General features: G+C 71.5%; 51 protein-coding genes, 4 tRNA genes and 1 pseudogene (2 of these 56 running past the window's edge). 26 read left to right on the top strand and 30 right to left on the bottom strand.

The genetic code is table 11. The annotated features are described in order from the left end of the window. A protein-coding gene (locus ACZ5VD_RS13515; protein WP_468682292.1) for an SDR family oxidoreductase crosses the window boundary here: on the bottom strand, nucleotides 1–538 show its beginning. The gene continues 1,223 nt to the left of window position 1, outside the view; the window shows 538 of its 1,761 coding nt (coding positions 1–538); the start codon lies at nucleotides 536–538; its stop codon lies off the left edge, out of view. Next, nucleotides 535–1,374: a M24 family metallopeptidase gene (locus ACZ5VD_RS13510; protein ID WP_468550117.1), complete on the bottom strand. Its 840-nt coding sequence runs from the start codon at nucleotides 1,372–1,374 to the stop codon at nucleotides 535–537. Before ACZ5VD_RS13510 ends, ACZ5VD_RS13515 begins: the two co-directional genes overlap by 4 nt. A gap of 258 nt (nucleotides 1,375–1,632) precedes the next feature. Here ACZ5VD_RS13510 and ACZ5VD_RS13505 point away from each other — a divergent pair, with 258 nt between their 5' ends. The 6 genes from ACZ5VD_RS13505 (at nucleotide 1,633) to ACZ5VD_RS13480 (ending at nucleotide 5,840) form a co-directional block, all read left to right on the top strand. Further along, nucleotides 1,633–2,604 carry an ABC transporter ATP-binding protein gene (locus tag ACZ5VD_RS13505; RefSeq protein ID WP_468550324.1) on the top strand — a complete coding sequence of 324 codons (972 nt, stop codon included), beginning with the start codon at nucleotides 1,633–1,635 and terminating at the stop codon, nucleotides 2,602–2,604. After that, entirely contained in the window at nucleotides 2,594–3,511 is a 918-nt protein-coding gene (locus tag ACZ5VD_RS13500; RefSeq protein WP_468550118.1) for an ABC transporter permease, read from the top strand. Before ACZ5VD_RS13505 ends, ACZ5VD_RS13500 begins: the two co-directional genes overlap by 11 nt. Continuing rightward, nucleotides 3,508–4,419, top strand: a complete 912-nt coding sequence (locus ACZ5VD_RS13495) for an ABC transporter ATP-binding protein (protein ID WP_468550119.1) — start codon at nucleotides 3,508–3,510, stop codon at nucleotides 4,417–4,419. The genes ACZ5VD_RS13500 and ACZ5VD_RS13495 overlap by 4 nt, the downstream gene beginning before the upstream one ends. Before the next feature lie 9 nt (nucleotides 4,420–4,428). Then, a complete protein-coding gene (locus tag ACZ5VD_RS13490) occupies nucleotides 4,429–5,148 on the top strand; it encodes an ABC transporter permease subunit (protein WP_468550120.1) in 720 nt (239 codons plus the stop codon). A 79-nt stretch (nucleotides 5,149–5,227) separates the two neighbouring features. Further along, the gene (locus tag ACZ5VD_RS13485) at nucleotides 5,228–5,467 is read left to right on the top strand and encodes an SGM_3592 family protein (protein ID WP_468550121.1); all 240 of its coding nucleotides are present in this window, start codon (nucleotides 5,228–5,230) and stop codon (nucleotides 5,465–5,467) included. A gap of 271 nt (nucleotides 5,468–5,738) precedes the next feature. Further along, nucleotides 5,739–5,840: transfer RNA gene (locus tag ACZ5VD_RS13480), tRNA-OTHER, on the top strand. A gap of 40 nt (nucleotides 5,841–5,880) precedes the next feature. Here the strand turns inward: ACZ5VD_RS13480 and ACZ5VD_RS13475 are convergent. The 9 genes from ACZ5VD_RS13475 to ACZ5VD_RS13435 all read right to left on the bottom strand — a co-directional run bounded on the left by ACZ5VD_RS13475 (nucleotide 5,881) and on the right by ACZ5VD_RS13435 (nucleotide 15,813). Beyond that, nucleotides 5,881–6,696 carry an HAD family hydrolase gene (locus ACZ5VD_RS13475; protein ID WP_468550122.1) on the bottom strand — a complete coding sequence of 272 codons (816 nt, stop codon included), beginning with the start codon at nucleotides 6,694–6,696 and terminating at the stop codon, nucleotides 5,881–5,883. After that, nucleotides 6,693–7,970, bottom strand: coding sequence for a serine--tRNA ligase (gene serS, locus ACZ5VD_RS13470; RefSeq protein ID WP_468682291.1), 1,278 nt, complete (start codon nucleotides 7,968–7,970; stop codon nucleotides 6,693–6,695). The genes ACZ5VD_RS13475 and serS overlap by 4 nt, the downstream gene beginning before the upstream one ends. 540 nt (nucleotides 7,971–8,510) lie before the next feature. Then, nucleotides 8,511–9,443, bottom strand: a complete 933-nt coding sequence (gene pheA, locus ACZ5VD_RS13465) for a prephenate dehydratase (protein WP_468550124.1) — start codon at nucleotides 9,441–9,443, stop codon at nucleotides 8,511–8,513. Between the two features lie 79 nt (nucleotides 9,444–9,522). Further along, nucleotides 9,523–10,827 carry an iron uptake transporter deferrochelatase/peroxidase subunit gene (efeB, locus tag ACZ5VD_RS13460; RefSeq protein ID WP_468682290.1) on the bottom strand — a complete coding sequence of 435 codons (1,305 nt, stop codon included), beginning with the start codon at nucleotides 10,825–10,827 and terminating at the stop codon, nucleotides 9,523–9,525. A gap of 8 nt (nucleotides 10,828–10,835) precedes the next feature. Then, a complete protein-coding gene (locus ACZ5VD_RS13455) occupies nucleotides 10,836–12,761 on the bottom strand; it encodes a copper resistance CopC/CopD family protein (protein ID WP_468550126.1) in 1,926 nt (641 codons plus the stop codon). 13 nt (nucleotides 12,762–12,774) lie between these two features. Continuing rightward, on the bottom strand, nucleotides 12,775–13,224 hold the full coding sequence (locus tag ACZ5VD_RS13450) for a copper chaperone PCu(A)C (RefSeq protein WP_468682289.1): 450 nt from the start codon (nucleotides 13,222–13,224) through the stop codon (nucleotides 12,775–12,777). Next, nucleotides 13,221–13,877 (bottom strand): SCO family protein, encoded by a 657-nt coding sequence (locus ACZ5VD_RS13445; RefSeq protein ID WP_468550128.1) that lies wholly within the window; start codon nucleotides 13,875–13,877, stop codon nucleotides 13,221–13,223. Before ACZ5VD_RS13445 ends, ACZ5VD_RS13450 begins: the two co-directional genes overlap by 4 nt. Before the next feature lie 97 nt (nucleotides 13,878–13,974). Then, nucleotides 13,975–14,709: a YcnI family copper-binding membrane protein gene (locus ACZ5VD_RS13440; protein ID WP_468682288.1), complete on the bottom strand. Its 735-nt coding sequence runs from the start codon at nucleotides 14,707–14,709 to the stop codon at nucleotides 13,975–13,977. A gap of 219 nt (nucleotides 14,710–14,928) precedes the next feature. Then, nucleotides 14,929–15,813 (bottom strand): hypothetical protein, encoded by an 885-nt coding sequence (locus ACZ5VD_RS13435; protein WP_468682287.1) that lies wholly within the window; start codon nucleotides 15,811–15,813, stop codon nucleotides 14,929–14,931. A 231-nt stretch (nucleotides 15,814–16,044) separates the two neighbouring features. Here ACZ5VD_RS13435 and ACZ5VD_RS13430 point away from each other — a divergent pair, with 231 nt between their 5' ends. The 3 genes from ACZ5VD_RS13430 (at nucleotide 16,045) to ACZ5VD_RS13420 (ending at nucleotide 18,453) form a co-directional block, all read left to right on the top strand. Beyond that, nucleotides 16,045–16,506 (top strand): ATP-binding protein, encoded by a 462-nt coding sequence (locus ACZ5VD_RS13430; RefSeq protein WP_468550131.1) that lies wholly within the window; start codon nucleotides 16,045–16,047, stop codon nucleotides 16,504–16,506. A gap of 171 nt (nucleotides 16,507–16,677) precedes the next feature. Further along, on the top strand, nucleotides 16,678–17,610 hold the full coding sequence (locus ACZ5VD_RS13425) for an intradiol ring-cleavage dioxygenase (protein WP_468682286.1): 933 nt from the start codon (nucleotides 16,678–16,680) through the stop codon (nucleotides 17,608–17,610). Nucleotides 17,611–17,613: 3 nt separating this feature from the next. Continuing rightward, the gene (locus tag ACZ5VD_RS13420; RefSeq protein ID WP_468682285.1) at nucleotides 17,614–18,453 is read left to right on the top strand and encodes a triphosphoribosyl-dephospho-CoA synthase; all 840 of its coding nucleotides are present in this window, start codon (nucleotides 17,614–17,616) and stop codon (nucleotides 18,451–18,453) included. Here ACZ5VD_RS13420 and ACZ5VD_RS13415 read toward each other — a convergent pair. The 4 genes from ACZ5VD_RS13415 to ACZ5VD_RS13400 all read right to left on the bottom strand — a co-directional run bounded on the left by ACZ5VD_RS13415 (nucleotide 18,428) and on the right by ACZ5VD_RS13400 (nucleotide 24,374). Then, nucleotides 18,428–19,720 carry an MFS transporter gene (locus ACZ5VD_RS13415; protein ID WP_468682284.1) on the bottom strand — a complete coding sequence of 431 codons (1,293 nt, stop codon included), beginning with the start codon at nucleotides 19,718–19,720 and terminating at the stop codon, nucleotides 18,428–18,430. The genes ACZ5VD_RS13420 and ACZ5VD_RS13415 overlap by 26 nt on opposite strands. An 89-nt stretch (nucleotides 19,721–19,809) precedes the next feature. Continuing rightward, nucleotides 19,810–21,171 carry a MocR-like pyridoxine biosynthesis transcription factor PdxR gene (gene pdxR / locus ACZ5VD_RS13410; protein WP_468682283.1) on the bottom strand — a complete coding sequence of 454 codons (1,362 nt, stop codon included), beginning with the start codon at nucleotides 21,169–21,171 and terminating at the stop codon, nucleotides 19,810–19,812. A gap of 86 nt (nucleotides 21,172–21,257) precedes the next feature. Beyond that, the gene (locus ACZ5VD_RS13405) at nucleotides 21,258–22,757 is read right to left on the bottom strand and encodes an aminopeptidase P family protein (RefSeq protein ID WP_468682282.1); all 1,500 of its coding nucleotides are present in this window, start codon (nucleotides 22,755–22,757) and stop codon (nucleotides 21,258–21,260) included. An 84-nt stretch (nucleotides 22,758–22,841) separates the two neighbouring features. Then, complete coding sequence (locus ACZ5VD_RS13400) at nucleotides 22,842–24,374, bottom strand: PP2C family protein-serine/threonine phosphatase (RefSeq protein WP_468550325.1); 1,533 nt, start codon at nucleotides 24,372–24,374, stop codon at nucleotides 22,842–22,844. Nucleotides 24,375–24,869: 495 nt separating this feature from the next. Here ACZ5VD_RS13400 and ACZ5VD_RS13395 point away from each other — a divergent pair, with 495 nt between their 5' ends. Continuing rightward, a complete protein-coding gene (locus ACZ5VD_RS13395; RefSeq protein WP_468550137.1) occupies nucleotides 24,870–25,535 on the top strand; it encodes a bifunctional DNA primase/polymerase in 666 nt (221 codons plus the stop codon). Nucleotides 25,536–25,590: 55 nt separating this feature from the next. Continuing rightward, nucleotides 25,591–26,214: a hypothetical protein gene (locus tag ACZ5VD_RS13390; protein ID WP_468682281.1), complete on the top strand. Its 624-nt coding sequence runs from the start codon at nucleotides 25,591–25,593 to the stop codon at nucleotides 26,212–26,214. 257 nt (nucleotides 26,215–26,471) lie between these two features. Here ACZ5VD_RS13390 and ACZ5VD_RS13385 read toward each other — a convergent pair whose 3' ends face one another. The 3 genes from ACZ5VD_RS13385 to ACZ5VD_RS13375 all read right to left on the bottom strand — a co-directional run bounded on the left by ACZ5VD_RS13385 (nucleotide 26,472) and on the right by ACZ5VD_RS13375 (nucleotide 29,281). Then, nucleotides 26,472–27,461: a DUF5926 family protein gene (locus tag ACZ5VD_RS13385; protein ID WP_468682280.1), complete on the bottom strand. Its 990-nt coding sequence runs from the start codon at nucleotides 27,459–27,461 to the stop codon at nucleotides 26,472–26,474. Between the two features lie 140 nt (nucleotides 27,462–27,601). Next, nucleotides 27,602–28,279 carry an ATP-binding protein gene (locus ACZ5VD_RS13380; protein WP_468550140.1) on the bottom strand — a complete coding sequence of 226 codons (678 nt, stop codon included), beginning with the start codon at nucleotides 28,277–28,279 and terminating at the stop codon, nucleotides 27,602–27,604. Between the two features lie 174 nt (nucleotides 28,280–28,453). Next, on the bottom strand, nucleotides 28,454–29,281 hold the full coding sequence (locus tag ACZ5VD_RS13375) for a glycerophosphodiester phosphodiesterase (RefSeq protein WP_468682279.1): 828 nt from the start codon (nucleotides 29,279–29,281) through the stop codon (nucleotides 28,454–28,456). A 264-nt stretch (nucleotides 29,282–29,545) separates the two neighbouring features. Between ACZ5VD_RS13375 and ACZ5VD_RS13370 the strand changes: the two genes are divergently transcribed. Next, the gene (locus tag ACZ5VD_RS13370; RefSeq protein ID WP_468550142.1) at nucleotides 29,546–31,060 is read left to right on the top strand and encodes a S1C family serine protease; all 1,515 of its coding nucleotides are present in this window, start codon (nucleotides 29,546–29,548) and stop codon (nucleotides 31,058–31,060) included. Between the two features lie 57 nt (nucleotides 31,061–31,117). Further along, a tRNA-Ser gene (locus ACZ5VD_RS13365) sits at nucleotides 31,118–31,204 on the top strand. 82 nt (nucleotides 31,205–31,286) lie between these two features. Here ACZ5VD_RS13365 and ACZ5VD_RS13360 read toward each other — a convergent pair. From ACZ5VD_RS13360 to ACZ5VD_RS13350, 3 genes are all read right to left on the bottom strand, one after another. Further along, nucleotides 31,287–31,808: a DinB family protein gene (locus ACZ5VD_RS13360; protein WP_468550143.1), complete on the bottom strand. Its 522-nt coding sequence runs from the start codon at nucleotides 31,806–31,808 to the stop codon at nucleotides 31,287–31,289. Between the two features lie 74 nt (nucleotides 31,809–31,882). Continuing rightward, nucleotides 31,883–32,317, bottom strand: coding sequence for a hypothetical protein (locus ACZ5VD_RS13355; RefSeq protein ID WP_468682278.1), 435 nt, complete (start codon nucleotides 32,315–32,317; stop codon nucleotides 31,883–31,885). 120 nt (nucleotides 32,318–32,437) lie between these two features. Then, nucleotides 32,438–33,304: a bifunctional DNA primase/polymerase gene (locus tag ACZ5VD_RS13350; protein WP_468550145.1), complete on the bottom strand. Its 867-nt coding sequence runs from the start codon at nucleotides 33,302–33,304 to the stop codon at nucleotides 32,438–32,440. 365 nt (nucleotides 33,305–33,669) lie between these two features. On the opposite strand from ACZ5VD_RS13350, the gene ACZ5VD_RS13345 reads away from it, so the two are divergent. From ACZ5VD_RS13345 to ACZ5VD_RS13320, 6 genes are all read left to right on the top strand, one after another. Then, nucleotides 33,670–33,996, top strand: a complete 327-nt coding sequence (locus tag ACZ5VD_RS13345; protein WP_468550146.1) for a hypothetical protein — start codon at nucleotides 33,670–33,672, stop codon at nucleotides 33,994–33,996. A 298-nt stretch (nucleotides 33,997–34,294) separates the two neighbouring features. Next, nucleotides 34,295–35,269 carry a bifunctional MaoC family dehydratase N-terminal/OB-fold nucleic acid binding domain-containing protein gene (locus ACZ5VD_RS13340; RefSeq protein WP_468682277.1) on the top strand — a complete coding sequence of 325 codons (975 nt, stop codon included), beginning with the start codon at nucleotides 34,295–34,297 and terminating at the stop codon, nucleotides 35,267–35,269. Further along, a complete protein-coding gene (locus ACZ5VD_RS13335) occupies nucleotides 35,266–35,679 on the top strand; it encodes a MaoC/PaaZ C-terminal domain-containing protein (RefSeq protein WP_468682276.1) in 414 nt (137 codons plus the stop codon). Before ACZ5VD_RS13340 ends, ACZ5VD_RS13335 begins: the two co-directional genes overlap by 4 nt. Further along, on the top strand, nucleotides 35,676–36,842 hold the full coding sequence (locus ACZ5VD_RS13330; protein ID WP_468682275.1) for a lipid-transfer protein: 1,167 nt from the start codon (nucleotides 35,676–35,678) through the stop codon (nucleotides 36,840–36,842). The genes ACZ5VD_RS13335 and ACZ5VD_RS13330 overlap by 4 nt, the downstream gene beginning before the upstream one ends. 335 nt (nucleotides 36,843–37,177) lie before the next feature. Next, nucleotides 37,178–37,735: a SigE family RNA polymerase sigma factor gene (locus ACZ5VD_RS13325; protein ID WP_468682274.1), complete on the top strand. Its 558-nt coding sequence runs from the start codon at nucleotides 37,178–37,180 to the stop codon at nucleotides 37,733–37,735. Between the two features lie 144 nt (nucleotides 37,736–37,879). Beyond that, nucleotides 37,880–39,559 (top strand): long-chain fatty acid--CoA ligase, encoded by a 1,680-nt coding sequence (locus tag ACZ5VD_RS13320; protein WP_468550152.1) that lies wholly within the window; start codon nucleotides 37,880–37,882, stop codon nucleotides 39,557–39,559. Nucleotides 39,560–40,140: 581 nt separating this feature from the next. On the opposite strand, the pseudogene ACZ5VD_RS13315 reads toward ACZ5VD_RS13320, so the two are convergent. The 3 genes and pseudogenes from ACZ5VD_RS13315 to ACZ5VD_RS13305 all read right to left on the bottom strand — a co-directional run. After that, a pseudogene (locus ACZ5VD_RS13315) lies at nucleotides 40,141–40,733 on the bottom strand (MFS transporter); the annotation flags it as partial. Nucleotides 40,734–40,806: 73 nt separating this feature from the next. Beyond that, the gene (locus tag ACZ5VD_RS13310; RefSeq protein WP_468682273.1) at nucleotides 40,807–45,342 is read right to left on the bottom strand and encodes a PAS domain-containing protein; all 4,536 of its coding nucleotides are present in this window, start codon (nucleotides 45,340–45,342) and stop codon (nucleotides 40,807–40,809) included. 261 nt (nucleotides 45,343–45,603) lie between these two features. Then, on the bottom strand, nucleotides 45,604–46,122 hold the full coding sequence (locus tag ACZ5VD_RS13305) for an SSI family serine proteinase inhibitor (protein ID WP_468682272.1): 519 nt from the start codon (nucleotides 46,120–46,122) through the stop codon (nucleotides 45,604–45,606). A gap of 167 nt (nucleotides 46,123–46,289) precedes the next feature. Between ACZ5VD_RS13305 and ACZ5VD_RS13300 the strand changes: the two genes are divergently transcribed. Further along, a tRNA-Ser gene (locus ACZ5VD_RS13300) sits at nucleotides 46,290–46,380 on the top strand. Between the two features lie 186 nt (nucleotides 46,381–46,566). Then, nucleotides 46,567–46,639 (top strand) — tRNA-Arg (locus ACZ5VD_RS13295). Between the two features lie 65 nt (nucleotides 46,640–46,704). Here the strand turns inward: ACZ5VD_RS13295 and ACZ5VD_RS13290 are convergent. Both ACZ5VD_RS13290 and ACZ5VD_RS13285 read right to left on the bottom strand, forming a co-directional pair. Then, nucleotides 46,705–46,905 (bottom strand): hypothetical protein, encoded by a 201-nt coding sequence (locus tag ACZ5VD_RS13290; protein ID WP_468682271.1) that lies wholly within the window; start codon nucleotides 46,903–46,905, stop codon nucleotides 46,705–46,707. 179 nt (nucleotides 46,906–47,084) lie between these two features. Continuing rightward, nucleotides 47,085–47,954, bottom strand: a complete 870-nt coding sequence (locus tag ACZ5VD_RS13285; RefSeq protein ID WP_468682270.1) for a 4a-hydroxytetrahydrobiopterin dehydratase — start codon at nucleotides 47,952–47,954, stop codon at nucleotides 47,085–47,087. A 202-nt stretch (nucleotides 47,955–48,156) separates the two neighbouring features. Here ACZ5VD_RS13285 and ACZ5VD_RS13280 point away from each other — a divergent pair, with 202 nt between their 5' ends. Next, nucleotides 48,157–48,513 (top strand): SCO4225 family membrane protein, encoded by a 357-nt coding sequence (locus tag ACZ5VD_RS13280; RefSeq protein WP_468550157.1) that lies wholly within the window; start codon nucleotides 48,157–48,159, stop codon nucleotides 48,511–48,513. A gap of 102 nt (nucleotides 48,514–48,615) precedes the next feature. Here ACZ5VD_RS13280 and ACZ5VD_RS13275 read toward each other — a convergent pair whose 3' ends face one another. From ACZ5VD_RS13275 to ACZ5VD_RS13260, 4 genes are all read right to left on the bottom strand, one after another. Further along, nucleotides 48,616–49,443, bottom strand: coding sequence for an MOSC domain-containing protein (locus tag ACZ5VD_RS13275; protein WP_468682269.1), 828 nt, complete (start codon nucleotides 49,441–49,443; stop codon nucleotides 48,616–48,618). Nucleotides 49,444–49,546: 103 nt separating this feature from the next. Beyond that, the gene (locus ACZ5VD_RS13270; RefSeq protein WP_468550159.1) at nucleotides 49,547–50,134 is read right to left on the bottom strand and encodes a GtrA family protein; all 588 of its coding nucleotides are present in this window, start codon (nucleotides 50,132–50,134) and stop codon (nucleotides 49,547–49,549) included. Nucleotides 50,135–50,358: 224 nt separating this feature from the next. After that, complete coding sequence (locus ACZ5VD_RS13265) at nucleotides 50,359–50,757, bottom strand: hypothetical protein (RefSeq protein ID WP_468682268.1); 399 nt, start codon at nucleotides 50,755–50,757, stop codon at nucleotides 50,359–50,361. Between the two features lie 49 nt (nucleotides 50,758–50,806). Then, a complete protein-coding gene (locus ACZ5VD_RS13260) occupies nucleotides 50,807–51,358 on the bottom strand; it encodes a MarR family winged helix-turn-helix transcriptional regulator (RefSeq protein WP_468682267.1) in 552 nt (183 codons plus the stop codon). An 89-nt stretch (nucleotides 51,359–51,447) separates the two neighbouring features. Here ACZ5VD_RS13260 and ACZ5VD_RS13255 point away from each other — a divergent pair, with 89 nt between their 5' ends. The 4 genes from ACZ5VD_RS13255 to ACZ5VD_RS13240 form a co-directional block, all read left to right on the top strand. Beyond that, nucleotides 51,448–51,900 carry an HGxxPAAW family protein gene (locus tag ACZ5VD_RS13255; protein ID WP_468550162.1) on the top strand — a complete coding sequence of 151 codons (453 nt, stop codon included), beginning with the start codon at nucleotides 51,448–51,450 and terminating at the stop codon, nucleotides 51,898–51,900. Between the two features lie 51 nt (nucleotides 51,901–51,951). Next, nucleotides 51,952–52,842 (top strand): DUF2797 domain-containing protein, encoded by an 891-nt coding sequence (locus ACZ5VD_RS13250; RefSeq protein WP_468682266.1) that lies wholly within the window; start codon nucleotides 51,952–51,954, stop codon nucleotides 52,840–52,842. Between the two features lie 576 nt (nucleotides 52,843–53,418). Beyond that, nucleotides 53,419–54,159, top strand: a complete 741-nt coding sequence (locus ACZ5VD_RS13245; RefSeq protein ID WP_384156420.1) for a response regulator transcription factor — start codon at nucleotides 53,419–53,421, stop codon at nucleotides 54,157–54,159. Next, nucleotides 54,156–55,034 carry the 5' portion of a sensor histidine kinase gene (locus ACZ5VD_RS13240; protein WP_468550164.1) on the top strand. The gene runs 762 nt beyond the window's last position, so 879 of the gene's 1,641 nt are visible here — the first part of the coding sequence; its start codon is at nucleotides 54,156–54,158; its stop codon lies off the right edge, out of view. The genes ACZ5VD_RS13245 and ACZ5VD_RS13240 overlap by 4 nt, the downstream gene beginning before the upstream one ends.

Raw genomic sequence — 55,034 nt, 5'->3', positions numbered from 1 at the left:
GTTCGGGCAGCGCGGGGGTGTGCAGCAGGTACACGTACCAGGACTTGGCGCCCTGGCCGAGCAGCTGGCCCACCCGGCGCGGGGTGGGGCGCTTGACGCGCTGGTCGATCCAGTGGCCGAGGTGGTCGAGGGACGGCCCGGACATGGACGTGAAGGACGCGATCCGGCCCTCGGTGCGCCGGACCGTGACGAACTCCCAGGCCTGCACCGAGCCCCAGTCGTGCCCCACCAGGTGCACCGGCCGGTCCGGACTGACCGCGTCCGCCACGGCCAGGAAGTCGTCCGTCAGCTTCTCCAGCGTGAACCCGCCGCGCAGCGGCCGCGGCGCCGTGGAGCGTCCGTGGCCACGGACGTCGTACAGCACCACATGGAACTCCTCGGCCAGCCGGGACGCGACCCCCGACCACACCTCCTTGCTGTCCGGATAGCCGTGCACCAGGACGACCGTCGGCCTGGAGGGGTCCCCCAGCTCGGCCACGCACAGCTCGACCCCGCCGGTCCGTACCCGGCGCTCCCGCACACCCTTCGGCAACGTCACTTGTCCTCCGCCCAGCGCCGCACGTGCGGCAGATCGTCGTCCAGCCAGAAGGCACCCTGCTCGGGGTCCGCGGAGTCGGTGACGACAAGGATCTCCTCGAACTTCGCGCCCGTACCCCGGAAGCCGAGGTGCGGTTCGACCGCCCACAGGCCCGGCCGGGGTGGATGGTCGGAGAAGCGGTAGGGCGACCACAGCGGGGACCAGCCCTCGCGGTGGCCGTGCAGCGCGTCGGCGGCCAGGCCCTTCAGCGACTGGGTGCCGAACCCGAGGACACGCGGTGACCAGCGGCGCTCCCGAACCCGGTCCACTTTGTGCGCGATCACGCCGAAGGGGTAGGCGCGATGCCGGTTGGCGTAGCCCTGGCGGACCATGAGGCGGTCCACGTCCTCGTAGATCTCCCGCAGCGGGCGGCGCTCGCGCACCTCGCTCAGGATCAGCTCGCGGTGCGCCTCCAGGTCGTCCATCAGCCGGTCCTGCACCGGGTTGGCGCCCAGGGAGCCCGAATAGCCGATGTCCGCGGTATGGCCCTCGTGGACGGGAGCCATGTCGAGGATGAACGGCATCCCCTGCTCCAGCCGGCGGTCGGTCGGGAAGAACTGCAGCGGTACGCGGAAGTTCACGAACGCGGTGCGGTCGCCGAACCAGGCGAAGGGCAGATGGAACCAGTCGCGCACACCCCGCTCGCGCAGCCACACCCGCTGCATCCGGGCCGCCTCGCGCTCGGTGACGCCCGGTTCCAGCCGCGCCGCGACCGCCTCCGCGCAGGCGTAGGCGAGGCGCTGGACCTTCCTGAACCCTCGGAGCTCCGCGGTGAGTTCACCTGCTGCCGTCGTCATGCCAACGCCCCACCCGTCCCCGTCGACCGCGGTACGTGCCCGTAACTTGACACTGGTGAATGTGACAGTCGTTAGAGGCTGCGTCAATAGGGGGTGCGGCGGCCTGTGGACAACCGGGCCGATGTGGATACGCGGCCTCGCGTTGTTCGACCTCAGGGTTGGACCCCTAGGGCCCCGTAATACTCCAGACTGATACCAAGACGGCTCTGCGGGGTGACGTCCGGCGTGGTCCAAGTCACTACCGTCGAGGACGTGACTGTGATCGCGACCGAAAGCCTGAGCAAGCGGTACCCCCGGGTGACCGCGCTTGACCGGCTCTCCGTGGACGTCGGGCCCGGTGTGACCGGACTCGTCGGAGCCAATGGAGCCGGCAAGTCCACACTGATCAAGATCCTTCTGGGTCTGTCCCCCGCCACCGAGGGCCGTGCCGAAGTGCTCGGCCTCGATGTCGCCGCCCCGTCGTCGGGTGCCGCCATCCGCGAGCGGGTCGGCTACATGCCGGAACACGACTGCCTGCCGCCCGACGTCTCGGCCACCGAGTTCGTCGTCCACATGGCACGCATGTCCGGCCTGCCGCCCGCCGCCGCCCGCGAGCGCACCGCCGACACCCTGCGCCACGTCGGGCTGTACGAGGAGCGGTACCGCCCCATCGGCGGCTACTCCACCGGCATGAAACAACGCGTGAAACTCGCGCAGGCCCTCGTCCACGACCCGCAACTGGTCTTCCTGGACGAGCCGACCAACGGCCTCGACCCGGTCGGCCGCGACGAGATGCTCGGCCTGATCCGCCGCATCTACACCGACTTCGGCATCTCCGTCCTGGTCACCTCCCACCTGCTGGGCGAGCTGGAACGCACCTGCGACCACGTGGTCGTCGTCGACGGCGGCAAGCTCCTGCGCTCCAGCTCCACCACCGACTTCACCCAGATGACGACCACCCTCGCCATCGAGGTCACCGACACCGACGACCACCCGGACGGCACCCGTGCGGTGCGCGACGCGCTCCACGCGCGCGGGGTGGACGTCCTCGACGGCGCCGGCGGCCTGCCGGGCGCCGGCCACGTCCTGCTGCTCACCGCGCGGGGCGAGGAGACCCACGACCTCATCAGGGACGTCGTCGCCGACCTCGGCCTCGGCCTGGTCCGCATGGAACAGCGCCGGCACCACATCTCCGAGGTCTTCAACGACCAGGACGAGCAGCGGAAGGAGGCGGTCGGCCATGGCGGTTGAGCAGCCCACGCGGACACCGGCGACACCTTCGGGTGACCAGACCCGCATCCACAACATCGGCTACCGCGCCTACGACGGCCCGCGTTTGGGCCGTTCCTACGCCACCCGCTCCCTCTACTCGCAGTCCCTGCGCGGCTCCTACGGCCTCGGCCGCTCGGTCAAGTCCAAGGTGCTGCCGATGCTGCTGTTCGTGGTGATGTGCGTGCCCGCGGCCATCATGGTGGCCGTCGCGGTCGCCACCAAGGCCAAGGACCTGCCCCTGGACTACACGCGCTACGCGATCGTCATGCAGGCCGTCATCAGCCTGTACGTCGCCTCGCAGGCACCCCAGTCCGTCTCGCGCGACCTGCGCTTCAAGACCGTTCCGCTGTACTTCTCGCGGCCGATCGAGACCGCCGACTACGTGCGCGCCAAGTTCGCCGCCCTGGCCTCGGCGCTGTTCATCCTGACCGCGGCGCCGCTGCTGGTGCTCTATGTGGGCGCCCTGCTGGCGAAGCTCGACTTCGGCGACCAGACCAAGGGATTCGCTCAGGGACTGGTTTCCGTGGCACTGCTCTCCCTGCTCTTCGCCGGCCTCGGCCTGGTCATCGCCTCGGTCACCCCGCGCCGCGGCTTCGGCATCGCCGCCGTGATCGCCGTCCTGACCATCTCCTACGGCGCGGTCTCCACGCTCCAGGCCATCGCCGACGCGCAGACCAGCTCCGGATCCATCGCCTGGATCGGCCTGTTCTCGCCCGTCACGCTCATCGACGGAGTGCAGTCCGCGTTCCTCGGCGCGAGCTCGGCGTTCCCCGGAGGGGTCGGCCCGACGAACGGGGAGGGCGTGGTCTACGTCCTCGTCGCGCTCGGCCTGATCGCCGCCTGCTACGGCCTCCTGATGCGCCGCTACCGAAAGGTCGGACTGTGACCACGCTCAACATCGACCACGTCTCGCGCTGGTTCGGCAACGTGGTGGCCGTCAACGACATCACCATGACCATCGGCCCCGGCGTCACCGGCCTCCTCGGCCCCAACGGCGCCGGAAAGTCCACCCTCATCAACATGATGGGCGGCTTCCTGGCCCCCTCCACCGGCACCGTCACCCTGGACGGCCAGCCGACCTGGCGCAACGAACAGATCTACAAGCACATCGGCATCGTCCCCGAGCGCGAGGCGATGTACGACTTCCTCACCGGGCGCGAATTCGTCGTCGCCAACGCCGAGTTGCACGGCCTGGGGGCCAGGGCCGCCCAGAAGGCGCTGGCCACCGTCGAGATGGAGTACGCGCAGGACCGCAAGATCGCGACGTACTCCAAGGGCATGCGCCAGCGCGTGAAGATGGCGAGCGCGCTCGTGCACGACCCCTCGCTGTTCCTGCTGGACGAGCCCTTCAACGGCATGGACCCGCGCCAGCGCATGCAGCTCATGGACCTCCTCAGGCGCATGGGCGACGAGGGCCGCACGGTCCTGTTCTCGTCCCACATCCTCGAAGAGGTCGAACAACTCGCCCGGCACATCGAGGTCGTGGTCGCCGGCCGGCACGCGGCGAGCGGGGACTTCCGCAAGATCCGCCGTCTGATGACCGACCGCCCGCACCGCTACCTGGTGCGCTCCAGCGACGACCGCGCCCTCGCGGCCGCGCTGATCGCCGACCCGTCCACGTCCGGCATCGAAGTCGACCTGGCGGAGGGCGCACTGCGCATCCAGGCCGTCGACTTCGGCCGCTTCACGGCCCTGTTGCCGCGGGTGGCCAGGGACCACGGCATCCGGCTGCTCACGGTCTCGCCGTCCGACGAGTCCCTGGAGTCCGTCTTCTCGTATCTCGTCGCGGCGTAGGAGGCCAAGATGTACGACCCCACAGTCGCCCGACTCACCTACCGGGCCCTGCTCGGCCGACGCAGGGCCCTGATCCTCGGCGCCCTGCCCCTGCTGCTGATCGCCATCTCCGTGGTGGTGCGCGGCCTGGCCGGCGCCGACGACCAGACGGCGTCCGACCTGCTGGGCGGGCTCGCGCTCGCCACCATGGTGCCGATCATCGGCGTCATCGCGGGCACCGGCGCGATCGGCCCGGAGATCGACGACGGCTCCGTCGTCTATCTGCTGTCCAAGCCGATCAAACGCCCGACGATCATCTGCACCAAGCTGATCGTCGCGATCGCCGTGACGATGGTGTTCTCCGCGGTACCCACCCTGATCGCGGGCTTCATCCTCAACGGCAACGGCCAACAGATCGCCGTCGCCTACACGGTGGCCGCGCTCGTCGCCTCCATCGCCTACGCGGCGCTCTTCCTGCTGCTCGGCACGGTCTCCCGGCACGCGGTCGTGTTCGGGCTCGTCTACGCACTGATCTGGGAGGCGCTGTTCGGCTCCCTGGTGGCCGGCGCGCGCACGCTCAGCGTCCAGCAGTGGTCGCTGGCCGTGGCCCACAAGGTGGCCGGCGGAGACCTGGTCACCTCCGACGTCGGGCTGACCACGGCGACGGTGCTGCTGGTCGCGGTCACCGTCCTCGCCACCTGGTACGCGGGGCAGAAGCTGCGCTCGCTGACGCTCGCGGGCGAGGAGTAGACACGACGCTTATTGACAGGGGCTTCACCCCTGTCCCGGCACACTGGACAGACGGAGACGTACGGCCAGGAGGACGGGGATGACGGACGAGGCGTCACAGCACGAGGGCCACGGCCGGTCCGAGGACGAGGTCTGGAACGACCTCGTCCTGGACGAGGACTTCATACGGTCCGCCGAGACCGCCGAGCCGTCCGCACGGGCCCGGATGCTCGCCGCGCGCTGGCGAGGAGAGCAGCCCGAGCCCCAGCCGTGGCGTTCCGACGAGCCGCCCGCCGGATGGTTCTTCAGCAAGCGTCGTCGCAGATGGCGGCGGCGCTGAGGAAGTCCGCGGGCCACCCGTTAATCGGTGGCGCCGAACCCGGCGTACCGGCACAGTGGTGGTGTCGAGGACGCCGGGTCGAGCCGGCGCCACCTACGGGGAGAGGAGCCGGGCGATGTCGATGCACGACAGTACGTCCAGCTCCCGACAGGGCAGCCCGCGGCGGAATCCGGAGTAGTCACCTCTCCGCGAGACCGCCCCATTCGGGGAGCTGCCCGGGGCGGCCGCTTCGAGCACGCGACGCACCGCGTTCGCGTGAGGCCGCCCACCCGGAGGATTGGCCGAGTGGCAAGGCACCGGCTCGCCGTGTTCCATGAGCGGCGAGTCGCGGTCGGGGGGAAACCCCGCGCACGTTCGATTCGTGCATCCTCCGCACGGAGCGAGGTGTTCCCGCCCCGCGGGAACACCGACGCTCAGCCGAGCAACCGCTCCAGCACCACGGCGATCCCGTCCTCCTCGTTCGAGGACGTCACCTCGTCCGCGATCGCCTTCAGCTCCTCGTGGGCGTTGGCCATGGCCACGCTGTGGGCGGACCAGGCGAACATCGGGATGTCGTTGGGCATGTCGCCGAAGGCGATCGTGTCGGCCGCCTTCATGCCCAGGCGGCGGGCCGCCAGGGAGAGTCCCGTCGCCTTGGAGAGGCCGAGGGGGAGAAGCTCCACGATGCCCGCGCCGGCCATCGCGACGCCGACGAAGCCGCCGGCGGCCAGGCGGGAGGCCTCGGCCAACTCGTCGTCCGACAGCGTGGGGTGCTGTATGTAGATCTTGTTCAGGGGGGCGGTCCACAGGTCGGACGCGTCCGTGAAGGGCGTCGAGGGCAGTTTGCCGGTGACCGCGTAACCGGGACCCACCAGTACCTCGCCCTCCAGGCCGTCCCGGCTCGCCGCGAGGTACAGCGGGCCGACCTCCGCCTCGATCTTGGCCAGTGCCACCCCGGCCAGCTGCCGGTCCAGCGTCACCGATGTCAGCAGGCGGTGCTCGGCGGCGTCGTACACCTGCGCGCCCTGGGCGCAGACGGCCAGGCCCTGGTAGCCGAGGTCGTCCAGGATGTGGCGCGTCCACGGGGCCGAGCGGCCCGTCACGACGATGTGGGCGGCGCCCGCCGCGGTGGCCGCGGCGAGCGCCTCACGGGTGCGCCGCGAGACCGAGTCGTCGGAGCGCAGCAGCGTCCCGTCGAGGTCGGTGGCGATCAGGCGGTAGGGGAACCCCGGCGCGGCGGACGTACTCACTTGGCGACCGGCTCCAGGACCTCACGGCCGCCCAGATACGGACGCAGCACCTGGGGCACACGCACGGAACCGTCGGCCTGCTGGTGGTTCTCCAGGATCGCCACGATCGTGCGCGGTACGGCGCACAGCGTGCCGTTCAGCGTCGCCAGCGGCTTGACCTGCTTGCCGTCGCGGAAGCGGATCGACAGGCGGCGGGACTGGTACTCGGTGCAGTCCGAGGTCGAGGTCAGCTCGCGGTACTTGCCCTGCGTCGGGATCCACGCCTCGCAGTCGAACTTGCGGGCGGCCGAGGAGCCGAGGTCGGCGGAGGCGACGTCGATGACCCGGAACGGCAGCTCCAGCGACGTCAGCCACTGCTTCTCCCACTCCAGCAGGCGCTGGTGCTCGGCCTGCGAGTCCGCCGGGTCGACGTACGAGAACATCTCGACCTTGTCGAACTGGTGGACGCGGAAGATGCCCCGGGTGTCCTTGCCGTGCGAGCCGGCCTCGCGGCGGAAGCAGGGCGAGAAGCCCGCGTAGCGCAGCGGCAGCCGGTCGGCGTCGATGATCTCGTCCATGTGGTACGCGGCGAGGGCGACCTCGGAGGTGCCGACGAGGTAGAGGTCGTCCTTGTCGAGGTGGTAGACGTCGGCGGCCGCCTGGCCGAGGAAGCCGGTGCCGGCCATCGACTGGGGGCGGACCAGCGCGGGCGTCAGCATCGGCGTGAAGCCGGCCGTGGTCGCCTGCGCGATGGCCGCGTTCACCAGGGCGAGTTCCAGCAGCGCGCCGATGCCGGTGAGGAAGTAGAAGCGCGAGCCGGAGACCTTGGCACCGCGTTCGACGTCGATCGCGCCGAGGAGGGTGCCGAGTTCCAGGTGGTCCTTGGGGTCGAAGCCCTCGGCGCCGAAGTCGCGGATCGTGCCGTGCTGCTCCAGGGTGACGAAGTCCTCTTCGCCGCCCACGGGCACCTCCGGGTGCACGAGGTTGCTGAGCCGGAGCGCGAGCTCCTGGGTCTCGGTGTCGGCCGCGTCGCGCTCGGCGTCGGCGGCCTTGACGTCGGCGGCGAGCTGGCCCGTCTTCTTGAGCAGCTCGGCCCTCTCGTCTCCGGAGGCCTTGGGGATGAGCTTGCCGAGTGCCTTCTGTTCGGCACGCAGCTCGTCGAAACGGACGCCGGACGACCTGCGCCGCTCGTCGGCGGACAGGAGGGAGTCGACGAGCGCGACGTCCTCTCCACGGGCGCGCTGCGACGCACGCACACGGTCGGGGTCCTCACGGAGCAGGCGAAGGTCAATCACGTGGCCAAGGCTACCGGTGCGGGGTGACGGCTCACGACTCACTATTGCGCGGCATACGGATTCGCGGCTTACGTTCCGTTATGCCGCAATTGCCGAACGTGTCAATAAAAAGAGTCCCACTCCCTGGGATGGGGCAGGCGACGGGCGTCGTGTTGACTCGATTCCCTTGCGGGAAACGGGACTTGGGACGGCCTTCGTCCACAGAAATCCACAGCGCCGAAAAGTTATCCACAGGCTGTGCGAAAGATCTGTGGATGGCGGAGGCGATCATTCCCGGCCGGGTCCACGAGGCGATGAATTCCCCTCCCAAACCGGCATCACACCCACTTTCGGGTGGAAATGGGTCGCTCCAAAGGATGGCGCAAGGGAAACAGGTGGACGAAGGGTGACCTACGGGACTGTGGACGAACTTGTGGCCCAGAGGGCGATTTGTCGACTGAGTGGCGGTTCGTTGTCGACTTGTCCCCAGGTCGAGAAGCTCGCCTGTGGACAACTCCTGTGGATAACGAAAATATGCAGGTAGGAGCGGCTGGAAACGCCCTAGAAACGTCCGTCCTGGCATCGCGCCACCCAGTCCGCCGCCGACACGAACTCCGCGTCCGAGGTGCCCGGGTACGTAGGACGTACGTCCGCCACGTCCACGTCCGCACGCGGGTACGAGCCGAGGAAGCGCACCTGGAGGCAGATCCGCTTGAGCCCGGTCAGGGCCTCGGCGACCCGGCGGTCGGAGATGTGGCCCTCGGCGTCGATGCAGAAGCAGTAGTTGCCGATGCCCGCTCCGGTGGGCCGGGACTGCAGCAGCATCAGGTTGATGCCCCGGCCGGCGAACTCGCCGAGCAGGTCGCGCAGACCGCCGGGATGGTCGTCGCGCTGCCAGAGCACGACGGACGTCTTGTCCGCGCCGGTCGGTGCCGCGGGCCGGGCGGGCCGGCCGACCAGCACGAACCGCGTCTGGGCGTTCTCCGCGTCGTGGATCTCGGTCTCCAGGGCCGTCAGACCGTACCGGGCGGCGGCGAACTCGCCCGCGAAGGCGGCGTCGTACTGCCCCTCCTGGACCAGGCGGGCGGCGTCCGCGTTCGAGGCGGCCGACTCCCAGTGGACGTCCGGGAGGTTCTTCTTGAGCCAGTTGCGCACCTGGGGCTGGGCGGCCGGATGCGCGGAGACCGTCTTGATGTCCGAGAGCCCGGTGCCGGGCCGGACCAGCAGCGCGAAGGTGATCGACAGCAGTACCTCGCGGTAGATCATCAGGGGCGCGCCCGCGACCAGTTCGTCGAGGGTCGTGGTGATCCCGCCCTCGACGGAGTTCTCGATCGGCACGAACGCGGCCTCGGCCTCCCCGGTGCGCACCGCGTCGAGCGCGGACTGCACGGACACGTAAGGGATCAGCTCACGGGTGGCCGCCTCGGGAAGCGTGCGCAGGGCGACTTCGGTGAAGGTGCCCTCAGGGCCGAGATACGCATAGCTCGCTGGCATGGCCTCACCCTAATGGGCCTTGCGGAACCCGGGACACGCGTCCTGGCACTGCCCCTCGCGTGAGTGAACCTGCGTGACCTCAGCCCTCCAGCAGCCGCTGCCCCACGTACTCCCCCTCCGCCGCCCCGCCGGGCACCGCGAACAGGCCGCTCGCCTCGTGGCGGATGAACCGGGACAGGGCGTCGCCCCGGTCGAGCTTGCGCTGCACCGGCACGAAGCCGCGCACGGGGTCGGCCTGCCAGCAGACGAAGAGGAGCCCGGCGTCGGGGACCCCGTCGCCGTCGAAGCCGTCGTGGTAGGAGAAGGGCCGCCTGAGGATCGCCGCGCCCCCGTTCTGGTCGGGGCGGGTGATGCGGGCATGGGCGTTGATCGGGACGACGAGGTCGCCCTGGGCGTCGGTCTTCTCCAGGTCCATGTCGGTGGTCTCGGTGCCCCCGGACAGTGCCGCCCCGTCGGACTTGCGGCGCCCGACGACGTCCTCCTGGGCCTTGACCGAGAGCGCCTCCCAGTCGTCGAGGAGCATGCGGATACGGCGTACGACGGCGTAGGAGCCGTTCGCCATCCAGGACGCGTCGGCCGAGCCGGAGGCCGGTACGAAGATCCGCCGGTCGAAGTCGGACTCGCTCGGCTTGGGATTGCGGGTGCCGTCCATCTGTCCCATGAGGTTGCGCGCCGTCATGGGATGGGAGGTGGCGCCCGGCGAGCGGTTGAAGCCGTTCATCTGCCAGCGGAGGCGGGCGGCGGCGCCGGCGCCGGCGTCCTTCTGGATCGCGCGCAGGGCGTGGAAGGCGACCAGCGCGTCGTTGGCGCCGATCTGCACCCACAGGTCGCCGTCGCTGCGCTTCTTGTCGAGCTGGTCGGAGGAGAAGTCGGGCAGCGGATCCAGGGCGGCGGGGCGTTGCTTCTCCAGCCCGGTGCGGGCGAAGAAGCTGTGGCCGAAGCCGAAGGTGACGGTCAGGGTGGAGGGGCCGGCGTCCCGGGCCACGTCCGTGTCGTCCTGCGTCGCCGCCTCGCCCGCCATCAGCCGCCCGGCCGTCCCAGACCAGCGGCGCAGCAGCGCGACGGCCTCCTTGCGGCCTGCCCCGGCCGCGAGGTCGAAGGCGACGAGATGGCCGACGGCCTGGAGGCCCTCGGTGATGCCGGGCTGGTGTTTCCCGTGAAACATCACCCGGCCGGCGCCCACGGAGGTGAGCGGGGTGGCCTCGGCCGGGCGGGCCGTGTATCCCACCGCGCCGCCGGCCGCGCCGAGGACGAGCCCGGTGGCGCCCGCGGTGCTCAGCAGCTTCCGCCGGGAGAGGCCCTCCAAAGAGGAGCCCTGGTGGGAGGCGGCCTCCTCCGGAGGCGCATCAGGAGTGCGGGCCTCCGGAATGGACTGGTCAGGCATGGTGTCGTTCAGCCGATCTGCGCGTTCTTGGAGACGGTCGTCTGGTCGATGTCGGAGGTCCGCACGGTGACCGCGACCTTCCAGTCGCCCGCCATGGGGATCTGTACTCCGTTCGCCGCCCAGTGCCCGGTGGTGACGTGGTCGGGGACGACGGGCAGCGGCCCGATGTCCTTGGACTCCAGAGTGAAGGCGACCTTCACCTCCGGGGGGTCGAAGGCACGCCCGTTGGGGCGCTGGACGTAGACGTGCATCTCGTTGGCGCCCACGCGCGCGGGGTCGAGATCCACCGTCACGACGCCCTTGCCGTCCTCGCCGCCGGTGTCGAACGACATGGCCAGGGTGACCGCCCCGGCCGACGCGTCGGAGCCGGAGGAGGCCGACGAGGACGAGGTGGCGGCCTTGGCCTCCTCCTCCGTGCGGCCGGGTTCGGTCTGCGTCAGCACGGTGGTGACGGCGAGCAGTACGACGGCGACCCCGGCCTCGGCGAGCACCGAGCGGCGCAGTCCGAACCGCTGGGGGTCGGCGTCCCGCTCCCGCTTCTGCCGCGCCGCGTCCACCGCGGCCCGCTGCCGGGCGAGTTGCGCGTCCCGCTGGGAACCACCGGCGCTCTTGCCGCCACCCGTGCTCCTGGAACCGTCCGCGCTCTTGGCACCCCCGGCGGCGACGCGCTCCTTCCGCGGAGCGTCCTCGCTCTCCTGGGCCACGGTGTCCACCAGCCGTGCCGTCCACCGCCGCGAGATGTAGGCGATGCCGACGAGCAGTGCCACCAGCCCGATCTTGACGAGCAGCAGCTGCCCGTAGCGCGTGTCGGTGAACGCCGTCCAGGAGCCGAGCTGGCGCCAGGACTGGTAGGTCCCGGTCAGCACCAGCGCGACGACGCTGCCGAAGGCGACGGTCGAGAAGCGGCGTACGGCGGCCGTGTCGACGGGCGACTCCGCGGGCGCCCGGTACAGGGCGACGAGCAGGGCGGTGAGGCCGCCCAGCCAGGCCGCGACGGCCAGCAGGTGGACGACGTCGACCGGCATCGAGATACCCGCCTGGAGCCCGACCGAGGCGTGCTCGGACATCGCCCAGCTCGCGGCGAGCCCGGCGGACACGACGAACCCGCCGACGGCGAGCCCGAAGGTCAGGTCCCGCTTCTCGTCCTCCTCGCGCTTGTCGTACGCCCCGAAGAGGACGGCGATGAACAGCGCGGCGGCGGCGAGCAGCAGCAGCCGGGACACCAGCGCCGCGCCCGTCTTGGTCTGGAGCACCTGGCCGAGCAGGTCGAGGTCGAAGACGTCGCCGACCTTGCCGGAGCTGGTGTACGAGCCGCGCAGGAGCAGCAGCAGGAGGGTGGCCGAGGTGAGGGCGAGCCAGCCGGAGACGACGAGCCGCTGCAGGGGCCGTACACCGGAGCCGCGCTGCCAACAGGCGAGGACGAAGGCCGCGCCGCCGACCAGGACGACGAAGCCGGCGTACGACAGGTACCGCCCGAAGCCGTACAGCCAGCCGACGACCCCGCCGCCCACGGTCTCCTCGGAGACCGAGACGGAGGTGGCCGAGGGGGCGCCGACGGAGAAGGTGTAGGCGCCGGCGACGGGATGGCTGTCCGCGGACACCACCTGGTAGGTGACGGTGTAGGTGCCGTCGGGCAGGCCGCTGTGGAGTTGGACGGCGTACGTCGTGCCGGTCACGTTGGAGGGTTTGCCGCGCTGGACGGCCTTGCCCTTGGGGTCGAGCACGCGCAGCGAGTCCGCGGACAGGGAGACCGCCTCGGAGAAGGTCAGCGAGACCTGGGTGGGAGCCTTGTCGACCACCACCCCCTGCTGGGGGTCGCTGCCGGTCAGTGCGGCGTGCGCGGAGGCCGGGACGGCCCCGGCGAGGAGCAGCCCGGCCGTGGCCAGGAGCAGCAGCACCAGGGTCCGGACACGGGGGGCGATGGTCGGCGTCAAGGGGGTCCCTCCGTCAGTGTCCGGTCTTCGGGGTGTACGTCGCCGACTTCACCGGCATCTTCACGAGGACCGGGTCGGCCTGGGCGAAGCGCAGTTCCACGGAGACCGTCTGGCCCTGTTCGGGCTTGTGCTTCAGCTTGTCGAACATCAGGTGGTTGCCGCCGCTTTTGAACACGAGTTGACCGTGCGGGGGGACGGCGAGGTCCTCGACCTCCCGCATCGCGCCGCCGACCGTCTCGTGCACGGTGACCTCGCCGACATCGCTGGTGACCGAGGTCAGTTCGGCCTTCGTGGCGCTGTCGTTGACGATCGTCAGGAAGCCGGCCGCCATGTCGGCGGAGACCGGCTGCGGCATGTAGGCGCCGGAGACGGAGAGGTCGGCGCCGGAGTCCGAGCCGCAGCCGGCCAGCACCAGGGCGCCGGTCAGCAGCGCGGCGGGCGCGGCCAGCTGCCTCGGCCTCACGGCTTGGCTCCCTTGACGAGCTGGGGGAGGTCCTTGGTGTAGTCGTCGACCGTGGCGTCCTCGCCGTACAGGACGTACCCGGCGTCGGTCTTCGGGGAGAAGGCGACCACCTGGGTGCCGTGCACGGAGACGGTCTTGCCGGTCTTCTTGTCCTTGTGTGTCGGCTCGATGGAGATGCCGAGGGTGCGGGCGCTCGCCTGGATGGTGGCGAAGTCACCGGTCAGGCCGACGAACCGGCTGTCGATGCCCTTGAGCCACTTGCCGAGCTCGGACGGGGTGTCGCGGTCCGGGTCGGTGGTGACGAACACCACGCGCAGCTCGTCCTGTTCGGACTTGGGCAGCGCCTTCATGGCGACGGCGATGTTGTTCATGGTCAGCGGGCAGACGTCGGGGCAGTGCGTGTAGCCGAAGTAGATCAGCGTCGGCCTGCCCGCGGTCTCCTTGCGGAGGTCGTACTTCTCGCCCCGGGAGTCGGTGAGGACCAGGTCCGGCTTCTCGAACGGCTGGTCGAGGACGGTGGCTGCCTTGTCGGAACCGGGCTCCTCGGAGATCACGGAGACCGGCGAGCCGGTGTCGTCACCGCTGCCGCACGCGGAGAGGGTCAGGGTGGCGGCGGCGAGCAGCGCCGCCGCGGCGAACGTCTTCTTGCGCATAGAAAAATGTCCCAGATGTGATGGTGCCGGACCGCACCGGGGTCGCACGGCGGTGCCGCGCGTGCGAACCCCGGCGCCCGGCCGGGCGGTCCGGACCTCAGGCGTCGGTACGCCGGCGTCCGGCGAGCACGCCGTACGCCACGCCCACCACGCCGACGACGATGCCGACCACGCCCAGGACGCGGGCGGTGGTGTCGCTGCTGTCGGCGGGGGCGGCGGTCTCCGCGGCGGCGGGCTCGGCGGAGGCTTCGGCGGTGGCCTCGGAGCCGGCCGCCGAGTCGTGGTGCCCGTCCTCGGAGGCGGCGGACAGCGCCAGCACGGGCGCCGGGTTCTCGGGCTCCTCCGCGCCGTCCTCCTGCTCCTCGATCCAGCGCACGACCTCCTTGTTGGAGTACGTCTGGATCGCCTTGAAGACCAGCTTGTCGGTGTCCTCGGGGAGCGCGCCGACGGAGACGGGGAACTTCTCGAAGTAGCCGGGCTCCACGCCCTTGCCGTCGGCGGTCCAGGTGACCTTGGTGACCGCCTCGGTGAGCTGCTTGCCGTGCGACTCGACGGGCTTGTCGAGCTTGGACTTGGTGACCTTGATGTCCCAGCCGGCCATCGGCTCCGGCATCACGGAGGCGAGCGGGTGGTCGGCGGGGAAGTTGACCTCGAGCTTGGTGGTCGAGGCGTCGTCGCGCTCGTTGGGGACCTTGAAGTCGATGACCGCGTAACCGCCCTTGGCGGCGGTGCCCTCGGGCTGCACGCTGACGTGCGCGAACGCGGGCGAGGACAGGACGACGACGGCAGAGGCGGCGACGGCGCCGGCGGCGGCGAGACGAGAGGCCTTCATGGGGAGCACTCCACTCCGAGTGAGGTATCCGGGGTTCCGGTAGGGAACCCGGTGATGAGTCCGGTGATGGTTCCGGCAATGAAGAGGGGTACGCGGGCGCAGGCGTCAGCGATCACTTGTCTCGGCGATCACTCGCGAAAAGGACGTGCACGCGCGCGTGCCGCGCGACGGCGGCCCCTCCACACCGGTGCACGGCGGTGGAGTGCTGGTCGCGTCGCGTCAGGCGGCGAGGGACAGCGCGTCGGCGGGCGGGCCGCGCCGGATCACCGTGTGCTGGAGTGCGGTGGTCCGGAGTGCGGGACGCGGGAGACGGGAGGTGCGCGGGATGCGCGGAGCTGCCGTGGGCACGCCCGGCAGCCCGGCACGCAGGGCGCGCACCAGCGCGAGCGCCCCGCGCAGGGATCGTACGAGCGCCCCCTCGGCGACCGAGTGCGCCGACAGGGCGGACACCTCGGCCAGCCGCAGCAGGGCCAGGTCCCCGCGGCGCAGCAGCCAGCCCGCGGCGACGGCCGCGAGAACGTGCCCGAGCAGCATCGGCAGGGACGGCAGCAGCGACATGGAGGAGCCCGCGGTGCCGGACAGGGCGTCCGCGGGGTGGTGCATGGAGCTCATGTCCGCGGCCGTGCTCGTCGCCGCGCCCGGGTGGAGCCGGGCGTCCACGAGGATCCGCTGCGCCTGCGCCGGGCTGATCGCCGCCGCGGTGGCCCCGCAGACGAGCCGCGCGGCCTGCGCGACCAACGAGGCGTCGGAGACCGAGGAAGCCGTCGAGGCGGTGGTCACGGCCGTGGTCGAGGCGCTGCCCACCGCCGTGGTCACGGCCGTCGTCCCGTGCTGCCCCAGGCCGAACAGCACGTGCAGCACGGTCTGTCCGAGCGCGAGCAGCGTGGCGATGCCCGGCAGTGAACGCTCGCGTCCGGCGAGCGGCGCCACGACCAGGACGGCCCCCGCGAAGCCCGCGCCCAGCGTCCACAGCGGAACCGTGGCGCAGGAGGCGAGGGTGTGACCGGCCGCGGCCAGCACGACGCAGACCGCGGCGAACACCGCGGCCCGCAGCACCCGGAGATCGCCTCCGGAGCGCGCCGTACGGGGGTGGGGGGCAGTCATGGCGGGCTCATCATCGCACTGGCCTTATGACCGCCATACGGCAGGTCCACAAGATGACGTACATGACGTACGGCCGGAACGTCACCTTCTGTCACAAGGCGCCCCACATACACCGGTGGCTGCCCCCGGCACATCCCCCGTATGGGCGGCATCACGTCAACTGCGTGCTTACAACCGGGCCCTTGCGGCAATACGTAACGGTATGTCGAGCCGCGGCCTGGAGGCTGGAGCATGAGCATCTGGTGGTCACTCCATCTGCGCCGCGAGGCTGCGAGCGTTCCGCTCGCCCGGCGGCTGCTGCTCGGCACCATGGAGACGGCGGGCGTCGATCCCGACATCTCCTACGACCTCTCCCTGGCCCTCAGCGAGGCCTGCGCGAACGCCGTGGAGCACGGCGGGGGCGGCGAGGGCGGGACCGGGGGCTCGTCGCAGGCGTATCGCGTCACCGCCTATCTCGACGGCGAGAAGTGCCGGATCGAGGTCGCCGACTCGGGTCCCGGTTTCCCCGGCGTACGGCCCCGGCCGGCGGTCCGCGCGGTGCCCGTGGAGGACGAGAACGGCCGCGGACTGTGTCTCATCCAGGAACTCGCCGACCATGTGCACATCGGCAACAAGCCCGGCCGGCGGGGTGCGGTGGTGAGCTTCGACAAGATCCTCAAGTGGCGGGAGGACGCGCCGCTCATCGCTGTGTAGCGCCCTCGGGACGTGAGGAGGGCCGCACGGGGTGTGTGGGGCGTGCAGGGGGCGTGCACGGGCGGGGGCGCCAACGGCCCGGACGTACCCGAGGATTCGCCGCCCACATTCTCAGCTTGCGCACAGCGACGGCTCAGGTTCCTGACGGACGCCGTCCCTAGGTTCATGGACATGACGGGAAACCACGAAGACACCTCGATCACCCGGCGCCGCGCCCTCGTGGTGACCGGCGGCACGGTCGCCGCCGGCGGCCTCGCCGTGGCCGGGTACCAGTCGGCCTTCGCCGACGACGCGACGACCACCGCCGAGTCCACCGCCACCGCTTCGGCGACCTCCACCGGTGGCGCGTGCATGACGCTGATGTCGAGCGTCACCGAGGGGCCGTACTACCTGGACGGCGCCCTGGTGCGGAAGGACATCACCGAGGGCAAGAGCGGTGTTCCGCTGACCCTGCGTCTGACCGTGGTCGACGCCACCGACGGCTGCACCCCGGTGCCCGGCGCCGCCGTGGAGATCTGGCACTGCGACGCCTGGGGCTACTACTCCGGCTACACCACCGCCAACCCCGGCGGCTCCGCGCCCGCGGAGAGCGAGGACGGCTCGACCGCGAACGACAACACCTACCTGCGCGGTTACCAGGTCGCCAACGCCAACGGGGTCGTCAAGTTCGAGACGATCTTCCCGGGCTGGTACACCCCGCGTACCTGCCACATCCACCTCAAGGTGCACATGGGCGGCGAGAAGGAGGACGGCACCTACGAGGGCGGCAAGGTCAACTACACCGGCCAGCTGTTCTTCGCCGACGACATCGCCGAGGAGATCTTCACGCTGGAGCCCTACGCGAAGCACTCCGGCAGCTACACCGAACTGGCCGACGACATGGTGTACGACGGTGGCGGCGCCTCCAGTGGACTGATTACCCTCAAGGCCGTGCACAAGAAGGACCCCTCCAAGGGCTACAAGGGCTTCCTCACCCTCGGCGTCGACCCCGACGCCGAGAACACCGGTGCGGGCGGCGGCGGTGGCGGTACGCCCCCGAGCGACGGCCCCACGGGCACGCCGCCGAGCGACAGCGCCTCCGCGTCGGCCTCGGCGTCCTCGTAACGGATGAACAGCCGCGAGGACGACGCGCTGGCCCTGGCCGCCGTGGAAGCGCTCACCGGGCAGCTGGCGCTGGCTCCCAAGCCCGGTCTGCCCGACCCACGCGATCTGGGCGCCCGTACGACCCGGGTGGACCACAGCGCCCTGCGCTGGTCCGCCAAGGCGCTCGCGCCCGGTCTGACGGCGATGGCCGCCGCGGCCCGCCGCACGGGCGAGCCCACGCTCCAGCTCCGTACGGAACTGGGCGCCATCGGCCGGTGCACCGAGCACTCGGTGGGCCTGGCCGGCGGCGGCCACCGCGGCGCCCTGTGGGCGCTCGGCCTGCTGGTCGCCGCGGCCGCCCTCGATCCCCGTGCCGGGGCGAAGGACGTGGCCGCGGCCGCCAAGCGGATCGCCGCGCACCCCGACCGGCAAGCCCCGCGCAGGCCCTCGCGCGGCTCGTCGATCTCGGCGAAGTACGGCGCCGCCGGGGCGCGCGGCGAGGCACGGGCCGGATTCCCGCACGTACGGCGGGCGTGGGACGCCCTCGGCGTCGCCCGCTCGGCCGGCGCCGACGAGAACGACGCCCGGCTGGACGCCCTGCTCACCGTGATGTCCACCCTCCAGGACACCGAACTCCTGCACGCGGTGGGCCCGATCGGCCTGCGGCACGTCCAGGCGGGCGCCCGCGGGGTCCTGGAGGCGGGCGGTACGGCGACGGACGCGGGCCGCGCGGCCCTGTACGCCCTCGACGCGGATCTCCACGCGCGCGCGTGGAGCCCGCGGGGGAGCGCGGGCCTCCTGGCGGGGGCGCTGTTCCTGGACGCGCTTCCGGTACGGGTCAGTTCACCGGCGCGGGCTGCCTGACGTCCGGCCGCCGGACACCGGAGCCCGGGGAGGGGCGGGCGCCCTGGGAAGCAGGTGAGCCGTGGGCAGCACGTGAGGCCAGGGCCCGGCGCGTCGCCGGGCCCATCGCGTAGGACGCCACCAGCGTCGCCCCGCCCAGCAGCAGCCAGCCCGTCGTCCCCCACCCGAGCAGCAGCGAGGTCAGCACCAGCGGGCCCAGAGTGCGGGCCACGGTCACGCCCGCGCCGAAGAAGCCCTGGTACTCGCCGACCTGGTCGGCCGGCGCCAGGTCGAAGGAGAGCTGCCAGGAGCCCGCCGACTGCCCCATCTCGGCGACGACCTGGAGCACCGCCCCGACGACCAGCGCCCCGACGGCCACCCACGGCGACGCGCCCGCCGACAGCGCGAACACCGCGCACGCGGCCAGCATCACCCACCCCGACCGCCGCACCGCGCGCGTGGCCGACGCCGCCCCGGTGACGCCGCGCGCCATCCGCACCTGGAACACCATCACCGCCCCGGTGTTGAGCACGAACAGCGCGGAGACCAGCCACGTCGGCGCGTCCGTGCGCTCCGCGATCCACAGCGGCAGCCCGAGGCTGAGCAACGGCATGCGCAGCAGGAGCACGGTGTTGAGGAGCGTGAGGAGGGCGTAGGGGCGGTCGCGCAGCACGCCGGCCGCTCGGCGGCCCTCACGTACGACCGGTGCCGGCGCCACCGCGGGCAACCGGGCCAACAGCCCCGCACACACCAGGAAACCCACCGCGTCCAGCGCGAACACCCCCAGATACGCGGCCTGCGTCCCCGCGTGCAGGGCGAGCCCGCCCAGCCCGGCACCCGCCGCCAGACCGGCGTTGAGCGTCGACTGGAGATGCGCGAGCAGCCCGGTCCGCTCCCCGGCCGGCACCAGCCCCGCCAGCAGCGCCTGCCGGGCCGCGGCGAGCCCCGACTGGGCCGAGGCGTAGGCACAGGCGGCCAGGACGAACGGCACGAAGTCCCGGACGACCAGGAAGGACGCCACCGCGAGCCCGGTCGCCAGCGCCAGCAGCACCGCCGTGCCGCGCGCCCCGCGCCGGTCCGCGAGCCGCCCGAGCGGTACCCCGACGAGCGACCCGACCGCCCACGCGAGGGTCAGTCCGAGTCCCACGCGCGCGGGGGCGAGCCCGACGACATGGGTGAAGTAGAGCGCCGACGTCACGTAGTAGGCGCCGTCACCGACGGAGTTGGTCAACTGGGCGAGGGCCAGGACGCGTTGCGGACCCGCGGGCGGGACGAGTGAGTTCGTCATGGGAACGACACTAGAAGCGCGGTGGACCCTTATTAAGGCCCAATCGGCGCACCTTTCAGTGGCCCACTTCCGGGCGTCCTCCCCGGCGCCTACCCGTCCGGCACCTGGTCCAGAACCTCCCCCAGCGCGTCCAGCGCCTGCGGATACACCCGCTCCCGAGGCGTCCCGTACCCCACGACCAGCCCCTGGGGCCGTCCCTGGACGCCCGGTGTGTGCCAGTGGTCCCCCAGGTGTCCCACGGCGAGCCCCGCCGCCTCGGCGCGTGCCAGCGCCCGCGCCTCGTCGTCGACCTCCACCAGGGCGTGCAGTCCGGCCGCGATCCCCCGCACCTGCCGACCGGCTCCCAGCCGCTCCAGGAGCTGGTCCCGGCGCCGCCGGTAGCGCAGCCGGCAGGCCCGCACATGACGGTCGTAGGCGTGGCTCCCGATCAGCTCCGCCAGCGCCAGCTGACCGATGGACTCGGTGTGGTGGTCGCTGTGCAGCTTGGCGTCGGCGACCGCGTCGACCAGGTCGGGCGGCAGCACCATCCAGCCGAGCCGCAGCGCGGGCCCGAGCGTCTTGGAGGCGGTGCCCAGATAGGCCACGTGCCCGGGGGCCATCCCCTGGAGCGCGCCCACGGGCTGCCGGTCGTAACGGAACTCCCCGTCGTAGTCGTCCTCGACGATCAACGCCCCACGCGCGCGTGCCCAGTCGGTCAGCGCCCGTCGGCGTTCCGGATGCAGGGTCACGCCGGTCGGGTACTGGTGCGCGGGCGTGACGACGACGGCCGAGACGTCCCCCGAGGCGGCCAGGTCCGCCACGACGGCGCCCCGTTCGTCCACCCGGACCGGCACCACCCGGCCGCCGCCGCGCCGCACCACCTCACGGTGGAAGGGCAGCCCGGGGTCCTCCATGGCGACCGTGGCGCCCTCCAGCACCCGGGTGAGCAGCGAGAGCCCCTGCACATACCCGGAGACGACCACGATCCGCTCCGGCGGCGCGATCACCCCGCGCGCCCGCCCCAGATACTCCGACAACGCCGTCCGCAGCTCGATCCGCCCGCGCGGATCGCCGTACTCGTACGCCTGTGTCGGCGCCGCCGCGACGGCCCGCCTGAGCGCCCGCAGCCAGGCCGCCACCGGGAACGTCCCCACGTCCGGGCTTCCCGGGCGCAGATCGAGACGCGGCGCCCGCGCTCGGGCGGCCGTCTCCGGCGGTTCGGTGTCGACGGGGGGCAGCGCGGCGACCCGCGTCCCCGACCCCTGCAGCGCGGTCAGATAGCCCTCGGCGACGAGCTGGTCGTACGCCGCCTTCACGGTCCCCCGGGAGACCCCCAACTCGCCCGCGAGCCGCCTGGTGGCGGGCAGCCGGGCCCCGGGGGCCAGCCGTCCTTCCCGCACGGCGTCGCGCAGGGCCCGTTCGAGCCCGGCACGACGCCCTTCGGCAGGGCTCGCCTCTACATGCAGGTCCACACCAACCCCGCCAGGGGCGCGGGACTGTGCCTTGTGCGGCTCCGCCGCGTGGGCGCGACCGGTCACCGCGTGCCCGCTGTCGAGACTCAGCCCTGGGACCCCTTGAGCGAAGCCATCCAGGACTCGACCTCGTCGGACCGGCGAGGAAGCCCGTCCGACAGGTTCCGGTTCCCGTCCTCCGTCACGAGGATGTCGTCCTCGATCCGCACGCCGATCCCCCGGTACTCCTCCGGCACGGTGAGGTCGTCGGCCTGGAAGTACAGCCCCGGCTCCACCGTCAGCACCACACCGGGCTCCAGCACCCCGTCGACATACGACTCCACCCGCGCGGCGGCGCAGTCGTGGACGTCCATGCCGAGCATGTGCCCGGTCCCGTGCAGCGTCCACCGGCGCTGCAGACCCAGCTCCAGCACCCGCTCGACCGGCCCTTCGACGAGCCCCCACGCCACGAGCCGCTCGGTCAGCACCCGCTGCGCCGCGTCGTGGAAGTCCCGGTACTTGCCGCCCGGCTGGACCGCCGCGATGCCGGCCTCCTGGGCGTCGTACACGGCGTCGTAGATCTTCTTCTGGATCTCGCTGAACCGCCCGTCCACGGGCAGCGTGCGCGTGATGTCGGCGGTGTAGTACGTGTGCGTCTCGACGCCCGCGTCGAGCAGCAGCAGGTCGCCGGAGCGCACGGGTCCGTCGTTGCGCACCCAGTGCAGCGTGCAGGCGTGCGGACCGGCCGCGGCGATGGTGCCGTAGCCGACGTCGTTGCCCTCCACACGCGCGCGGAGGAAGAACGTGCCCTCGATGTACCGCTCCGAGGTGACCTCGGCCTTGTGGAGGACCTTGACGACGTCCTCGAAGCCGCGGACGGTCGAGTCGACCGCCTTCTGCAGCTCGCCGATCTCGAACGCGTCCTTGACCAGGCGCGCCTCGGAGAGGAAGACCCGCAGTTCCGCGTCGCGCTCGGCGGTGACCTTGTCGGTCAGCGCGGCCTCGACGGCGGCGTCGTACCCGCGCACGACCCGCACCGGACCGGTGGCCTCGCGCAGCAGGCCGGGCAGCTCGCGCACGTCGGCGGCGGGAATGCCGTACAGCTGCTCGGCCTCGGTGAGGGAGTGCCGGCGGCCGACCCACAGCTCGCCCTGGCCGGAGAGCCAGAACTCGCCGTTCTCGCGGTCGGAGCGCGGCAGGAGGTAGATCGTCGCCCTGTGGCCGTCCGCGGTCGGCTCCAGGACGAGGACGCCGTCCTCCGTCTGGTTGCCGGTGAGGTAGGCGTACTCGACGGAGGCCCGGAAGGCGTACTCGGTGTCGTTCGAGCGGGTCTTCAGGTTGCCCGCGGGGATCACCAGACGCTCGCCCGGGAAGCGCGCGGAGAGCGCGGCGCGGCGGGCGGCGGTCTCGGCGGCCTGCGCGATCGGCTCCAGGTCACGCAGCTCGGTGTCGGCCCAGCCGGACTTCATGCTCTCGGCCAGCTCGTCGGAAACGCCCGGGTACAGGCCGTTCTTCCGCTGCTTGATCGGCTCTTCGGTCTCCTCCGGGCCGGCTGCGTCAGCAGCAGAATCGGATACTGCCGGATTGAGCTCGTCGGCCACGGTCATCCTCCTAGATACGGCACTGGACCCCGTCCATCGTACGGTCGTACGGAACGGGGCCCAGGGCCGAAGGACCTGATCGGTGAAGGGTCACTCGAAGTGAGCGGCGAGCAGCACGACGTCCTCCTCGGAGTCCGCCCCGTCCCGTCCGTCCGGCAGCACGGTCCGCAGGACGTGGTCGGCGATGGCCTCCGGGTCGTGCCGCAGCGCCTTGGGCACGCCGGCCGCCGCCGCGTGCAGCCGGGCGAAGGCACGGTCCGTGGGGTCGCCGGTGCGGTGCAGCAGTCCGTCGGTGTAGAGCAGGATCGTCTCGCCCGCCTCCGCCTGGAACTCCACACTCGGCGCCTCCCAGCAGGCGAGCATCCCGAGGGGGGCCGACACGGAGGTCTCCACGAACTCGGTGCGCCGCTCGCCGACCAGCAGCGGCGGGCAGTGCCCGGCACCGGCCAGCGTGATCTTGCGCAGCGCGGGCTCGCAGTAGGCGAACAGGGCGGTGGCCGAGCGGGCCGGCTCGGTGAGCCGGAGCAGCAGTTCCAGGTCGGACAGGACGGCGACCGGGTCCTCGCCCTCCATCACGGCGTACGCCCGCAGCGAGGCTCTCAGGCGTCCCATCGCGGCGATCGCGCTGGCCCCCGAGCCCGTCACCGAGCCCACCGCGAGGCCGAGCGCGGCGTCCGGCAGCGGCAGCGCGTCGTACCAGTCGCCGCCGCCGCGCGGGCCGGTGCGGTGCCGGGCGGCGAGCCGCACTCCGGCGACCCGGGGGAGCCGGGACGGCAGCAGCTCCTCCGCGATCGTCGCCATGCACGCGCGCGTGCGCTCGACTTCGAGCAGCCGGGCCAGGTGCTCGCCCGCGTACCGGGCGTACAGGCCGACCAGGTGGCGCTGGCGCTCGGTGGGCTCGGCGGGCTCGTCGTAGAGCCATACGGCGGCACCGAGGCGTGCGGCGCACTCGGTCGGCGCACCCACGGAGAGCACGGTCAGGGGCAGCGCGTAGCTCGCGGCGTAGCCGAGGCGGGCGGCCACTTCGCGGTGGCGGGGGTCGAGGCCGTCCTCGGCGAAGAGGTCGGGCTCGGCGATCTCGGCGTCCCCGCCCGGCAGTCCGTCGAGGATCCTGCCGTACGCGAGGGAACCGCGCGGCACGGTCTCCAGGTGCCCGAGGTCGGCGCGGGTGAGGCCGAGGCCGATGGTGGTGTCGGGGCCGAGTCCGTCGCCCGGTTCCAGGACGACGAGTCCGCGGCGGGCGCCCACCAAGGCGGCTCCGGCGCGCAGGAGTTCCTGCAGCGCGTCGGGCAGCGCGTCCGTGCGGGCCAGGCGTTCTGTGAGTTCGTGGAGGGTCGTGAGGTCCGAGACCCAGCCGGCGAGACGGTCCTGGAGCAGGGCGCCCGGTGCGTTCGGCGAGAGCACCACCGGGGTTGCCGAGGCGCCGGGCGCGGGCGCGACAGTGTGTGCGGGCGAGGGAACCGTTGAATCGATTCCGGCCACTTTCGGAGGGTGAGGGGCGTTCATGGTGTCCGGCTTTCCGACCGGTGCGTATTGCTCAAAAGCATCGCAAACCCCCATGTCATTCTGCGCCGCCAGCGGTGTCTCCACATGTACACGCACTCGTAAGGGGATGTCCAGCATTGTCCTGCCGGGATTCCTGGTGTCCATGGGTCACCGGCGCCCCACTTGCCAAAAGGTAAAGTTGGCCTAAAACTGACTCGGGTAACGGGTTATTGCGGTCGACTGGCCTTGCTCCACAGAGCGTCACAACGGTCGTGATGGGTACGTACTCGGTGAAGACCAGGGGTGGTTGGGAACTGCCCGGAACCTGGCGACGGACCCGGGCGTCTTAGCCACCGACGACCGAGCCCCATCCTCCCGTGGCGGAGGCGAAGAGAAATACGCGCGACAGCAAAACGCCAGACTTCGCCACCCCTACGCCACGCCCAAGCTTTTGATAGACCGCAGTGTGGGCGAGGCTGCCGCGGATGCAGCTCAACGTTCGACCCATAGGGGTTCCCCTTGTCATGGACAAGGGTGTGATGCGCCAACAGGTACGCACAGTGAAGTGATCGACACATGGTGTGATGTGGTCCTCGGTGTTGCCAGCGGTGCAACGGAAAGGAACGAGCGCTCATGCGCGAGATCCTCGGAAAGCGACGCAGGCTCCTGTCCCAGCGCAGTGACGGAAGGCCTGAGTTGATCAGCGCGGCCCTGACCTTCGCGACTCAATGGCAGTGGCCCGTACTCCCGGGTGTGGCGTTGGACTCGCAGGGGCACGCCCGCTGCGGGTGCCCCGACCCCGAGTGCACGGTGCCCGGTGCCCACCCCTTCGACCCCGGACTCCTCGCGGCCACCACCGACGAGCGCATGGTGCGCTGGTGGTGGACCAACCGGCCCGCCGCGCCGATCGTCCTGGCCACCGGCGCGAGCGCGCCCTGCGCGGTCAGCCTGCCGGCGCTCGCGGCCGCCCACGCCCTCGCGGTACTCGACCGCAAGGGCATGCGTCTTGGCCCGGTCGTCGCCACGCCCACCCGCTGGGCGCTGCTCGTGAAGCCGTACTCCATGGAGCAGTTGGGCGAACTGCTGTACGCCCAGGACCACGTCCCCGGCTCGCTCCGCTTCCACGGCGAGGGCGGCTATCTCGCCCTGCCGCCCTCGGAGACGGGCCACGGCGAGATCCGCTGGGAGCGCGCGCCGCTGCCCGGCTCGGCCTCTCCGTGGGTGCCCGACGTGGAGGCCGTGGTGGACGCGGTGGTCGAGGCCCTCACTCGTACGGGTGTGAGCGCACCCGAGTTGTAGGGGTGTCGGGCGCGGGCGGACCGGACGCCCGCGCCGGCTCGTTATCTTCCGGTCTATGCAGCGTCATTCTGGGGGACGGCCCCCAGACCCCCGAAGAGTTCGTCTGTTCGCCCTCGTGGGCGTCGTGGCATGCGCGGTCGCGCTGCCGCTGGCCATGGCGTCCGCGGAACAGGTGAGCGGCGAGGGGCACACTCCCGTGCGCGGCTCTTCCGCGCGGGACGCGGAACATCCCTCCCAGAGCGGTGCGCCACGCCCTTCCGGGCCGCCCGGCGACGCCAAGGCCCCCTCCGCCGTACCGACCGGCTCCCCGCTCCTGCTGGGCCTCGGTCTGGCCACGGCCGCCCGCTGCGGTCCCGAACTCACCTCCCCCGACGGCATCGAGGCGCAGACCTGTGTGCTGACGCAGGGTGAGGAGACCTGGGCGCGCACCTACTACCGCAACGCGACCGGCGACGCGCTGGACTCCGTCCTGAGCCTGATGGGTCCCGAAGGGCGCACCGTGCGGATGCACTGCGGGGTGGGCGCGGAGGACGAGCCGGGAACCTGCGAGACACCCCGGGAGCGGACCCGCGGGCACCTGGACGGGTACACGGCGGTCGCGGAGTTCGCGGGGCGGGCCGACGACGGGCCGCTGTTGCTGAGGTCCGGGAGCAACTCCGGTGCCGCTACAGGCGGTTGACGCGCGACGCCGGTGTGTAAAGGCACGGCGTGCAGGTGCGGCGGGCAGATAAAGACCCGGTTGCTGGCGACGGGGGATGCACCAGCAACCGGGCTACTCGAACGGTAACAAGAGATCGGCTGTTCGCAAATTCGATCCCGAGTCGTGCTCGGCTATTCGGACATCGACTGGCTTGTGTCGAGCGGGAGTTGTGAGCGGGGTCACCGGCTCCGGAAGCGTCCGTGCGGCTGACCGACCGGTCAGCCGCACGGTCTTCGTCAACTCAGCGTGACCTGCCGGTTGGTCAGTCCGCCGCGCGCGCGGCGCTCGTCCCCGGTGAGCGGCGCGTCCGTGGCCAGCGCGCCGGCGAGACGCTCGGCGAACTCGGCGGCCGGCTTCTCGATGTCCTCCGCGGTGACCGCGCTCGGCAGGTCCCAGACCGGCACGGTGAGCCCGTGAGCGCGGAAGGAACCCACGAGGCGGGTGCTTTCACCGAGGTTCGACCCGCCCGCCGCGTGCAGTCGTGCGAGGGCGTCCAGAAGTTGCTCCTCCGGGTGCGGCATCACCCAGCGCAGGTGGTTCTTGTCCGGCGTCTCGCACCAGTAGGCGGCGTCCACGCCGGTCAGTCGCACGGTCGGGATCGCCGCGGCGTTGGCCCGCTCCAGGGAGGCGGTCACCTCCGGTGTGGCGTTCTCCGCGTCCGGCACCCAGAACTCGAAGCCCGGATGCACAACTGGCTCGAACGCGCCTTCGGGATCGAGCAGTTCCTGCAGCCGCGGACCGTCCGACGGGGCACGGCGGGACTGGACCGGAGTGCCCGGGTCCGAGGTGAGCGCGCGCTGGAGGGTGTCGGCGAGGTCGCGGCTGATGTCGCCCGACGCCGTGTCGTTCTGCAGGCCGAGCAGGACCGCCCCGTCGTCGCGGCGCAGGGCCGGCCAGGCCATCGGCAGGACCGTGGCCAGCGTGACCGACGGGACGCCCTCGGGGAGGCCGCCCTTCAGTGTCAGCTCCACCGTGGCGGCGGGGACCAGCTCGCGCAGCGCCACCCAGTCGCACTCGCCCGGCAGCCCGTCGAAGGGGCGCTGCACCAGCTCGGTCACCGCGTGCTGGGCGGCCCGGCCGTGACAGGCCTTGTAGCGGCGGCCGCTGCCGCAGGGGCAGGGCTCTCGGGCACCGACGACCGGAACGCTCCCGTCGGCGCTCTTGGCCCGGGCTCCGTCGCTGAGCTGCGGCCGCTTGGCCTTCGTCTGAGGTCGCTTCTTGGCCATGGTGGGTGTCTCCCGGTTACGGCTCGTCTCGTACGGGCGCGAGCCTAGCCCGTTGTGCCGTCAACGACCGGGGCCTGTGGACAACGCGGTCCGTGTGTGCGCCTGTGGACAACGCGCCGTGTCCTTCGGGGAGCGGTCGTTCAGTCCCGGTCGTCGAAGGCGTCCGCGAAACTCAGACCGGACATCTCCGGCATCGCCGAGACCGCCGGGGCCGCGACGCGCGTAGCGAAGCCGTCGCGCCGGTGACCCGAGTCCGAGTGACCGGCGTCCGGGTGGCCGGCGTCCGGGTCGTGCACGTCCTCGTGGACGACGACCCACACCGTGACCTCGCCGCGGGTGTCGTCCCGTACACCCCAGTCGTCGGCCAGCGCGGTGATGATGTTCAGCCCGCGGCCGCCGTGTGCGGTGACCGAGGGCGTGGCCGGAGCCGGGCGGGTGGGCCCGCCGCCGTCCGTCACCTCGACCGTGAGCCTGCCGCCCGTGTCCACCTGCCAGGCGGCCCGGACGTCGCCGTCACCGGCCAGGGCGTCGCCCAGCGGCCGGCCGTGCTTGCAGGCATTGCTCAGGAGTTCGGAAAGAATCAACACGGCGTCGTCGATGACCGTTTCCGACACGCCACCGCTGCGCAGCTGAGTGCGCATCCGGTGCCTTGCCTTGCCCACGCCCGCAGGGCCGTGGGGTACGGCCATGCTCGACGACGCGGGCACCTCTTGTGCCACCACCAACGCCACCCCCGAGACCTCCTTTGCCCCACGCCACGGTGTGGATGCCCCCTTGGCCTGTACCGGAAACCGGCCACCGCAGGGACGGTGACGCATTCGCGGCGATCGAATACGGACCGAACGCGCCGGAGCACTCCCTGTAGCGACGTGGCCGGATTTCGATGGTGTGGCCGAGTTCGGAGGATGGGGCCAGAGGGGCCACCGGGTCAAGAGTCGTGTGCCGCGCGCGTGGTCCCCCGGGCCGGTTCGGTGGCCGCTCCCTCGGTCGGCTCAGCGGCCGAGGCGGTCCAGTACCGCGCGCGGGCGGTTGGTGATGATGGCGTCGACGCCCAGGTCGACGCAGAGATCGACGTCCGCGGACTCGTTCACCGTCCACACGTGCACCTGGTGGCCGGCTCGTTTCAGGCGCTCGATGTACGCCGGGTGATTGCGCACGATCCGGATCGAGGGGCCCGCGATGCCGACGCCCACCGGCAGCCGCCCGTCCCGCAGCCGGGGTGAGACGAACTGCAGCAGATAGACGGTCGGCAGCGACGGCGAGGCGGCCCGCACCCGGTGCAGCGAGCGCGCCGAGAAACTCATCACACGCACCGGCGACTCCTCCGCCGACGCCGGGGCGTCGAGTCCGAACCGCTTCAGCAGCACCAGCAGCCGTTCCTCGACCTGTCCCGCCCAGCGGGTGGGGTGCTTGGTCTCGATGGCCAGCTCCACCCGGCGCCCCGCGTCGGCGACGAGTTCGAGCAGCCGCTCCAGGGTGAGGACGGAGGTGTCCTCGTGGTCCTCGGGGCGGAACTCCCAGTCGGGCTCCTCGTCGCGCGTGCGCCAGAACTCCCGGGTTCTGCGGGAGCCGAAGTCCAGGGCGGCGAGGTCGGCGAGCTCCAGGGCGGAGACCGCTCCGCGGCCGTTGGACGTACGGTTGACGCGACGGTCGTGGACGCAGACGAGATGGCCGTCCGCGGTCAGGCGTACATCGCATTCGAGGGCGTCGGCGCCGTCCTCGATCGCTTTTCGATAAGCGGCCAGCGTGTGCTCGGGGGCCTCTTCCGAGGCTCCGCGGTGGGCGACGACCTGGATCCGGTGCTGTCGTGCGAGGGTCACCGCGTCATGGTGCCACCGCGCGGGGGTACGTGTGCGAACGGAGGCCCTGGCATTGCGCCCTAAATGTCCAGCATGGCCTATATAAAGAATGGCCGCGTACACACAGCCACCGCTTATGGTGCTCTGACGGCCCATAGGAAAAGCTGACGGCGTACAAGTACACATGCACAGCTGCATCGCGCCGGACCGTTCGACCGACCCGAAACGCGAACGCGTGACCGCGTGCGACCGACAACAACAGCCGTGGATCTGAGGAGAGAAGCTGTGAGCACCGAGAACGAGGGCACCGCGGTACCCCCGGCCCCGTCCGCACCCCCCGTGCCGGTGGACACTGCCGCTGCTTCGGCGTCCCAGGAGCCCGCCGCTCCCCACGCGGGCGCCCCGACGACCCCGCTCCCGCCGACGCCGCCGAACACGGGCGGCGCCCCGGAGCAGCTGGTGCACGCGGGCCAGGCACCGGCCTACGCGGCGCCGGGCTCCGGCGGCGCACCGCACGGACACGAAGGCGCGGCCCCGCAGGGCGCCTGGCCGCCTCCGCCGCCCCCGGCCACCCCGTCGTACGCCGACGGCTCCACCGGCCCCGTGCCGTACGCCGGCGAAGGCTCCGGTGGCTCGGGAACGGTCTGGGGCGCCGCCTATCAGCAGCCCGAGCCGAAGCCCCGCAGCGGGCGCGGCGGCCTCGTCGCCGCGATCCTGGTGGCCGCGCTGGTCGCGGGCGGCCTGGGCGGCGGCCTCGGGTACACCCTGGCCAAGAACGGCGACGACAACTCCTCCACGACGGTCTCCGCCTCCGACAGCGGCGGCTCCGTCAAGCGCGACCCCGGCACCGTCGCGGGCGTCGCCGCCAAGGCGCTGCCCAGCACGGTGACCATCGAGGCCGAGTCCACCAGCGGCGAGGGCGGCACCGGCACCGGTTTCGTCTTCGACACCGAGGGCCACATCGTCACCAACAACCACGTGGTGGCCGACGCGGTCGACGGCGGCAAGGTGTCGGCGACCTTCCCGGACGGCAAGAAGTACGACGCGGAGGTCGTGGGCCACGCCCAGGGCTACGACGTCGCCGTCATCAAGCTCAAGAACGCCCCCTCGGACCTCAATCCGCTCACCCTCGGCAACTCCGACAAGGTCGCGGTCGGCGACTCGACCATCGCGATCGGCGCCCCCTTCGGCCTCTCCAACACGGTCACGACGGGCATCATCAGCGCCAAGAACCGCCCCGTGGCCTCCAGCGACGGCACCGGCAGCAACGCGTCCTACATGAGCGCCCTGCAGACCGACGCCTCCATCAACCCCGGCAACTCCGGCGGCCCGCTGCTGGACGCGCAGGGCAACGTCATCGGCATCAACTCCGCGATCCAGTCCAGCAGCAGCGGCGGCCTCGGCGGCACCAGCCAGTCCGGCTCCATCGGCCTCGGCTTCGCCATCCCGATCAACCAGGCCAAGTACGTCGCCCAGCAGCTGATCCAGAACGGCAAGCCCGTCTACGCCAAGATCGGCGCGTCCGTCTCCCTGGAGGACGGCACCGGCGGTGCCCAGATCACCGACAAGGGCGCCAGCGGCGCCGACCCGGTCGAGGCGGGCGGCCCCGCGGCCAAGGCCGGCCTCAAGCCCGGCGACGTGATCACCAAGCTCGACGACCGGGTGATCGACTCCGGCCCCACCCTCATCGGTGAGATCTGGACCCACAAGCCCGGCGACAAGGTCACCATCACCTACGAACGCTCCGGCAAGACCGACACGGTCGAACTCACCCTGGCCTCCCGCACGGGCGACAGCTGACCCCCACCGACCCACGCCACCCGTTACTCTTGTCCCGCGCTGCCGGTGGCGGCGCGGGGTGGGTTGCCCGAGCGGCCTAAGGGAACGGTCTTGAAAACCGTCGTCGCAGCGATGTGACCGTGGGTTCAAATCCCACACCCACCGCAGGTGTTCGAAGGGGCGCCCCGATCCGGGGCGCCCCTTCGTGTGTGTGCCGGCCGTGTCCCTTCGCGGGTGGTTCCGGTGGCTAGGCCGCCGCTCGCAGCAATCGCAGCTGGCCGATCTCCGCCGCGTTCTTCATCAGCTCGGCGTTCGCCCAGGCGAGCATGTCGGCGACGGTGTGTTCGGGGTCGTGCTGCCAGGGGAAGGGGGCCGGGGCGGAGAGGTCGGTGTCGGTGAGGCGGGCCAGGGCGGTCAGCCAGGCCGCGCGGAGGTCGCGGAGCCATTCGACCGTGGGTTTTCCGGCGCCGGGCCAGGTGACCTCGGTGCGGGCGCGGGGTGGACGGTCCTCGATGTGGTCGAGGGTGGTGCCCCACCACCAGCCGATGTGCCAGCTCAGCCAGCCGATGGTCGGGACCGGGACCGGGTCGGGCTCGGTGTCCGCCCAGTCCGGGGTCCAGGTGCCGTCGGCGCCGCGGCGTACCGTCCAGCAGTGGGGCACCGGTTCCCACAGGAAGTCCTCGGGTTCGAGCCGGTCGAGATGGTATTCGAACAGCGCCCAGGTCAGGTCGAACTGTCGGCGCAGCAGGTCGGATTGGGAAACGGTCACTCGGCGACACTGGCACAGCGAGGGCCCGGCCGAAACGGGATTTCTGAAGGCGGCGGGGGAGGCGGGCCAGGGGGCTACTGCTCGTGGTCCCGTGCCAGTTCCTCCCAGGCCAGGTCCCGCAGCGCGGCCTCCGCGGCGCAGTGGGACGGCATCTGTGTCGTGGGCTGGAACCAGACGACCGTGAGGGCCGAGCGGAACAGGACCGGGTCGTGGGCGGGATCGAGCGCCGTGGAGCGGAAGGAGCCGACGCAGGCCACGGCGGGCAGCAGTTCGACGGGGCCGAGGCCGCCGGCGTACTGGTCGGGGTACTCGCGCGGCGGCGGGACCAGGTGCACGGGGGTGGCGGGGAAGGTGTGCTCGGCGCTGCGCAGGAGGCTCTTGATGCGCATCTCGTTGACCGGCTTGCAGGGGTAGCCCTCCAGCATCGCGCCGTACGTGGAGGAGAGCCTCAGCTCGGAGAGGTCGAGTGAGCGGCCGGAGGTGAGGACCATGCGGGTCAGGGCGGACATGGTCGGCGCTCCTGGGCGGTGGTGGTGCATCGTGCTCCCGTGGATGTCCGGCTCCCCCGGGATTCTCTTCGCGTTCCCCGGTGCTCTTCGCTCCCCCTGGTCCTCCTCGGCCTCCGCCCGTTACGGCTGGTGGCCCGTCATCCGGGCCGCCGACGCGATCGTCGCGCGGGCCTCGTGTTCGCTGAGCCCGGTGTTGAGGGCCGCGTCGACCAGGGGGTCGACGAGGGCGGCGCCGATGCCGTCCTCGTAGGCGCGGCAGGCCGCCCAGAACAGGCGGGTGTTGCGCTGGCCCTCGTGGGCGGCGAGGACGAACTGGACGAGGCCCTGTCCGTGTCCGCCGGCCGACGGGGGTGTGGGGTGGTGGCTGCGGGGCGGTGGGAGCAGGAGGCGGAGCAGGGCGGCCGGGCAGGCCGCGGGGGCGAGGTGGGCGGTGCCGGGGGCGGTGGCGTACGTGCCGCGGTCGGTGCGGGAGCCGGGGCCGACGAGGTAGCCGCCGGCGCCCCGGATGTCGATGCCGGGGGCGAGCCGGCCGGCCGAGTTGGGGACGACGACGTCGGGCGGGCCGCTGAGCCAGAGGTGGCGGCCACCGCTGGGGGTCAGGACGACGACGGTGTCGGGGATCGTGAACAGGTGGCGGAGGGCCAGTTCGCGCAGGGCGGCCGAGGAGTCCGTGTCGGACTTGGTGTCGAGGTCGACGCCGATCAGATGGTGCGGCGGGAGGCCGCACGCGATGCCGTAGCCGGTCGCCCAGGGTGCGGCGGTGAACAGTTCGCGGATGCGTGCCGGGTCGGTGGCGGCGTCGTAGACCCCGTGGCCCGGCTGCCCGCACTCGCCGTGGCAGGGCGGGGCGGTGGGGTCGTCGCGGTGGGGGGAGCGCAGGGCCGGGAGCTTCGTCCGGGACAGGGGGATGACGGCCAGTCCGCGTTCGGCGGCTGACAGGGCGTGTGCGAGGGCCAGCGTCGTGGCCTGCCGGTCGGTGGTGGCCATGGCTCTATTTTCGTACATGTGTTCGAGAAAGGGAAGGGGTGAGAGGGGCGACGCGCCGGGCGGGCCGGATTGGCCGGAAATGTGCCGGAACGCTTCACCTCTTGCGGCTCTTGAGAGGAGCTGCCCGAGGGTGTCCTGAACCATCCTGGGCTGACACGGAAGGTCACGAAAGGGGTTTATCGACTTGTCATCACGCTTGAGGGCGAATAACGGCTTCCGGGGTGGTTCGCCGGGGATTCGGTGGGCAACTCTGATCTCGCGACGTCAGCACCACACCGGGGCGGTCGGCCAACTGCCCTGGTAGAAGCCGTATTTCACGTACGACCGGCTCCACGGCCGGTGCGTACATGTTCTGGAGGAACAACATGGCAAGCATCCGTACCGCCCGCGTCATCGCCGCCGTCTCCGCCCTCCCGCTCGCAGCCGCGCTCTTCACCGGCGTCGCGACGGCGGACAACGGTGCGATCGCGGACGACGGATCGAATGCGTCCGTGGCGAACGCCGTCGCGGGCATCGTCGGCAGTGGCGTCGGCGGTGACAACAACGGCAACTCGTCCACCACGCAGCAGCAGGCGGTCGGCTCCGGAGCCTCGAACCAGAGCAACACCGCCCAGGTCAACGGCTCCGCGTTCACGGCCGTCAACCAGGGGAACAACAACACGTCCGTCAACTTCACCCCCCTGTGGTGGTGATCTGAGGGAGTCGGCCCTCTGGCGCCGACTCCCTGAACTCCCGTGCGTGGGGTGCTGTGTGGGGTGACCAACGTCTGCGCGGCGGTGCTACGGCATCGCCGCGCAGACGTTTTCGTGCCGTCGTGCGGGCGTCCCTTGACACCCCCGCATATCTGACGGACAGTCAGAAATCTTCGTGAGACGGGTGGGAACCGGTCCGGCGGCCGCGGTGTACCAGAAGTGTGCAGACGAGTGCGGCACGGATCGACGGACCGACGGACCGACGGACCGACGGGATGACGAGACCGACGAGGGGGCGATGGTGAACACCGAACAGGAGGTGGGGGGCGACCTGGGCGGCTCGGACGACCAGGACGGCTCGGACGCCTTGGCGGACCTGGAGAAGAGGCTGAAGGCCTACGAGGGCCGGCCCTCCGCGATCGCCGGCATCGGCAAGGACCCCGTCAACGCGCCCATGATCCGGCACTGGTGCGAGGCGATGGGCGACACCGACCCGGCGTACACCGGCCCGGACGCCGTCGCACCGCCCACCATGCTCCAGGTGTGGACCATGGGCGGCCTCTCCGGCCACACCGGGCGGACCGAGGCGTACGGCGAACTCCTCGCCCTGCTCGACGAGTCGGGCTGCACCTCGGTGGTCGCCACCGACTGCGAGCAGGAGTACCTGAGAGCCCTGCGCCCCGGCGACGAGATCACCTTCGACGTGATGATCGAGTCGGTGTCGTCCCGCAAGACGACCAAGCTCGGCACGGGGTACTTCGTGACGACCCGCATGGACGTCCGGGTGGGCCAGGAACTCGCCGGCACCCACCGCTTCCGCATCCTCAAGTACGCCCCCGCGAGCCGCCCGGAGAAGCGCCCCGCACGCCCAGAGCGCCCCCGGCCCGTCGTCAACCGCGACAACGCCGGCTTCTGGGAGGGCGTCCGGCAGCACCGGCTGCTCATCCAGCGCTGCACGGACTGCGGCACCCTGCGCCACCCCTGGCTGCCCGGCTGCAACACCTGCGGTTCCCCCGACTGGGACACCGTCGAGGCGAGCGGCGAGGGCACGGTCCATTCGTACGTCGTCATGCACCACCCGCCCTTCCCCGCCTTCGACCCTCCCTACGCGGTCGCCCTGGTCGAGCTGGCCGAAGGCGTCCGGATGATCAGCAACGTGGTGGGAGTGCCGCACGACGAGGTCCGGATCGGCCGCCCGGTCCGGCTCGAATTCCAGCGGTACGACGAGGAGTTGGTGCTGCCTGTCTTCCGCGCCCGGGAGGGGACCGCATGAAACCCGGTGACACACTGCCGCCCCTGGAGATCCCGATCACCCGCACCCTCGTCGTCGCCGGGGCCATCGCCTCCCGCGACTACCAGGACGTCCACCACGACCCCGAACTGGCCCGCCAGAAGGGCTCCCCCGACATCTTCATGAACATCCTGACGACGAACGGACTGGTGGGGAGGTACATCACGGACCACTTCGGTCCGCGCGCCGCACTCCGCAAGGTGGCCATCCGGCTCGGCGCCCCCAACCACCCCGGGGACACGATGGTGTTGACGGGCACGATCGAGGACGTGGCGGGTGACACCACGACGGTCCGTGTGACCGGGACCAACGGCATCGGCAGACATGTGACCGGCACGGTGATCGTCACCCTCCCGCCGGCCGACCCGGCGGAGGAGGGTGAGGCGGGATGAGCGTGCGTACGCGCGACACCCTCGGTGGACGGGCGGCGATCGTCGGCATCGGGGCGACGGAGTTCTCCAAGGACTCGGGGCGCAGCGAGCTGCGGCTGGCGGCCGAGGCGGTGCGGGCGGCGCTCGACGACGCCGGGCTGCGGCCGGCCGACGTGGACGGGATGGTCACGTTCACGATGGACACCAGCCCGGAGATCAGCGTGGCCCAGGCCTGCGGGATGGGCGAGCTGTCCTTCTTCTCCCGCGTCCACTACGGCGGCGGCGCGGCCTGCGCGACCGTCCAGCAGGCGGCGCTCGCCATCGCCGCGGGCGTGGCCGAGGTGGTGGTCTGCTACCGCGCGTTCAACGAGAGGTCGGGGCGGAGATTCGGCTCGGGTGTGCAGCACCGGGAGCCGTCGGCCGAGGGGGTCGCGCTCGGCTGGTCCCTCCCCTTCGGGCTGCTCACCCCGGCGTCCTGGGTGGCGATGGCCGCCCAGCGCTATCTGCACACGTACGGCCTGACCCCGGAGGCCTTCGGGCAGGTGGCGGTGGTGGACCGCGGGTACGCGGCGACCAACCCGGCGGCGTACTTCCACGGCCGGCCCATCACCCTCGCCGACCACGCGGCCTCCCGCTGGATCGTCGAGCCGCTGCGGCTGCTGGACTGCTGCCAGGAGACCGACGGCGGCCAGGCGCTGGTCGTCACCTCGGTGGAGCGGGCCCGCGATCTGCCCCACCCGCCCGCCGTCGTCGTGGCGGCCGCCCAGGGCGCGGGCCGGGCGCAGGAGCAGATGACCAGCTTCTACCGCGACGACCTGACCGGCCTGCCGGAGATGGGCGTGGTGGCCCGCCAGCTCTGGCGGACCTCGGGATGCACACCGGCCGACATCGACGTGGGGATCCTCTACGACCACTTCACACCGTTCGTGCTGATGCAGCTGGAGGAGTTCGGGTTCTGCGCAAGAGGGGAGGCGGCGGACTTCGTACACCGGGCGGAGCTGCCGATCAACACCCACGGCGGCCAGCTCGGGGAGGCGTATCTGCACGGTATGAACGGCATCGCGGAAGGCGTACGACAGCTACGGGGCACGGCGGTGAACGGGATACCGGGGGCGGAGCGGGTGCTGGTGACGGCGGGGACAGGGGTGCCGACGTCGGGACTGGTGCTCGGCGCCGACGGATGAACCGGGCGGGCGGCGGTCTCCACCCTCCCGGGTCCACCCCTCCCGTCCACTCCACCAGGTCCACGAGGTCGTCCAGGTCCTCCAGGTCCACGAGGCCGTTCAGGTCCACCAGGTCGTCTAAGTCCCTCAGGTCCTTCAGGTCCCTCCAGGCCCCCTCGGATCAGCCTTCGGGTCGCTTTCCGGGTCCGCCCCCCAGGGGTAATCCCGCAGTAGTCCCGGGGCGCTCGTCCACCTTCAGGAGGTGCAGCCAGCACCACCCCTACAACCTGAGGCGGACCTGTCTTCGGGACCTGCGGCCGATGAGCCGGAGGCGCCCTCACTCTTAGCGTGGAGCCATGACCACACTCGTCTGCTCCAGCGCTTCGAAGGCCGCCACTCCGGCGACGCAGACCCTTCCGTACCCGTCGTTCTCGTCGTACGTGAAGGCACGCCAGCCGGTGCTGCTGCGTACCGCCCGGTCGCTGACCGCGAACCCGAGCGACGCGGAGGACCTGCTGCAGACCGCGCTCACCAAGACGTATGTCGCCTGGGAACGCATCGAGGACCACCGTGCGCTGGACGGCTATGTGCGCCGCGCGCTGCTGAACACGCGGACGTCGCAGTGGCGCAAGCGCAAGGTCGACGAGTTCGTGTGCGACGAGCTGCCCGAGCCGGAGCCGGTGGCCGTCGGGGACGACCCGGCCGAGCGACAGGCGCTGCACGACGCGATGTGGCGGGCGATCATGAAACTGCCCGCCCGGCAGCGGGCGATGGTCGTCCTCAGGTACTACGAGGATCTCAGCGAGGTACAGACGGCCGAGGTGCTCGGGGTGTCGGTGGGCACGGTGAAGTCGGCGGTGTCCCGGGCCCTGGGCAAGCTGCGCGAGGACCCGGAACTGGTGCTGGCCCGATAGCGGAGCCGGTCGCTCCCTTTGTGGGGCCGTTCCCTATCCTCTTCACGTGGTGAACGCAACGTGATGTGATCGATCACTCTTCCCTAGTGACATACCGAGCGGTATGCGCGCAGACTTTGCGCAACCCTTACCACCGCGTAGGCAATGTCGCCCCGGGAGGATTCCGTGCTGAGCACCATGCAGGACGTACCGCTGCTGATCTCCAGGATCCTGACCCACGGGTCCAGGATTCACGGCACATCACAGGTGATCACATGGACCGGCGAGGCCGAGCCGCACCGGCGCTCCTTCGCCGAGATCGGCGACCGTGCGGCCCAGTTGGCACACGCGCTGCGGGACGACCTCGGCGTCACGGGCGACGACAGGGTTGCCACGCTCGCCTGGAACAACGCGGAGCATGTCGAGGCGTACTTCGCGATCCCGTCGATGGGCGCGGTCCTGCACACCCTCAACCTGCGGCTGCCTCCCGAGCAGTTGGCGTGGATCGTGAACCACGCGGCCGACCGGGTCGTGATCGCCAACGGCTCGCTGCTGCCCCTGCTCGCCCCGCTGCTCCCGCATCTGAAGACGGTCGAGCACGTGGTGGTGACGGGCCCGGGCGACCGTTCGCTGCTCGCGGGCGTCGACGGCGTCCAGGTGCACGAGTACGAGGAGATCGTCGCCGGCAAGCCGACCACGTTCGACTGGCCGGAGCTGGACGAACGCCAGGCGGCGGCGATGTGTTACACCTCCGGCACCACGGGCGACCCCAAGGGCGTGGTGTACAGCCACCGTTCGATCTACCTGCACTCCATGCAGGTCAACATGGCCCAGTCGATGGGCCTGACGGACCAGGACACCTCGCTCGTCGTGGTCCCGCAGTTCCACGTCAACGCCTGGGGCCTGCCGCACGCGACCTTCATGACCGGCGTGAACATGCTGATGCCGGACCGCTTCCTCCAGCCGGCCCCGCTCGCCCAGATGATCGAGTCGGAGAAGCCCTCGCACGCGGCGGCCGTGCCCACCATCTGGCAGGGCCTGCTCGCCGAGTTGACCGCCAAGCCGCGTGACGTCTCCTCCCTCACCCAGGTCACCATCGGCGGCTCGGCCTGTCCGCCCTCGCTGATGGAGGCCTTCGACAAGCTCGGCATGCGGGTCTGCCACGCGTGGGGCATGACGGAGACCTCCCCGCTCGGCACCATCGCCCGGCCCCCGGCCCATGTGGTGGGTACGGAGGCGGAGTTGGCGTACCGGCTGACGCAGGGCCGGTTCCCGGCGGGCGTCGAGGCCCGCCTCACCGGCCCCGGCGGCGAACGCCTCCCCTGGGACGGCGAGTCGGCCGGCGAACTGGAGGTCCGTGGCGCGTGGATCGCGGGCGCCTACTACAACGGCCCCGACTCCGAACCGCTGCGCCCCGACGACAAGTTCAGCGAGGACGGCTGGCTGAAGACGGGCGACGTCGGCACCATCTCCACCGACGGCTTCCTCACACTCACCGACCGTGCCAAGGACGTCATCAAGTCCGGCGGCGAGTGGATCTCGTCGGTGGAGCTGGAGAACGCGCTGATGGCCCACCCGGACGTCGCCGAGGCGGCCGTCGTCGCCGTCCCCGACGAGAAGTGGGGCGAGCGCCCGCTGGCCACGGTCGTCCTCAAGGAGGGCTCCACCGCCGACTTCGACGCCCTGCGTGCCTTCCTCGCCGACGAGGGCCACATCGCCAAATGGCAGCTCCCGGAGCGCTGGACGATCGTCGAGGCGGTGCCGAAGACCAGCGTCGGCAAGTTCGACAAGAAGGTGCTGCGCCGGCAGTACGCGGCCGGGGAACTGGACGTCACCCAGGTCTGAACCCGACGCCGTGGGTACGTCCGATGCCCCCGGTACGCCTGGAGTCCCGGGTACGTCCGACGTCCTGGGTACGCCCCACGTCCCGCGTACGCCGGGTGGTTCGGGTACGCCGGTCACCCCGGGTACGCCGGTCATCCCGGGCGGCGCGGGGCGGGTGGGCCCTCTGAGGTCCCCCGCCCGGCGCCGTCGCCGTCACGGCCCGGCGCACCCGCCGGGGTCGTCGCCCCGCGCCCGTCCACGTCACTGCCCGGTGCAGGCCGAGTTCCACTCTTCGACGCCGGGCGACGTCACCGCCCGGCGCCGCTCGTCGAGCAACGCACCCGGCGTGCCCCGTCGAGTTCTCAGCCCGATGACCAGCCGAGGCGGGACAGCCCGGCCCCTCGCCAACGCTCTGTCCTGCGCCCACCGAGCCCATTGACCGGCGACCGGCGGCTGACGACCGGTGCCCCATCAATGTCGTCGCCCGGCCGCCCGTCCACCGAGCCCGCGCCCCGGCGTCCCCCAACGCCCCCGCCATCGCCCTGAGTCCGCCGGACTCACTCCCCGCGCCCACCGACCTCACCGCCCGGCCTCCGCCGAACTCACCGCCGTACCCCCGTAGTAACCCAGCCCAGCACCAGCCACGCCCCGCCACCCCGCACACCCCGTCCCACCCGAAGTGGGTGAAGGCCGAGCCGGCGAGGGCCGATGCGGTGGCGCCGCCCGCGAATCCCGCGACCACGTAGGCGGTGTTGGCGGTGGCCGGGGTGGAGGTGGTGGTGAGGGCGAGGGTCTGGTTGGCGACGTGGGAGGCGACCAGAGCGGCGTGGACGGCTATCGCGGCCACGAACAGCGCCACCATCACGTGCCCGCCGAGCCAGAACAGCGGTACGGACACGGCGGCGAGAACGTACGCGGACCGTACGACCCTGGCGGCGCCGAACCGGTCGACGAAGCCGCCGGCCAGGGGCGCGACCACGCTTGCCGCCAGCCCGAACAGGCCGAAGAGCCCGGCGGTCGCGGTGGTGAGACCGTAACCTCCCGCACTTCCCGAACCGCCCACCCCTCCCGCGTCGTTCGCCGTGAGCAGCAGCGCGAGCGAGGTCCACAGGGCGCTCCAGGCGCCGTACATCCCGGCTTGGCGCACGCACGCGCGCCACAGGTCGGGCGAGTGGCGGACGACGGACGGCAGGGCGGCGTACGGACGCCCCTCGTTCCGTAGCGCACCTCGTACCGCTGCGCCCCTCGTACCGTTGCCCCGCGCGGTGCTAGTTGGTCCCTATCCGGGCCAGCAGATCGACGATCCGTGCCTGGACATCCTCGCTGGTGGAGCGCTCGGCGAGGAAGAGGACCGTCTCGCCGGACGCCAGCCGCGGCAGGTCCGCCTGGTCGACGGCGGCCGTGTAGACGACGAGCGGGGTGCGGTTGAGCTGCCCGTTCGCCCGCAGCCAGTCGACGATCCCGGCCCGGCGCTTGTGCACCTGCATCAGGTCCATCACGACGAGATTGGGCCGCAGTTGCCCGGCCAGCGTCACAGCATCCGCGTCACTCGCGGCCCGCGCCACCTGCATCCCGCGCCGCTCCAGCGTGGCGGTCAACGCCAGCGCGATCTCCGCGTGCTCCTCGATCAGCAGCACCCTCGGGGGGTGCTGCTCGGTGTCGCGCGGCGCGAGCGCCTTCAGCAGGACGGCGGGATCGGCGCCGTACGCCGCCTCCCGCGAGGCCTGTCCGAGCCCGGCCGTCACCAGCACGGGCACTTCCGCGGCGACGGCGGCCTGTCGCAGCGACTGCAGCGCGGTCCGGGTGATCGGCCCGGTCAGCGGGTCCACGAACAGCGCGGCGGGGAAGGCCGCGATCTGCGCGTCGACCTCCTCGCGCGAGTGCACGATGACCGGCCGGTACCCACGGTCGCTCAGCGCCTGCTGCGTGGTCACGTCCGGGGCCGGCCACACCAGCAGCCGGCGCGGGTTGTCGAGCGGTTCGGGCGGCAGCTCGTCGTCCATCGGCTGTGGTCGCGGGGTGTTCGCGATCTCGACGGCCCCACCGGGGCCGTCCAACGGCTCGGGCCCCTCGGCCGCGTTCTCGTCGGGGGCTCCTATGGCGTACGAGCGCCCGTTGCCCTCGGTCATCTGCGCCAGCCGCGACTGCCCGGCGAGCGAGGGCTGCGGCTGGGGCTGCCCCTGCGTGTTCGCCTGGGTTGCCACGGCCGCCTGCTCGGGCGCCGCCGCGCCGGCCGGGTCGGGCCGCGTACCGAGCTTGCGACGCCTGCCGGAACCGTTCGGATGGTTCGGGGGAGGCGTGGCCGACGGCAACGGCCCAGCCGGCTGCTGCACCTGCGCCGCCTGCCGGTTGAACGGCACCCCCTGCCCCAACGTCCGCACGCTGATGGCCCGTCCCTGCGTGGAGTTCGGGTCCACGGCCGGGGGCGCGGCCGCGGGCGCCGCCGCGGCCTCGGCGGGCAACGGCTGGGCGGCACGGGCCCCGGCGGCCTCTGCCGGGAGGGGCGTGCCGGGGGCGGGAGTACCCGGGTGGGGCTGCGCCGCCTGCGCGGCCTGCGGGTTCTGCGCGGTTGCCGGTTGGGGGGGTACGGCGGTGGCGACGCCGTTCGACCGTACGGGCAGGCCGGCGCCCGTGGTGTCGTCGACGGGGGGCCATGGCTGGGGGACCGGGACGCCCGGCGCTCCCTGGGCCGGGAGGGCCTGACCGGCGGGTGCCTCGGCGGGAAGGGGCTGGCCGGGGGCGGTGCCCTGCGGGGGAATGGGGACCCCGGGCTGAACGGGCTGTTGCACGTGCTGCTGCCCCGCCGTACCCCCCGGAGCGACCGCGCCGCCCTGCCCGACCGCGCCTGCCTGGCCCGCACGCGCCTGCGGCACACCGGCCGCCGGAACGGGCGCACCCTGGGCGGGCACCTCCTGCGCGGCCACTGCCTGACCGGGCACTCCTCCTTGTCCAGGTACTCCTTGTCCGGGCACTCCCTGCCCGGCCACACCGTGCGCCGGAACTTCCTGAGCCGGCGCGCCGGTTGCCCCGGGCACCCCGGCGGGCTCCTCCTCCATGGGCTGGCCGACGGCCCGGCGACGACGCCCGGTCGGCGCGCTCGTGGGATGCGGCTGCGGCGGGGTGTGGTCGTCGGCCTGGCTGTGCGGTACGGCGTCGTGCTGCCCGTCGTCGACGAGGGCGCCACCGGGACCACCCTGCCCGGGAACCGGAACCTGTCCGGGAACCGGAACCGGCCCGGCGGCCGGAACCGGCCCGGCGGCCGGGATCTGTCCGGGAACCGGAACCTGAACGGGCGCCTGCTGCTGCCCGTGAACCTGTCCCGGGGCCTGGGCCTGGGCCTGCTCCGCCCGCGCCCCCTGCTGTTGCTCGGACCCCCGGTCCGCCTCCGCGGGCGGCAGGGCGAACACCGCACGGGGCCCGGCCTCCTGCGCGGCGGCCCGCTCCGACGCGGCGGCCAGCGCACGCCGACGCCGGCCGGTCGGCTGCCCACCGTTCTCACCGGTCCCGCCGTTGCCACCGGTGTCACCGGCGTCATGGTTCTCGGCACCCTGCCCCGCACCGCCGGAGGCCAACGCGGGCAACGCCGCCGGCAACGCGGGCTGTTCGCCGCCGTCGTTGCGGGGACGCCCGCCGGCGGGCACCGGCACGCCCTGCGGAGGCACGGTCCCGCCCAGCCCGGAACCCACGGCCGCGGTACCGGCCGCATGCTCGGCGGCCGTCATGACGGCACCCTCGGCGACACCGGCGACCGAGCCGCCGAGCACTCCCTGACCGGCGGCCGTGGCCGCCCCGTCCCCCGGGGCCGAGGCCGCGATCTCGGCGGGACGTCCCCGCCGCCGTCCGGTACCGCCGCCGGAGACCTCACCGCCGTCGCCCGAAGCCTGCGCCGGAACCGGTGCGATCTCCGCGGGCGCGCCCGCGGCCCGACGCCTGCGGCGCCCGGTCGGGGCCGAGGGGTCCGCGTCGGCCCCGTCGGCCCCGTCGGCGCCTTCGGCGTCGGCCGGTCCTTCGCCGGCGTCCAGGAAGGCGTCGGTCGTGGCCCGCCGGGCCCGCCGTCGCCCGCCGCCGCCCGCCTGCTCGGGCAGCACGGCTTCGCTGGGGCCGGCCTCCAGCGCGGCCGGTCCGGGAACCGCGACGGCCCCGGCCCCTCCACCGATCGGCACCTCCAGGACGTACGCACTGCCGCTCATGCCCGGGACCTCGTGCGTCTGCAGCACGCCACCGTGGGCGCGCACGATCCCGCGCACGATCGGTTCGTGCACCGGGTCTCCCCCGGCATACGGGCCGCGCACCTCGATCCGTACGACCTCACCGCGCTGGGCCGCCGCGACGACGACCGTGTTGTCCATGTAGCCGCCCGCCGAGACGGGCGAGTTGCCGGTGGCGTCGACGCCGGCGACGTCCGCGACGAGGTGCGCGAGGGCCCTGGCGAGAAGCTGGGCGTCGACCTCGGCCTCTATGGGCGGCGCGTGCACGGCGAACTGCACGCGGCCGGGCCCGATGAGCTCGACGGCCCCGTCCACACCCGCCGCGACGACGGCGTCGAGCATCACTTTCGTCCGGGTGATGCCACCGGTCCCGGCGTCGAGCTGCTGGTATCCGAGGACGTTGTCGATGAGCGTGGTGATCCGCGAGTAGCCCGCCGACAGATGGTGAAGCACCTGGTTCGCCTCGGGCCACAGCTGCCCGGCGTCGTCGGCGGCCAGCGCGGCCAGCTCGCGGCGCAGTTCGTCGAGGGGCCCGCGCAGCGACCGTGCGAGCAGCGTCAGCAACTGCTCGTGCCGGCCGGAGAGAGCCTCGTAGCGGTCCTTCTCGCGTTCGCCGAGCGCCGCGTACCGCTCCTCGCCGGCGGCGAGCTCCTCGTCGTGCTGCTCCTGGAGTTCCTCCAGCTCGGTCACGTGCTTCTGGCGGAGCGAGGTGAGTTCGGAGGCGTGCTCCTCGGCGAGCCGCTCCAGTTCCTCCGCGTGCCGCTGCTCGGCGGTGTCCTTCTCCTCGGCGAGGGCGTCGTAGGGCCGCCGGTCGGTGAAGGTCAGCACGGCGCCGACGAGCTGGTCGCCGTCGCGTACGGGCGCGGTCGTCAGGTCGACGGGGAGCTTCTCGCCCTTCTTCGACCAGATGACCTGCCCGCGCACCCGGTGCTTGCGCCCGGAGCGCAGGGTGTCGGCGAGCGGCGACTCCTCGTACGGGAACGGCGTCCCGTCGCCACGGGAGTGGAGCACGAGGTCGTGCAGCTCGCGCCCGCCGAGGTCACTGGCCCGGTACCCCAGTATCTGAGCGGCGGCCGGATTGACGAGGACGATCCGCCCGTCGGTGTCCGTCCCGACCACACCCTCGGACGCGGCCCGCAGGATCATCTCGGTCTGCCGCTGCGACCGGGCCAGTTCGGCCTCGGTGTCCACGGTTCCGGTCAGGTCCCGTACGACGAGCATCAGCAGCTCGTCGCTGCCGTAGCCGTAGCCGTCGTAGGCCTGCTGGCCGTTCTCCAGGTTCGCGCTGGTGACCTCGACCGGGAACTCGGTCCCGTCGGTCCGCCGGGCGATCATCCGGGTCGGCTTGGTCCGCCCGCGCGGATCCATGTGGTCGGGCCGGCGCATCGAGCCGGGGATGAGCTTGGAGTCGAACTGCGGCAGCAGATCGAGCAGCCCGCGCCCCACCAGCGCGGTCCCCGGCGCCTCGAAGGCCTCCAGCGCGATGGTGTTGGCGTTGACGACGGTCCCATTGGCGTTGACCAGCACCAACGCATCGGGAAGCGCGTCGAGTATGGCTGCGAGGCGAGCAGCGCCTCGGGATGGCCTGCTGCTCACGAGACGCTTCCTCCCTGTTACCGCACCTTGCCGACCGCTCGGACCATCTTGCCAACCGGCCCGCGACGTGTCACGCGAGGGAGTCTAAGGGCAGCGGTTGTGCCCGCGACGCCGGATGAGAGGGAGGTCGCACGACGAAGTGACGTAGAACGTGTGACCGCATCGTGCGACCAGGCATCCGTGCCACGACACGGTCTTCCGGAGTCGGGGCGTCCGCCATGAACGACCTGTGCCCCCGGGAGCTCCCCTCGCGGGGATGCCCTATCCCCGTCGTCCGACCTCGGGCAGCAACGGCACGAGCCGGTCCCACCGCCCCATCTCGCAGCCGTTGCGGCGGTCGAACCGCGCGTCGACGGGGCGCCCGGCCCACGTCCCGGTGACATGCGCGGTGGCCGACCCGCCGTACTGCATGGTGCAGACGCTGTCCCCGGGCACGGGAGCGAAGGCGTCCTTCCCCCACCGGGTGTTCCGGTCGACGACGGCACACGCCCCGCCGGCGTCGGGGTGACTGCCCCCGTCGGGATGACAGTCCACCTCGTACGTCCCGTCCGCACCGCGGCCCGCGTTCCGCACGGTGACGGTGAGATGGTCGCCGCCCGCGGCCCGGTCCTCGTCACGGACGGGCGGGGGCGCGAGGGAGGGAAGGGAGGGAAGGGAGGGAAGGGAGGGGGCGGCGACCGCGGGCACCGCGGACAGCGGGACGGCGGAGACGGCGGAGCCGACACCGAGGACGAGAGGGGCGAGGCGCGCGAACCGGCCGAGCCGGGTGACCTGCAACATGACCTGACTAACGCCGCCCGCCCCAGGACGTTGCGCCCCCGCCCTCGCCGCTTAGTGCTTTGCCCTGTGGCCTGCCTGCCTAGTACCGTGGGACGCGATTGGTGACACCGCGCTCGACTGTGTCATCATCTGCACGCACCACTCGCGCTCGCGCGGATGGCTGTGCTGGAGGCGTCGCCTAGTCCGGTCTATGGCGCCGCACTGCTAATGCGGTTTGGGACGCAAATCCCATCGAGGGTTCAAATCCCTCCGCCTCCGCACGTGATCACGAAGCCCCGGTCCCACAGGCCGGGGCTTCGTCGTCCCCAACCCCCTCTGAAGCCCGTTTCCCCAGGTCACAACGGCTACAGCAAACGGATTTCACATGGCGGCGGCAGTCATGTAATGTTCTTCCTGTCGCCGCGAGCGGGCCGGAACAGCCGCAAACGGCAGAAAACAAAACAAGCACTCGTAGCTTAACGGATAGAGCATCTGACTACGGATCAGAAGGTTGCAGGTTCGAATCCTGCCGAGTGCACACAGGTGAGAGGCCCCGGAGAGATCCGGGGCCTCTTGCGTTCGTGGGGGCGGGCGTACACGGGTTCATGCCGTAGCCATGCGGTGGAACGCCTCGGTGGTGCGGGGGTTGGCGATCTCGTCCAGGAGGTGCCGCCACTCGGGGTCGGCGACGGTCGGGTGCGCCAGGTCCCAGGCGGTGAGCAGCGGGGCGAGTTCGAGGTCGTGAGGGACCTCGGTCAGGGTGTCCACGGTGGTGCTCGCCTTTGAGAGCGGCAGCGTCTGCATGGCAGTTCCTTCCGGATGAGGGCGGTGGACCTCTGGGATCCCGCTGGATTCAACGATGCCGTGGCCGCCCGGCCTGAACCATGGAGTGGCCTACCGGATCGAGGGTGGGGGTGGTTACACCCCGGAGGGACTGTTGTCCCCCTCATGCTCAGGCGACGAGTGGATGTGGTCCACCGTGATCAGTCGACGGATTGCGCGGCAGGCGAATCCTCGTAGGCGCGCTCGAAATATTTTGCCAGTTGGACATCTCGGTCTGATATCCGGTGACCGATATCCCATGTGGTGAGAAATATTCGAACGGTGCGCCAGATATTTTCCCAGACCGGATGGTGAATGGCGATGTCGCAGCCTGGTGCAGTCCCATGCATGAAGGAAACAGCTTCCTGGAAACTGCGGAAGCGATACTCTCGGTACAGGCCGATCTGTTCCTGCGTGGGGCCCTCCGCGTCGGCCGGGGCTGCTTCGAGCGGGCGTCGCCGCAGGTTCCAGTGGCGCAGGCTGCCTCTCAGCGCGACTTCGATCTTTTCCTGACTCAGTGGGTCGGGCACCTCCGGAGCGGGGCGTGGGTAGAGGCCCTCTGACCCGTCCGGTCGTGTGTCGCCCAGCAGCCCGACGAGGTGGTTCACGATCCGGTCGATATCGACGGCATTGCGAAATTCGATGGCCTGTCTTGACGCAAGGGACGCGATGGATTCCGGAAGGGATTCGACAGGAGGCATCTCGGTGCCACGGACCAGGATCGGGAGGACGAGCTTTTGGGAGTTCAATGACGTCGCTATCTCCAGTCGAACCCAGTCGTCTTCCTGGTCGATCCGGCGCCTGGACCACTTGTCGGCCGCAGTGATCCAATTCGGGCCGATCACCACGAGTACGGCTGACGCATTGTCCAACGTCTGTCGCAGCCGGTCGGGCCAGACCGTTCCTGGTGGGATGTCATAGGCGTCCAGGAAGACGGCTGCACCGCCCAGTTGGGCACTCAGTTTCTCCCGCAGCAGCCAGGCCTCGGCCGCACCGTCTTCCCTGCGATAACTGACGAAGATCCGTTCCATGCGTCTGCCCCCAACATCCTGCCTGACAAGGCTAGTCCGGAGCCGTCGAGGGGGGCCAGCACTCCGTCGGCAGCGCCGAAGGCGAACGCTTCCTGTCAGGTGCCGACCGGGTTGTGGAACTGAGTACAGGTACTCACGACGGGCGCGAGGCGACGACCGAGCATGGAGGCAATCAAGGCACACGCCGACTGGGGAGACACCGATGAATGCCGGCTCCGTTCGCACGCTCGTCCGTCTGACCTTCGCCAACCGCGCTTCGGCGGTCTATCTGGGGCTGGTCGCGGTCGCCGTCGTGGTGGCCGTGGTCGAGCCGTTGTTCGGGGAGGGGGCGGACGCGTCGTTCATCTGGGTGTGGCCCGCGCTGTTCACCTTCCCCGTGTTCGGGATCGTCGCGGGGATCGGTGAGGCCGTGTTCGGGGCGGAGGCGCCCGCTTGGTTCTTCGTGGGCGGGATCGTGGTGGCCGCGCTGGCCCAGTCGCTGGCCCTCGGGGCGATGTCGGACTCCCTGCGCCGGTGGCAGCGGCAGCGGCGGCAGGTTCCGCGTACGCACGGCGGCTGAAGGGCGAAGCCGGAATCCGGAACAGGGGGGTACGGGCGGCGCAAGAGCTACGAGGGATACGAGGGATACGGGAGATACGAGGGCTCGCGCGGGTCCTGTTTCCTACAGCTCCGAGTCACCCCACGCCCCGACCGTCACGTCGTCGCCCACGGACAGTTTGCCGGGACGCAGTACGGCGTACTTCGCACCGAAGGCGACTCCGCCCTCCCTGGCCCTGCGGTAGGCGGCGAGGGAGCGGAGGGGTTCGGGGCCCGTTCTCGTGCCGAGGGACTGGTCGACCGTGGTGACGGCGCAGCGGATGGCGAGCTTGGCGTAGCCGAGTTCGGTGTCGCCGATCGTGAGGTGGTGGGCGCGGTCCTCGGTGTGGGGGTCGGGCCAGCCGTCGATCACGATGTTGGGCCGGAAGCGGTCCATCGGCAGGGGGTGGGCGCCGCGTTCGGTCATCGTGCGGTTCAGCAGGTCCAGGCTGGAGCGGGAGATGACGAGGAGCGGGCAGCTGTCGGCGTAGGCGGAGGTGCCGGGGGTGCGGCCGTCGGTCACGCGGTCGTGTTCCGGCGGTACGCGGACGAGCCGGCCGGACGTGCCGAGCACGTCGGTCAGCCAGGCGGCCACCTCGTCGCCCTGGTCGATGCCGAGGTACGGGTTCCCGAACAGGGTCACGTCCCGGCGGGCGCCGGCCGGGTCGACGTCGACGCTCACCGTGCCGTGGCCCGGCGCGGTGAGGGTGAGCCGTTCGCCGTCGGCGCCGATGGCGGGGCGGATCACGGCCAGTCGTGGGTCCCGTCGCTGGGTTCTGCCCGCCCCCTCCGCGTCGACGACCATGAAGCCGCGGTCATGTGCGAGACCGGCCGGCGTCAGGGGCACCTCGCTCGCCGGTGTGCCGGCACATCCCTTGACGGGGTAGTACGTGAGCTCGACGACCTGGGCCATGTCCGCTTCCTTCCCCCACTGCTCAAGCTGCTCTGGCTGTTGAAGCTGTCCAAGCTGGTAAAGCTGCCGAGCGACAGGGGAACGCTAGCCCGCCGGTGATCCGTCACGCGGCGAACGCCTCGGCCCTCACAAACGGAGGGTTCCAGTCGATCGCCGCGGTCTTCGGGGCCTGCGTCCGGGGCCGCGCCAGGGTGTGGGGCAGGGGCAAGGACAGAGGCAGGGGGGTGGGCAGGGGGTGCGTGCGGGGCTGCGTCCGTCGGCCGTCGTGGTTGCCCGCGAAGACAAACAGCCGCAGGACCAGGAACCGGCCGATCCCGGCGAGACCGGATGCCGAGAGGTAGACCGCCTGCTCCCGGAGCATGCTCGGCGACGACTGCACGGTGTGCAGGACGAGCATCGCGACGCAGGTCGCCACGTACGCCGCCGTGGCCGAACCCGCCGACTGCAGGTGTTGGCGCCACCCGGGGCGGCTGCCGGTGCCGAAGGTGAACAGGGCGTGCAGCTCGGTGCAGAGGAGCGTGGAGGCGACGGTGATCACCGCGTTCGCCACCGCCCACGGCATCGTCATGGCCACCAGCGGTACGGCGAAGCTGGAGAGGACCCCGATGCCGCCGCCGCACAGGACGAAGCGTGCGAAGGAGGCGAGAGGGCCCGGCGCCGACTGCGGCTTCGACGTGAGCTGCGACTCCATGACGTTTCCTTCCGAGCGGCGGGCGAACCCTTGAACCTCTGTGAACTGCAGAGATCCGCTGCGAGATCGGCTGCGAGGTCCGCTGCGAGATCAGTTGCGATCAACTGGGTTCAACGATGTCGTCGCGCGCCGTCGGAAACGATGGAGTGGTCTACCGAACCGGTGGTAGGGCTGGCTACACCATGGCCCGGTGGTCCCCCGGGGGAGGACCGGATCGGGGCAGGTCAGACGGGCAGTCCCACGAAGCCGCCGTGAGCCTTGCCCGAGCCCAACAGGTCGCTCCAGTCGAGGACTTCGGGCAGCCGGTCGAGAGACAGCACGACCGCGCCGCCCGCCTGCTCGGCGTCACCGCGCCAGGCCGCCATCGCCGCCGCGCCCTTGCCGCGTACGCCTGTCCCGTCCAGGACCGGCGCGGCGATGGCGGGCACGACCAGCCCGTGGTCCCCCGGCCCGGCCAGCACACACCGGGTGAGTTTCGGGAGGATGCTCCAGCCTTCGCACGGCGGCACCGTGCCGTCCGAGGAGGTCAGGGGTGGCAGGACGGCGTGGACGGGGACGTCGGCCAGCAGCAGTACGGGAGTCGTTCCTCGTACGAACAGGGCGTTCTCGGGATTCAGGAGCACCGGCGCAGTGTCGCAGGCTCACGCCCCCGCCCACACGCCCCGCCCCCGCTCACGTCCCGCCCCCGCTCCCGCCGTCACCGACATTCCCGTCCTCGCCTTCGCCTTTGCCCTCGCCCTCACCCTTCGAGTCCTGGATCCGTAGCTCCTCGATGTACCCGTGCGCGAGGGTCGTCGTGCGGGTGAACCAGTCGGTGAGTACGGCGATCTCGTCGGCGGAGTAGTCGGCGAAGTGGGCGTTCAGGCGGGCGTAGTACGGCTCGTAGAGGGCGTGGACGCGGGCGACGGCGGACGGGACGGCGGCCACGCGGACGCGGCGGCGGTCGGTCGGGTCGGGGACACGGGTGACGAAGCCGGCGCGGACCAGACGGTTGAGGATGCCGGTCACCGCGCCGGTGGTGACGTGGGCGTGCTCCGCGAGGTCGCCGGCCGTGAGCAGGTCCTCGCCCGCCTTGAGGACGCAGCCGAAACAGAGCAGGTCGGTGACGTTCAGGCCCAGTCGCTGGGCCATCTCCTGCTGTCCGAGCAGATGGGCGGCGACGAGGGAGTCCATCGCCGACAGCGCCTGGGCCGGCGTGGCTGCGGGGCGCGGCTTGGCTTGCATCCGGATACTTCCTGATTCCCTTAGCATCTAAGAGGTTGTTGCGGTAAATTTCTTACGTCGTGAGAGACCTTGAGCGGGGAGGCCGTCGCGTGAGTGCACATCAGTATGACGAGGGGCACACGGTCGCAGGGTGGACCGGTTTCGGGATCGCGACCGTCGGGACATCCGTCCTCGGGGTGGGCGTGTGCCTGGTGTCGGTTCCGTTCCTGGTCGGAGGGGCGGCGATCGTGGTGGTGAGTCTCCTCGTCACCTGGGCCCTGCACCTCTCCGGCTGGGGCAAGCCGCCGGGGCGGCGGCCCCGGGAGGAGTGGGGGACGCGGGTGCGGGACCGGTCCGCGCGGGGCGGGCATCCCGGGTGCGTCGGGTGCCGGCTGGCGGGGCGGGGAGCACGGCGTACGGCGATGGCGGATCTGCCGGGCGCGGCCGACCTGCCGGATTGGCCGGACCCGGTGGTTCCCGCGGGAACCGTGGTCGGGGAACCCGGGACCGGCACCACCCGCCCGGCCACTGCCCGTCCCGCCACCACCCGTCCCGGCGGCTGAGCGCAGGTCGTCCGGCCCTGTTGTCAGTGCCGCGCTCTACGCTCGTGAGCGATGGGACAGGCATGGAGGTGCTCGGGGCTGCGCTGGTCGGCGGAGGGTCCCGTGCTGGTGTGGGACGGGGGTCGGCGCAGTGCGCTGGCCCGGGGGAAGCGGGTGGCCTTCGGGGTCGCGGAAGGGGGCGGGCGGACATGTGTGGGAGCGCGCGGACACGCGTGTGCGGTGCGGGCCGCCGTGTCGGGGCGGAGTACGGGGGCGCGGTGCGAGGAGTGCGCGCGGCTGGACCGGGCGCACTCCGTCGCCGCCGACACCATCGCGGACGATCCGCGGCCGTACCGGGTGTATCTGGCGTGGTTCGGGCCGGGGATGGTCAAGGTCGGCATCACCGCCGAAGAGCGAGGCTCCGCGCGGCTGCTTGAACAGGGCGCGGTCTGCTTCACCTGGCTGGGCACCGGCCCCCTGATGGCGGCGCGGCGCACGGAGGAACTGCTGAGGGCCGCGCTCGGAGTGCCGGACCGGATTCCGTACGCCGAGAAGCGGGCGGTACGGGCCGAGTTGCCGACGTCGGTGGAGGAACGGGCCGCCGAGATCACGGAGTTGCACGCGCGGGCCGTGACACTCGCCGCGTGGCCCGAGTCGCTGGAGCGTGCCGCCTGCCAACCCGTCGATCACGTGGGCGTGTTCGGCCTGACCGGCCTGCCGCCCGCCGTCGGCGCGGTGAGCGAGCTGGTCGCGGGCGGGGTGGTCGGTGGCCGGCTGGCGGCGACGGCCGGACCGGATCTGCACCTGGAGACGGGTGGCGGGGTGGTGGTCCTCGACACCCGGTTGATGACGGGGTGGGGCCTGGTTCCCGCGCCGGGCGGCGAAGGCACTGCGAGTACCGCGAACACCGTGCCGATAAGGCAGTTCAAGGCGCCCCCGGGGGTGCAGGGCGGGCTGTTCTGACGCGAAGAAGCCGCGAAGCCGCGAAGCCGGGGAGGCGGGAAAGGACCACCGCCTCCCGCTCGGCGGCGGGCACGCCCGGCGCACGGTGACCACGGCCGACGGCGACACGTGCCGACGGCGAGACGTTCCGGCGGTGACATGGTCCGGCTGCGTTCGGCCGTCGGCCCGGCCCTCCTGCCCGACTCCGGCGTCAAGGTCTAGGTCAAGGTCAACTGCACCGGATACCACCGGGCGCAGGGCTTCTTCCTCGCGTTCTGTGCCCTTCCCGAGGGTGTCGTCGTGGGCGCCCCCATTTCACCGGGCCGCACCCGACCACGCCCGACCGCACTCGGCCACGCCCGACCACCCTCGACCACATCCGGACTCACCCGGTCCGCCCAGTCGTCCCACAGGCTTCTCATCGAAAGCGCAGGCGTGTCGAGGGGTGTAACGGATCGCACAGATGCTCCGTGGCCTCGGCAGGGGTGCCAATCCATGCGGTTCCCCAGGCTTCCCTGAGAGTCGCCTGTGTGTTTCTCAGGAAAATCACAGGTTCTCGAAAGCTCGCTCTCAGAGGTCCCCGACATGGTGTCCAGCATGACCACGACCTCGCCCCAGGGGCGCACCGAACTGCTGAGGCCGGACGGGAGCCCCGTCCGAGTGCTTGTGGTGGACGACGAGCTGTCGATCACCGAACTCCTGTCCATGGCCCTCCGATATGAGGGCTGGCAGATCCGGAGTGCCGGCGACGGCACCGGCGCGATCCAGACCGCCCGGGAGTTCCGGCCCGACGCCGTCGTGCTGGACATGATGCTTCCCGACATGGACGGGCTGACCGTCCTCGGACGGATGCGGCGCGAGCTGCCGGACGTGCCGGTTCTCTTCCTGACCGCGAAGGACGCGGTCGAGGACCGGATCGCCGGACTCACCGCCGGCGGTGACGACTACGTCACCAAGCCGTTCAGTCTCGAAGAGGTGGTGGCCCGGCTGCGCGGGCTCATCCGCCGTTCCGGCGCGGCCGACCGACGGTCGGACTCCGTGCTGGTCGTCGGCGACCTCACCCTCGACGAGGACAGCCACGAGGTGTCGCGGGCCGGGGACGGCATCCACCTCACCGCGACCGAGTTCGAGCTGCTGCGGTTCCTGATGCGCAACCCGCGCCGGGTGCTCAGCAAGGCGCAGATCCTGGACCGCGTGTGGTCGTACGACTTCGGCGGCCAGGCCAATGTCGTCGAGCTGTACATCTCCTACCTGCGGCGGAAGATCGACGCCGGTCGCGAGCCGATGATCCACACCCGCCGTGGCGCCGGCTACCTGATCAAGCCAGCGGTGTCATGAGCGGACGACGACGGCCGCGTCCGCAGAAGCGAGCAGGTAAGCCGCGCACCCTGCGGACCAGGCTCGTCGTCGCCTCCGTGGTGCTGATCGCCGTGGTGTGTGCGGTGATCGGCACGGTGACGACGCTCGCGCTGCGCTCGCATCTGTACGACCAGTTGGACGGCAAGCTGCACGAGACGTCCACGCGCGCGGTGGGCGGCCGTCTGGACGGCAAGCCGCCGCCCGACGGCGGGGGCAGGAAACCGGGCTCCGTGTCGGACGACACCCCGGCGAGTGCCAAGGCCCAGAGGTTCGTCACACAGGGCCCCACGCAGGCCCAGACCGTCGCCGCGTATGTGAAGAGCGGCAAGATCGTCAGCGCCGCCATCGCCGAGCAGGCACGGGACAGCAACGGCGTCTTCCAGAACATGACGTCCGGCGCTCTCACCACGGCGCAGAAGGCAGCCCTCGCCTCCGTGTCCAAGGACGGCAACCCCCATTCGGTGGACATCCCGGGCCTCGGTGAGTACCGCGTCGAGTACGTCACCAGCCTGGACGGCAGCGACGCGTACTACATCGCCCTGCCCACCGACGATGTCGACAGCACCATCAACACCCTGATCCTCGTGGAGGTCAGCGTCACCGCCGCCGGCCTCGGCGCAGCGGTGATTGCCGGCTATGTGTTGGTCGGTCTCGCCACCCGTCCCCTCCGCAAGGTCGCCGCCACCGCCACCCGCGTCTCCGAACTCCCCCTCCACACCGGCGAGGTCAACCTCAGCGAGCGGGTCCCCGAGTCCGAGACCGACCTGCACACCGAGGTCGGCCAGGTGGGCGCCGCGCTCAACCGGATGCTGGACCATGTCCACGGCGCGCTGCACGCGCGGCAGGAGAGCGAG

It is taken from the genome of Streptomyces sp. NPDC032822 (assembly GCF_055578825.1).
This window is presented reverse-complemented; position numbering and strand designations above follow the sequence as displayed.

What these genes read in the sequence shown, in the direction of transcription:
- ACZ5VD_RS13510 (WP_468550117.1), bottom strand. Translation starts at nt 1,374, where the DNA reads ATGACGACGGCAGCAGGTGAACTCACCGCGGAGCTCCGAGGGTTCAGG.
- pheA (WP_468550124.1), bottom strand. Translation starts at nt 9,443, where the DNA reads ATGCCAGCGAGCTATGCGTATCTCGGCCCTGAGGGCACCTTCACCGAA.
- ACZ5VD_RS13285 (WP_468682270.1), bottom strand. Translation starts at nt 47,954, where the DNA reads ATGGAACGGATCTTCGTCAGTTATCGCAGGGAAGACGGTGCGGCCGAG.
- ACZ5VD_RS13430 (WP_468550131.1), top strand. Translation starts at nt 16,045, where the DNA reads ATGAGCATCTGGTGGTCACTCCATCTGCGCCGCGAGGCTGCGAGCGTT.
- ACZ5VD_RS13500 (WP_468550118.1), top strand. Translation starts at nt 2,594, where the DNA reads ATGGCGGTTGAGCAGCCCACGCGGACACCGGCGACACCTTCGGGTGAC.
- efeB (WP_468682290.1), bottom strand. Translation starts at nt 10,827, where the DNA reads ATGCCTGACCAGTCCATTCCGGAGGCCCGCACTCCTGATGCGCCTCCG.
- ACZ5VD_RS13440 (WP_468682288.1), bottom strand. Translation starts at nt 14,709, where the DNA reads ATGAAGGCCTCTCGTCTCGCCGCCGCCGGCGCCGTCGCCGCCTCTGCC.
- ACZ5VD_RS13415 (WP_468682284.1), bottom strand. Translation starts at nt 19,720, where the DNA reads ATGACGAACTCACTCGTCCCGCCCGCGGGTCCGCAACGCGTCCTGGCC.
- ACZ5VD_RS13245 (WP_384156420.1), top strand. Translation starts at nt 53,419, where the DNA reads ATGACCACGACCTCGCCCCAGGGGCGCACCGAACTGCTGAGGCCGGAC.
- ACZ5VD_RS13290 (WP_468682271.1), bottom strand. Translation starts at nt 46,905, where the DNA reads ATGCAGACGCTGCCGCTCTCAAAGGCGAGCACCACCGTGGACACCCTG.
- ACZ5VD_RS13325 (WP_468682274.1), top strand. Translation starts at nt 37,178, where the DNA reads ATGACCACACTCGTCTGCTCCAGCGCTTCGAAGGCCGCCACTCCGGCG.
- ACZ5VD_RS13345 (WP_468550146.1), top strand. Translation starts at nt 33,670, where the DNA reads ATGGCAAGCATCCGTACCGCCCGCGTCATCGCCGCCGTCTCCGCCCTC.
- ACZ5VD_RS13350 (WP_468550145.1), bottom strand. Translation starts at nt 33,304, where the DNA reads ATGGCCACCACCGACCGGCAGGCCACGACGCTGGCCCTCGCACACGCC.
- ACZ5VD_RS13385 (WP_468682280.1), bottom strand. Translation starts at nt 27,461, where the DNA reads ATGGCCAAGAAGCGACCTCAGACGAAGGCCAAGCGGCCGCAGCTCAGC.
- ACZ5VD_RS13335 (WP_468682276.1), top strand. Translation starts at nt 35,266, where the DNA reads ATGAAACCCGGTGACACACTGCCGCCCCTGGAGATCCCGATCACCCGC.
- ACZ5VD_RS13445 (WP_468550128.1), bottom strand. Translation starts at nt 13,877, where the DNA reads ATGCGCAAGAAGACGTTCGCCGCGGCGGCGCTGCTCGCCGCCGCCACC.
- ACZ5VD_RS13435 (WP_468682287.1), bottom strand. Translation starts at nt 15,813, where the DNA reads ATGACTGCCCCCCACCCCCGTACGGCGCGCTCCGGAGGCGATCTCCGG.
- ACZ5VD_RS13260 (WP_468682267.1), bottom strand. Translation starts at nt 51,358, where the DNA reads ATGCAAGCCAAGCCGCGCCCCGCAGCCACGCCGGCCCAGGCGCTGTCG.
- ACZ5VD_RS13270 (WP_468550159.1), bottom strand. Translation starts at nt 50,134, where the DNA reads ATGGAGTCGCAGCTCACGTCGAAGCCGCAGTCGGCGCCGGGCCCTCTC.
- ACZ5VD_RS13330 (WP_468682275.1), top strand. Translation starts at nt 35,676, where the DNA reads ATGAGCGTGCGTACGCGCGACACCCTCGGTGGACGGGCGGCGATCGTC.
- ACZ5VD_RS13355 (WP_468682278.1), bottom strand. Translation starts at nt 32,317, where the DNA reads ATGTCCGCCCTGACCCGCATGGTCCTCACCTCCGGCCGCTCACTCGAC.
- ACZ5VD_RS13305 (WP_468682272.1), bottom strand. Translation starts at nt 46,122, where the DNA reads ATGTTGCAGGTCACCCGGCTCGGCCGGTTCGCGCGCCTCGCCCCTCTC.
- ACZ5VD_RS13490 (WP_468550120.1), top strand. Translation starts at nt 4,429, where the DNA reads ATGTACGACCCCACAGTCGCCCGACTCACCTACCGGGCCCTGCTCGGC.
- ACZ5VD_RS13250 (WP_468682266.1), top strand. Translation starts at nt 51,952, where the DNA reads ATGGGACAGGCATGGAGGTGCTCGGGGCTGCGCTGGTCGGCGGAGGGT.
- ACZ5VD_RS13405 (WP_468682282.1), bottom strand. Translation starts at nt 22,757, where the DNA reads ATGACCGTGGCCGACGAGCTCAATCCGGCAGTATCCGATTCTGCTGCT.
- ACZ5VD_RS13420 (WP_468682285.1), top strand. Translation starts at nt 17,614, where the DNA reads ATGAACAGCCGCGAGGACGACGCGCTGGCCCTGGCCGCCGTGGAAGCG.
- ACZ5VD_RS13280 (WP_468550157.1), top strand. Translation starts at nt 48,157, where the DNA reads ATGAATGCCGGCTCCGTTCGCACGCTCGTCCGTCTGACCTTCGCCAAC.
- ACZ5VD_RS13320 (WP_468550152.1), top strand. Translation starts at nt 37,880, where the DNA reads ATGTCGCCCCGGGAGGATTCCGTGCTGAGCACCATGCAGGACGTACCG.
- ACZ5VD_RS13275 (WP_468682269.1), bottom strand. Translation starts at nt 49,443, where the DNA reads ATGGCCCAGGTCGTCGAGCTCACGTACTACCCCGTCAAGGGATGTGCC.
- ACZ5VD_RS13400 (WP_468550325.1), bottom strand. Translation starts at nt 24,374, where the DNA reads ATGCTGGACATCCCCTTACGAGTGCGTGTACATGTGGAGACACCGCTG.
- ACZ5VD_RS13485 (WP_468550121.1), top strand. Translation starts at nt 5,228, where the DNA reads ATGACGGACGAGGCGTCACAGCACGAGGGCCACGGCCGGTCCGAGGAC.
- ACZ5VD_RS13425 (WP_468682286.1), top strand. Translation starts at nt 16,678, where the DNA reads ATGACGGGAAACCACGAAGACACCTCGATCACCCGGCGCCGCGCCCTC.
- ACZ5VD_RS13380 (WP_468550140.1), bottom strand. Translation starts at nt 28,279, where the DNA reads ATGCGTCACCGTCCCTGCGGTGGCCGGTTTCCGGTACAGGCCAAGGGG.
- ACZ5VD_RS13340 (WP_468682277.1), top strand. Translation starts at nt 34,295, where the DNA reads ATGGTGAACACCGAACAGGAGGTGGGGGGCGACCTGGGCGGCTCGGAC.
- ACZ5VD_RS13390 (WP_468682281.1), top strand. Translation starts at nt 25,591, where the DNA reads ATGCAGCGTCATTCTGGGGGACGGCCCCCAGACCCCCGAAGAGTTCGT.
- ACZ5VD_RS13395 (WP_468550137.1), top strand. Translation starts at nt 24,870, where the DNA reads ATGCGCGAGATCCTCGGAAAGCGACGCAGGCTCCTGTCCCAGCGCAGT.